Here is a 56,367-nt window from a genome sequence, read left to right as displayed (position 1 = left end):
ATGCCGGTCCCGACGACGACGGCCAGGCGGTCGCCGTCCACCGCGGGCGCGCCGGCGTCGGCCCAGGCCTCGCCGGCGGCGACGAGCGCGAGCTGCTGGCTGCGGTCGAGTCGGTTCGCCCGGACGCGACCGAGAGCAGACTCGGCGTCGAGTGCTGCGTCGGCGCCGACCATGATCGGCACCCGTTCCCAGAGCTGCCCGTCGCGGTGCAGCTCGTGCACGCCGGAGCGTCCGGCGACCAGGGCGTCCCACATTGGCGCGACGCCGTGGCCGAACGGTGAGACCGCGCCGTAGCCGGTGATGGAGATGTCCACGAGTGCTCCTTCTTGTACGTTGAACAAGTGGAGTTGTACCACGTACAATTCAGAGATGGCAACCACCGACGGCACCGGGACGACCCGCGGCGCAGCGACCCGAGCGAGGATCCTCGCCGCGACCGCCGGACTCCTCAGCGCAGGGGCAGCCGGTGGCGCGGGCGGAGTGAGCACCCCACGCCACGCCGTCACCGTCAGCGAGATCGCCCGTGCGGCCGGGGTCTACCCGAACCAGATCACGCACCACTACGGCTCGAAGGACCGCCTCGTCCTCGACGCCGCCTTCGCGCTCTTCCTCCGCGACACCACGCGCCTGCAGGTCGCCGGTCGGCGAGCCGGGTCCGCCGACGCGTTCCGTCAGGTGCTCGCACGCACCGCGCTCGCCATGCCGTCGACACTCCTCGTCGTGCGCGCGCTGGCCGCCGCCGGTGACGACGACGCCCAGCGGGAGCGCGTGCGGCTCCTGCTCGCGGTCCTGTTCCGGCAGTCGGAGCGCTACCTCGAGCGCGTCGTCGCCGAGCACGGCTGGACGAGTCCGAGCGGTGTCGGCCGTGATGCCCGGACGTTCTGGAGCGCGGTGTTCGGCGCGACGCTCCTGGCCGACGCGGGCGTCACCGGCGGGCCGTCGGACCTCGACCTCGCAGGCACGGTGTCCATCCGCTGAGCGCGGGACGACGACCGGCGAGGGCTACTCGCCGAAGCCGCTCCGCACCAGCTCCACCAGTGCGTCGACCGCGACCTGCGCATCGGCTCCGCTCGCCTCGATCGACACGGTGGCACCCTTCGGCAGCGCCAACGCCATGATCGCCAGCAGGCTCTTCGCGTCCACGCCGTTCACGCGCACCGCTGCGTCGTACTTGGCTGCCGTCTTCACGAACTCCGCCGCGGGGCGGGCGTGCAGGCCGGTCTCGTTCACCAGTTCGACGCTCTCGGACGCGGCCACGTCGTCGACGCTGGCGGCCCCGTCACCCGGCCCCGTGCCTCCCGGCTGGTCACCGGACGGACGGGAGGCGCTGCTCGCGTCGTCCGCGGACCCTGCGGCGGACGCCGCGGCAGCGAGCACTGCCTCGGCGTCACCACCGGTCTGGGCCGCGACGGCCGCGGCGACCGCGCCCTCGACCAGGGGCGCCGGCGAGACGTGCACGCGTGCGCGGACGTCGTCGTCGAGGAAGTCGAGCGCCGTGTCGGTGGTCAGGTAGGCCGAACCGAGGTCGCACAGGACGACGACGGCGTCGGCGTCGGCGAGTTCCTCGATGCCGGCGGTGATCGCCTCGAACGACGTGCCGATGCCGCCGTCGTCGGTCCCGCCGGCCGCGACGAGCGGTACGTCGGCCGCCATCTGTCGGGCGAGTTCGACGGTGCCGGAGGCGATCGCGGCGCTGTGCGAGACGATCAGGATGCCGACGGTCACGCGGCGGAGCCCGTCGTCGCGTCCACCGCGGCGCGCAGGATGTACGCCGTCGACTGTGCACCCGGATCGCGGTGCCCGACGGCGCGTTCGCCGAGGTAGCTCGCACGCCCCTTGTGGGCGACGAGCGGTTCGGTGGCCTCGGCGCCCGAGGCGGCGGCGTCGGCCGCGGCGGCGAGCACCGCTGCCGGGTCGTCACCGGCGGCGGCGGCAGCGGTGGCGGCGTCGACCGCGGGGGTCCAGGCGTCCACCATCGTCTTGTCGCCGACGGCGGCCTTGCCGCGCGAGACCACGCCGTCGCGGGCTGCGGCGAGCACGGCGACGAGCGTGTCGGCGTCGAGCTCGGTCGCGTCGCCAGCAGCCTGGGCTGCCTTCAGGTACGCGGTGCCGAACAGCGGGCCGGCGGCGCCGCCGACGGTCGAGATGAGCTTCGTCGCGACCGTCTTGAGCACGGCGCCGGGCGTGTCGAAGGACCCGCCGTCGATGGCCTCGAGCACGGCGCGGAAACCGCGGTCGAGGTTCTCGCCGTGGTCCCCGTCACCGATCTCGCGGTCGAGTGTGACGAGTTCGGCCCGGTGTTCGTCGATCGTCGCAGCGGTGCGACGGACCCAGTCGATGGCCCATTCGGTGTCGAGCGCCAATGCGGTTCCCTTCGTGTTCCCGGCCCGGTGGGCTCGGTGTCGTGGTCGGTGGTCGAGCGGTCGATGTCGGCTGCTCAGCGACCCCAGCGCAGTGCTGGGGTCTCCACCGGTGCGTCCCAGAGTGCCGTGAGTTCCTCGTCGAGCACCGTGACGGTGATCGAGAACCCCTGCATCTCGAGGGACGTGACGTAGTCGCCGACCAAACTACGCGTGACGTCGTACCCGCGGTCCGTCAGCACCTCGGCGGCGCGGCGGTAGGCGATGTACAGCTCGGACAGCGGCGTGCCGCCCATGCCGTTGACGAGCAGGAGCAGCTTCGAGCCGGCCGGGGCGTCGAGGTCGGTCAGGATCGGTTCGAGCACACGGTCGACGAGCTGGTCGGCCGGTGCCATCGGGATGCGCTCGCGCCCGGGCTCGCCATGGATGCCGATGCCGAGTTCGACCTCGTCGTCGGCGAGCGTGAAGGACGGCTCCCCCGCGTGCGGCACGGTGCCGGACGCCAGGGCCAGGCCCATCGACCGCGTGACGTCGTTGACGTGGCGGGCGATCGCGGCGACGGCGTCGAGGTCGTCACCGCGCTCGGCCGCGGCACCGGCGCACTTCTCGACGACCACGGTGCCGGCCACGCCGCGGCGACCGGCGGTGTAGAGCGAGTCCTGCACGGCGACGTCGTCGTCGACCACGACGGCCTCGACGCGGATGTCGTCCATCTCGGCGAGCTCGGCGGCGGTCTCGAAGTTCAGGACGTCGCCGGTGTAGTTCTTCACGATGTGCAGGACGCCCGCGCCGCCGTCGACGGCCTTGGTGGCCGCGACGATCGGGTCGGGGGTCGGACTCGTGAACACCGGGCCCGGGACGGCGGCGTCGAGCATGCCGTACCCGACGAAGCCCGCGTGCAGCGGCTCGTGTCCGCTGCCGCCGCCACTGACGATGCCGACCTTGCCGGCGACGGGTGCGTCGGAGCGGTGCAGGTGGATCGGGTCCTCGACCAGGACGACGTGTCCGGCGTGTGCCCGGGCGAATCCCCGGACGGTCTCGTCGACCACGGCCTGCGGGTCGTTGATGAGCTTCTTCATGCGCGTGCCTCCACGGGTACGGGGCCGAGCCGAGGCGAACTGCACACCGCCGTCGTCGACCGGAGTGCGCCCAATCTACATCCGACGCCCGGGCGCTCGTTCGTCCGGTCTGCACGTTCGTGCAGTGCGACGGGGACGCGTCACCGGCTCGCGATCCCCCGCAGCGCACGCCGGTTGCACGTTCGTGCACGATCCCGGACTTCCCTCAGGAATTCATCGCCGCGTCGTTCGCCTCGTCACTAGGCTCGGCCTCAATCACTCAACGGGGAGTGCGGCGCAGCACCACCGGACCCCCACCTCACGCACTGGAGGTCACCGATGGACGACATCGGCGTCAAGTTCCTGTCCGAGCTCGTCGGTACAGCGATGCTCATCATCCTGGGTGGCGGTGTCGTCGCCGCCGTCTCCCTCACGAAGTCGAAGGGCTTCGGGGCCGGCTTCCTCATGGTCACGATCGGTTGGGGCTTCGCGGTCTTCGCCGGCGTCCTCGTGTCCTACAAGTCGGGCGGCCAGCTCAACCCGGCCGTCAGCCTCGCCCAGGCCATCCTCGGCAACATCAGTGTCGGCACGATGCTCATCTACTGGCTCGCGCAGATGATCGGCGCGGTCATCGGTGCCGTCATCGTCTGGCTCGCCTACAAGCAGCACTTCGACGAGGAGCCCGACGCCGCTGCGAAGCTCGGCGTCTTCTCCACCGGCCCCGCGATCCGGTCGTACGGCTGGAACGTCGTGACCGAGATCATCGGCACCTTCGTGCTCGTCTTCGTCATCCTCGCGATGACGAACGGCAAGGCACCTGCCGAACTCGGCGCCGTCCCCGTCGCCTTCCTCGTGATCGCGATCGGTGTCAGCCTCGGTGGCCCGACCGGCTACGCCATCAACCCGGCCCGTGACCTCGGCCCGCGCATCGCCCACGCCTTCCTGCCCATCAAGGGCAAGGGCTCGAGCGACTGGTCGTACGCCTGGGTGCCGGTCGTCGGACCGCTCGTCGGCGGTGCACTCGCCGCCGTGCTGTCGCTCGCGCTGCTGCCCGTCGTCAGCTGAACCAACCCAACCCCGGGGTGGGCGGCCCGCGATCGCGGGCCGCCCACCGCACCGAACACCCGTAAGGAGCACCAATGGCCGACTACATCGTCGCCATCGACCAGGGCACGACCTCCACCCGAGCGATCGTCTTCGATCACTCCGGCTCGATCATCTCGACCGGGCAGAAGGAGCACGAGCAGATCTTCCCGCGCGCCGGGTGGGTCGAGCACGACCCCGCCGAGATCTGGGACAACACCCGCGAGGTGATCGGTCAGGCACTGTCGCGTGCCGACATCACGCGTCACGACGTCGCCGCCGTGGGCATCACCAACCAGCGCGAGACCGCCGTCGTCTGGGACAAGACCACCGGCAAGCCGATCTACAACGCGATCGTCTGGCAGGACACCCGCACGCAGTCGATCGTCGACAAGCTCGCCGACGGTGACACCGACCGCTACAAGGCCATCGTCGGCCTCCCGCTCGCGACGTACTTCGCCGGCACCAAGATCATGTGGATCCTCGAGAACGTCGAGGGTGCGCGTGAGAAGGCCGAGGCCGGGGACCTGCTCTTCGGCACCACCGACACCTGGGTCCTCTGGAACCTGACCGGTGGCGTCGACGGCGGCGTCCACAAGACCGACGTCACGAACGCGTCCCGCACGCTGTTCATGGACCTCGAGACGCTCCAGTGGCGCGACGACATCCTCGCCGATTTCGGTGTGCCGAAGTCGATGCTCCCCGAGATCGTCAGCTCCTCCGAGGTCTACGGCCACGTCGAGTCGTCCAACCTGCTCCGCGAGGTCCCGATCGCGGGCATCCTCGGCGACCAGCAGGCCGCGACCTTCGGCCAGGCGGCGTTCGACCAGGGCGAGTCGAAGAACACCTACGGCACCGGCAACTTCCTCATCTTCAACACCGGTACCGAGATCGTCCGCTCCGAGAACGGCCTGCTCACCACCGTCGGCTACAAGCTCGGCGACCAGGAGACGCACTACGCACTCGAGGGCTCGATCGCCGTCACGGGTTCGCTCATCCAGTGGCTCCGTGACAACCTCGGTCTCATCGGCAGTGCGCCGGAGGTCGAGGCACTGGCCAAGACCGTCGAGGACAACGGCGGCGTGTACTTCGTGCCGGCGTTCTCCGGGCTCTTCGCGCCGTACTGGCGTCCGGATGCTCGCGGAGCCATCGTCGGCCTGACCCGCTACGTCAACAAGGGGCACATCGCACGTGCGGCCCTCGAGGCGACGGCGCTGCAGACCCGCGAGGTCCTCGACGCGGTGAACGCCGACTCGGGCGTGGACCTGACCGAGCTCAAGGTCGACGGCGGCATGACCGCAAACAACGAGCTCATGCAGTTCCAGGCCGACATCCTCAACGTGCCGGTGGTGCGTCCGGTCGTCGCCGAGACGACGGCGCTCGGCGCGGCCTACGCGGCCGGTCTCGCGGTGGGCTTCTGGGCCAACCTCGACGAGCTCCGTGCCAACTGGCAGGAGGACAAGCGTTGGGAGCCGCAGCTCGACGCTGCGGAGCGCGAGCGCACGCTCCGTCTCTGGAAGAAGGCCGTCACGAAGACCTTCGACTGGGTCGACGAGGACGTCCAGTAGCGACGCACGCGCACGCTGACCGCGTGCACTGAACGCACCGACGGGAGGCCCGGTGCCGGTTCCAGGAACCGGCACCGGGCCTCCCGTCGGTTGCGTCTACTCCGCGTCGGTCGCGGTCGGGACCGCGATCCAGTCCGCCAGCTTGCGGGTACCGGCGCCGGAGTCGATCGCCTCGGCCGCGACCGCGAGCTGCTCGCGGAAGCGCTGCAGGATCGGTCGGTCGGACTCGGCCGGGTCCTGCGCCAGACGGAAGGAGACCAGTCCCGCTGCGGCGTTGAGCAACACGATGTCGCGTACCGGGCCCGTCTCCCCCGACAGCACGCGGTGCACGACGGCCGCGTTGTGCTCGGGGTCGCCACCGAGGAGGTCCTCGGTGCGTGCACGTGCGATGCCGAGGTCGCGCGGGTCGAGGTCGTGCTCGATGATGCGCCCGCCGGTGACCTCCCAGATGTGGCTGTGGCCGGTGGTGGTGAGCTCGTCGAGGCCGTCGTCCCCGCGGAACACCAGGGCGGTCGCGCCGCGGGTCTGGAACACGCCCGTGATGATCGGCACGAGGTCGAGCTGCGCGACGCCGACGGCGTTCGCTTCGCACCGTGCGGGGTTGACGAGCGGCCCGAGGAAGTTGAACACCGTGGGCACGCCGATCTCGCGGCGGACCGGCCCGGCGTGCGCGAAGCCCGGGTGGAACGCGTTCGCGAACGCGAAGGTCAGTCCGACACGCCGGAAGGTGTCCGCGACACGCGCGGCGTCCATCGTGAGATCGAGCCCGAGTGCGGCGAGCACGTCGCTCGAACCGGACTTCGACGAGCTCGCCTTGTTGCCGTGCTTCACGACGGGCACCCCGGCGGCGGCGATGACGATCGCCGCCATCGTCGAGACGTTCACGGTGCCGACGACGTCCCCACCCGTGCCGACGATGTCCAACGCCATCGGGTCGACGTCCAGCGGAACGGCGGCGTCGAGGATCGCGTCGCGGAACCCGACCACCTCGTCGACGGTCTCGCCCTTCGCGCGGAGCGTCACGGCGAACGCGGCGATCTGTGCCTGGGTAGCGCGCCCGTGCACGATCTCCTCCATGGCCCATGTGGATTGCCTGATCGTCAGGTCCTCGCGCGCCATGAGCGCGCTGATCACTGCAGGCCAAGAGAGTGCGTCAGGCATGGCTCGATCGTAGTGAATTCGAGAGACCCGCCAGTCTCCTGCGAAAACACTGTCTGGGGTTTCGGCCATAATGGAGGACGTGACTAGCACCCCTCTCTCCAGATCCGCCAGCGGTCCGGCCCTGAACAGGCCGAACGCCGTTGCCGTGGGGACGATCGTGTGGCTGGGCAGCGAGGTCATGTTCTTCGCCGGCCTGTTCGCGATCTACTTCACGCTGCGCAGCACGTCCCCCGAGCTGTGGGCGGCCGAAACCTCCAAGCTCGAGGTGCCCTTCGCCTCGGTGAACACGATCATCCTGGTGCTGTCCAGCTTCGCGTGCCAGTTCGCCGTGTTCGCTGCAGAGCGCTTCCAGGTGCACCGCACGAGCTGGAACCCGCGCCACTGGGGCATGACGGAGTGGTTCTTCGTCACCTACGCGATGGGCGCGATCTTCGTCTGCGGCCAGATCTTCGAGTACGCCAACCTCTGGCACGAGGGCGTCACGCTCTCCTCCAGCGCCTACGGCTCGGCCTTCTACATGACGACCGGGTTCCACGGCCTCCACGTCACGGGTGGCCTCATCGCCTTCCTGCTGACGCTCGGCCGCGGCTTCGCCGCGAAGAACTTCGGTCACAAGGAAGCGACCACCGCCATCGTCGTGTCGTACTACTGGCACTTCGTCGACGTCGTGTGGATCTTCCTCTTCGCCGTCATCTACCTTCTCAAGTAGGAACTGGACACCCCCGAGCACATGTTCAACAGAACCAAGACCAAGAAGGGCCGCCGTTCACCGATGGCGACCGTCTCGCTCATCGTCGTCGGCCTCATGACCACCGGCGGTGCGTACGCGCTCTTCAGCTCCACGGCCAACGCCGACGACAGCACGAGCACCGTCGCGGCGACCAGCCAGTCGAAGGTGAACGAGGGCCAGAAGCTCTTCGCCTCGAACTGCGCGACCTGCCACGGCCTCTCCGCCCAGGGCACGAGCGAGGGTCCGTCCCTCATCGGTGTCGGCGCCGCCTCGGTCGACTTCCAGGTCGGCACCGGCCGCATGCCGATGGCCGCCCAGGGTCCGCAGGCCGAAGAGAAGCCCGCGCAGTTCACGGACGAGCAGGTCGACGCCCTCGCCGAGTACGTCGCCTCGCTGGGCCCCGGCCCGGCCGTCCCGTCCACCGAGCTCACCAACGGTGAGGACGGCGACGCGGCCGAGGGTGCCGAGCTCTTCCGCATCAACTGCGCCATGTGTCACAACGTGGCCGGCGCCGGCGGTGCCCTGACCGAGGGCAAGTACGCACCGAACCTGTCGACGGTCTCCGGCAAGCACATCTACGAGGCGATGCAGACCGGCCCGCAGAACATGCCGGTCTTCAACGACCTGAACCTCACGCCGGAGCAGAAGGCCGACATCATCACGTACCTCAAGTACGTGCAGGACAACAAGTCGCCCGGCGGGTTCGCACTCGGCTCCCTGGGCCCGGTGGCCGAGGGTCTGTTCATCTGGATCTTCGGACTCGGCGCGGTCGTCGCGATGACCGTCTGGCTGACCGCGAAGTCCAACTGATCGTCCGTGTCGAACGACACTGAAGGGAACACCATGGCAGAGCACGACGACGAGACGCTGAACTCGTCCTCGGCTGTCGAGAAGCACGGCACGACCACCTCCCCCGGGATCGCGGTGCTGCCCACCGACCCGTTCGAGAACCCGGGTGAGCCGCCGCACCGCGCGCGCCGCACCGACGTCGACCCGAAGAAGCAGCGCCTGGCCGAGCGTCAGGTCGCGACCTTCTTCTACCTCTCGATCGTCGGCAGCGTCCTCTCGATCGCGGCCTACGTCGCGTTCCCGATCGACTCGAACGACTTCGGGACGGTCCGCACCGCGAACCTCTTCCTCGGCCTCTCGATCGCCCTCGCGCTCATCGCGCTGGGCCTCGGCGCGGTCTACTGGTCGAAGTCGCTCGTCGTCGACCGCGAGATCACCGAGCTCCGCCACGGCACCCGCGGCACGGACGCGACGCGCGCCAAGGCCGTCGAGGCCTTCCAGCTGGCCGACAAGGAGTCCGGCTTCAGCCGTCGCAAGCTGATCCGCAACTCGATGATCGGTGCGCTGGCCGCGTTCCCGCTGCCGGGCATCGTCCTGGTCCGCGACCTCGCTCCGGCCGAGGACCCGAACGAGCTCCTGCGCCACACCTTCTGGAAGCAGGGCCTGCGCCTGACGAAGGACCCGACGGGTCTGCCGATCAAGGCCTCGGACGTGACCATCGGTTCGGTGTTCCACGTCATCCCGGACGGCATGCTCGACTCCGAGCACATGCTGGAGGAGAAGGCCAAGGCCTCCGTCCTCCTCATGCGTCTCGACCCGAAGGACCTCAACCCGTCCAAGGGCCACGAGAACTGGGGCTACGACGGCATCGTCGCGTACTCCAAGATCTGCACCCACGTCGGATGCCCGGTCGCGCTCTACGAGCAGCAGACGCACCACCTGCTGTGCCCGTGCCACCAGTCCACCTTCGATGTCTCGAACAACTGCGAGGTCATCTTCGGTCCGGCCGCACGCCCCCTCCCCCAACTTCCGATCGCGATCGACGACGACGGCTACCTGGTTGCCCAGAGCGACTTCCACGAGCCGGTCGGACCGTCCTTCTGGGAGCGTGAACGCTGATGACCAGCACCCCCACCACCACGGCACCGAGCAGCACGGCCAACAAGCCGGCTCCGGAGCGCGGATCCCGCATCATCGGCGGGGTCTCGAACTACATCGACGAGCGCACCAGCATCTCGGGGCTCGTCAAGGAAGTCGGCCGGAAGATCTTCCCGGACCACTGGAGCTTCATGCTCGGCGAGGTGGCGCTGTACAGCTTCGTCGTCGTCCTGCTCTCCGGTACGTTCCTGACGTTCTTCTTCCAGGCCTCCATGGCCGAGGTCGTCTACAACGGCACGTACGTCCCGCTCAAGGGCGTCGAGATGTCGACGGCGCTCCAGTCCACGCTGGACATCTCGTTCGACATCCGCGGTGGGCTCTTCGTCCGCCAGGTCCACCACTGGGCAGCCCTGCTGTTCGTGGCGTCGATCATGCTGCACATGGCCCGCGTGTTCTTCACCGGTGCCTTCCGCAAGCCGCGTGAGCTCAACTGGGTCTTCGGTTTCCTGCTCTGGGTCCTCGCCATGGGTGAGGGCTTCACCGGCTACTCGCTCCCCGACGACTTGCTCTCCGGAAACGGTCTGCGGATCATCGTCGGCATGATCGAGGGTGTCCCGGTGATCGGCGTCTGGATCGCCTACCTGCTCTTCGGTGGCGAGTTCCCGGGCACCGACATCGTCGGCCGCCTGTACACGCTGCACATCCTGCTGCTGCCGGCGATCCTCGTCGCGGTGCTCGGTGTCCACCTCGTGCTCGTCGTGATCAACAAGCACACCCAGTTCGCCGGCCCGGGCAAGACCAACGACAACGTCGTCGGTGTCCCGATCCTCCCGGCGTTCGCCGCCAAGGCCGGCGGGTTCTTCTTCATCGTCGCGGGCATCATCGCCCTCATCGCGTCGATGTTCACGATCAACCCGATCTGGAACTACGGCCCGTACGACCCCTCGCCGGTCTCCGCCGGTACCCAGCCCGACTGGTACATCGGCTTCGCCGACGGCGCACTGCGTCTGGTGCCGCCGCACTGGGAGGTCGTGTGGTTCGGCTACACGGTGTCGTTCAACATCCTGGCGCCCATCGCGGTCCTGGTGCTGCTCATCCTCGCGATCCTGCTGTACCCGTTCCTCGAGTCGTGGATCACCGGCGACAAGCGCGAGCACCACATCCTGGACCGTCCGCGCAACGCCCCGACCCGCACGGCGATCGGTGCCGCCGGCATCACGCTCTACGCCAGCCTCTGGGCTGCGGCGTCGTCGGACATCATCGCGACCCACTTCCTGGTGTCGATCGAACACGTGATCCACGTGATCCAGGCAACGACGGTCCTCGGCCCGTTCGTCGCCTTCTGGATCACGAAGCGCGTGTGCCTCGCACTCCAGAAGAAGGACCGCGAGATCGTCCTGCACGGCTACGAGTCCGGTCGCATCGTCCGACTCCCCCACGGTGAGTACATCGAGGTGCACGAGCAGCTCGACGAGTACGAGCGCTGGAAGCTGCTGCAGTTCAACGAGTACAAGCCGCTCATGATCCGCCCGAACGCCAAGGGGCAGATCACCGTGGTCCAGAAGGCCCGTGCGAGCGTCTCCCGCTTCTTCTTCGAAGACCGCATCGAGCCGGTCTCGAAGGCCGAGCTCGAGGCAGCGCACGCCGCCCACCACGGCCCGGACCTCGAGGGCAGCCACCAGGCCCCGCAGGTCGAGGAAAAGCACTAAGCACGACGACAGGAACCCCCGCCACCACGTGGCGGGGGTTTCTTCGTGCGATGGGCGAAACGCCGCCCCCAGTTCACGGCTGGTTCACCGACACGTGCTGGACTCATCCAGGACGGTGTGGCAACGTGTTGCACCACGCATCCGCCAACGGAATGAGACCCCGATGGACAGCCGGACGGCCGAACACCCCAGGCCGAACCACTTCCTCCTCCACCTCAGCGACACCCACCTCGTCTCCGGCGACGGTGATCTGTACGGCGGGGTCGACTCCGCCGCACGGCTCACCGAGATCGTCGCGGACATCGAAGCATCAGGCACCCGGCCCGAAGCGATCGTCGTCACCGGCGACGTGGCCGACAAGGGCGAACCGGGTGCCTACGCCCGCGTCCGCGAGATCGTCGAGCCGGCTGCCCGCCGGATCGGTGCCCAGGTCATCTGGGCGATGGGCAACCACGACGAGCGCGGCGCGTTCCGTCAGGAGCTCTTCGGGTTGCACCCCACCGACCGTCCGGTCGACTTCGTCTACGACGTCAACGGTCTGCGGGTGATCACCCTCGACACGAGCGTCCCGGGCCACCACCACGGCGAGGTCTCCCCCGAGCAGCTCGACTGGCTGGCCGAGGTCCTGTCCGAGGCTGCGCCGCACGGCACCATCCTGGCGATGCACCACCCGCCCGTGCCGAGCGTGCAGGACCTGACCGTCCTCGTCGAGCTCCGCGACCAGCAGGCCCTGGCCGAGGTGCTGGAGGGCAGTGACGTCCTGTCCATCATCGCCGGCCACCTGCACTACTCGACCAGCGCGGTCTTCGCGGGCATCCCCGTGTCGGTCGCCAGTGCCACGTGCTACACGCAGGACCTCACCGAGTTCCAGGGCGGTACGCGTGGGCGGGACGGCGCGCAGTCGTTCAACCTGGTGCACGTCTACGGCCACAACGTCGTGCACTCGGTCGTCCCGATCGGGCACTACTCCACGGTCGGCGAACCCGTTTCGGCCGTCGAGACCGAGGCCCGACTCGCAGCGCACGGGGTCACGATCCCGCCCGCGGTCGAGCCGGCTCCGGTGACCTCGAGCATCCCGGTCTTCACGCTCGACTCGGTGCCGGTCTCCCCCGTCCACCGGTAGGTCGCCGCACTTCGTGTGCAGCAATGGTCGGGTCCGCACTGCGGACCCGACCATTTGTGCTCACCATGTGCGGTGGGCGTGCGCGCGGGGCGGACGGGAGGCGCGTGGCGGGGCCGCTACGGGCCTCCCGTCCGGCCGGTGGTCACGACCCACCGCGAGACGTGTGTCGAGCGGTCAGCTCGCGTCGTCTGACGGGGCGGGCGCCGACAGGCCGCGACCGGTCGGCGGTCGGCGACGGGGCGGGGCGGGGCGGACGGGAGGCGCGTGGCGGGGTCGCCACGGGCCTCCCGTCCGGCCGGTGGTCATGACCCACCGCGAGATGTGTGTCGAGTGGTCAGCTTGCGTCGTCTGACGGGGCGGGCGCCGACAGGCCGTGACCGGTCGGCGGACGGCGGTCGGCGCCGAGCCCGGAGCGCGTGGCTGGGCTTCGGCGCCGGGCTCGCAGGCTCGCCCGGAGCGCGTCGCTGGGCTTCGGCGCCGGGCTCGCAGGCTCGCCCGGAGCGCGTCGCTGGGTTTCGGCGCCGGGCTCGCAGGCTCGCCCGGAGCGCCCCGGCAGGACGCTCGCGCGTCCTAAGCGCCGGGGCGCTCCCACGGCGCGGGGAAGGGGAAGTAGCGCTCGAGGAAGTCGGTCACGCGCTGCGTCCGCTCCTCGTCGCTGACCTCCGGGAAACTGCCGTCGTTCAGGCAGAAGAAGTCCGCGTTCCGCTTCTTGAGCAACTCGTCGAGCGATCGCAGCCCGGACTGCATCGTGGTGTCGATGTAGCGGACGTCGGCGTTCTCCTGCGTGATCGCCCGACCCGTGAGCAACGAGTAGTAGTGGTAGAGCGAGTTGGTGACCGAGATGTTCTCGGCAGCACGGAAGCGCGACGCCGCCGTGGCACGGAACTCGTCGGCGAACTCGTGCTCCATCTCCGTCATGATCGACGACCGGAGCGGGGTGGGCGCGTGCTCGAGGTGCCGGGTGGTGACCGCGCCGAACCGCTGCTGCAACAGGCGACGGTTGACCCGAGCAGAGTTCTCGAACCCGCTGCGCGCGGCGTTGTTCACGCCGAGGCCGATGCGGGTGGTGGCGAGGATGAACTTCGACACCGACCCCGGGCTGAAGAACACCGAGGGGTCGACGGTGCGGCCGAAGAACATGTCGTCGTTCGAGTAGATGAAGTGCTCGCTGATGCCCGGTATGTGGTGCAGCTGCGACTCGACGGCCTGCGAGTTGTGCGTCGGCAGCACGGACGGGTCGGCGAAGAACTCCTCGCTGCGCACGATGCGGACCTTGGGGTGGTCAGCGAGCCAGTGCGGAGCGGGTGAGTCGGTGGCGATGTAGATCTGGCGGATCCACGGTGCGAACGTGTGCACCGAGCGGAGTGCGTACTTGAGCTCGTCGATCTGGCGGAACCGTGCGGGGGCGTCGTCGCCCTCGCCCAGGACGGCCGTCGCCTGCGCTGCCTGGCGGGCGCGCTGGTACTCGATGGCGTTGCCGTCGACCCACGAGAAGACGATGTCGATCGGGAACCGGATGTCGGAGACGTGGTCGTCGAACATGTGCTCGACGGTGCGCCAGGTGCGGCCGTAGCGCTCGATGTCGACGAGCACGAACTCGTCGACCGGCAGGCTGCGGCGCATCAGCGCGTTCTCGACGGGCGCGAGCACCTCGGTGTCGGTGAGTCGCCAGAACTCGAGCTGCACGCTCGTCTCGGCGCCGTAGCGCAGACGACCGAGGGGCTCCAGGCGCGGGCGGAACACACGCAGTACCGGCTCGTCGACCGGCCCGAGGCCGTCGTCCTGCACGAGCACGGCCGGTTCGCCCGGCGGCTTCGCGTAGAACGGTTCGTTGACGGCGGCGGCCATGACGGCGCTCTCGGCACGCTGCCGGTCGCGCTCGTCGATCGCGATGACCGGACGCTCGTCGTTGCCGCGGATGAGCAGGTGGTCGACGTCGGCCTCGGTCAGCGCGTCGTCCAGGAACAGAAGGTCCTCGATCATCGACTGCTGCGGCGTCAGGTGACCGTTGAGCAGCGTCAGGCGCCCCTTGCGGACGACGACGTCGGGCCGGTCGAGACCGCCGGAGGACGGTCGAGGGGTCAGCAGAGGACTCTCGGTCACCGGCTCGGTCTCGTCGTTCATCCATGCCCTTCGGGTCGTGCTGCCGGGTCCTGTACCCGACCCTGCGATCCTACCGTCCGCCCGCCCGGTCGGTTCCGCAGGCGGTCAGCGGAGCCGGTCAGGAGGCCCGGGGTGCGTCCGCCTCGCGCGGCACCTTGACGGCGATGCCCACCACGATGAACAGGGCGGCAGCCAGGATCTGCAACGCGGCCCACACCTGGCCGGGGATCGGCACCGTGACCAGGGGGTTCCAGCAGACGGCGACGGCGGCCATCAGCACGGCGGCCCACCACGTCTTCCCCCGCACCGCGAAGACGAGCACGATGAGGGACAGCACCGTGATGCCCCAGCGGGCGAAGACGAAGCCGGACGAGTCGATGATCGCCACGCAGGCGAGCAGGACGATCGCGGCGATGAGCGACGGCGCGAGTGCCGGCCGGGTGAACCCCGGGGTGGCACGGGTGTTCGTCGTCCCCGCGGTCGGTCGGACCGGTGCGGCGGGCACGCCGTTCTGCGACGACCCCACCGGGGGTCGTCCCTTGCGGGTAGCCATCAGGCGGGGGCCTCGTCGAGGTCGATGGCCGTGAAGGACCGGGACATCGGCGGGAGACCCCGCACACGCTCGAGCGCGGGGACCAGCTCGCCGAGGTAGGCCCGGTAGCCCTCGTCGGTGAGGTGCAGGCCGTCGTCGGTGAAGCGGTCGTCGAGGTGGTCGCCGTCGGCCAGCGCGGGCCAGGCGTCGAGGTACTGCGCGTGGCAGGTCGCGACGAACTGCCGCAGGTGCCGGTTCGCCTCCTCGATCTTCGCCGTGTACTCGGCCTGGCGGGGCAGGACGGAGACGAGCAGCAGGCGGACACCGGGCAGCTCGCGCCGCAGGGTGACGAGGATCGTCTCGACGTTGCGGACGACGTGTTCGGCGCTCGCCCGGTGGTTGCCGAAGTCGTTCGTGCCGATCAGCAGCACGATCACCTCGGGCTGTTCGGCGACGACCGCGTCGAGCCGTGCGAGCACGCCGTCCGTCGTGTCACCGCTGATGCCCTGGTTCAGGGTCTGCTCGTCGGGGAGCCAGCTGTCCCACGACCCCTGGGCCGTGATGCTGTCCCCCAGGAACAGGACGGGACTGCGTTCCTCGGTCATGCTGCCTCCTCGTTCGCCGGTTCCGGACTCCCATTGTGCTGGGTCCGGTTGCGCTGCGTCGACTCGGTGTTGTCCGACTCGCGCTCGGCGGCCGCGGTGATGCGCTCGACCATGCCGGGGAAGATGATCCCGTGGAAGGGCAGGATCCCGTACCAGTACAGCCGGCCGGGCAGGCCCTGCGGGAAGTAGATCGCCCGCTGGTGGTAGTCGCTGCCGCCCTCGGGGTTCGGGGTCACGGTCATCTCGAGCCAGGCGCGCCCGGGTGACTTGAACTCGGCGCGGAGCCGCAGGTAGTGCCCGCGCTCGAGGCGTTCCACGCGCCACCAGTCGAGGGCGTCGCCCTGCTCGAGTCGGTCCTGGTCACGACGACCACGGCTGAGCCCGACGCCGCCGGCGACCTTGTCCATCCAGCCGCGGGCGACCCAGGCCAGCGGGAACGAGTACCAGCCGTTCTCGCCGCCGATCGACTCGACGACGCGCCAGACGTCCTCCGCCGAGGCGGTCGAGTGCCGCTTCCGGTCGTCGACGTAGACGGTGTGGCCGGCCCAGTCCGGGTCGGTCGGCATCGGGTCGGCCGAGGCGCTCGACAGGGTGGCGCTCCGCCAGCTCGTCTGCACCTCGCCGGAGCGCATCTTGTTCAGTGCGAGTCGGACCGCTCGGCGGTACGACGTGAGCCCGCCCTCGGGCTGCGGGACGACGTCGTCGATGTCGTGCTCGCGCTGGACGCACTCGAACTGCAGCGACTCGATGATCGGCGTCGCGAGCTTGCGCGGGATCGGCGTGACGGCGTTGAACCAGTGTGCGGCGAGGCGCGGGGTGAGCACCGGCAGGACCGTGATCGGGCGCTGCCGCAGCTTCGCCTCGACCGCGTAGCCGTTGAGCATCTGCCCGTAGCGCAGGACGTCCGGTCCGCCGATGTCGAAGGTGCGGTTGACGTCGGCGGGGACGTCGAGCGCCGCGACCAGGTAGTACAGGACGTCGCGCACGGCGATCGGCTGGATGCGGTTGCGCACCCAGCGCGGAGCCGGCATCCACGGCAGGACGTCGGTCACGTGCCGGATCATCTCGAACGAGGTGCTGCCGGAACCGATGACGACGCCGGCCTGGTAGGCGATGGTCGGCACGCCGGAGTGGAGGAGGATCTCCCCCACCTCCTTCCGGCTGCGCAGGTGCTTCGACAGGTCGCCGTCGGGGTGCAGGCCGCCCAGGTAGACGAACCGGCTGACACCGGCACGCTTCGCCTCGTGCGCCATCGTCTCGGCCGCCTGCCGTTCCGCGGACTCGAAGTCGCCGTCGGCACCCATCGCGTGGGCGAGGTAGTACACGGCCTCGACGCCGTCGACCGCGGCGCGGACCGCGTCGGCGTCCTGCAGGTCTCCTTCGGCGACGTCGACGTCGCTGCTCCACGGGACGTCCTGGAGCTTCCGGGGGTTGCGCACGAACACGCGCACGGAGTGTCCGGCTTCGAGGAGACGGGGGACGAGACGACCGCCGATGTACCCGGTGGCGCCGGTGACGAGGACCTGCATGCCCGGAACGCTACGCGGCACGCCTGACGGGTAGGCTTGCCGGGTGGACAACGCAGCCTTCCCCGTCACCGCCGATGCCGTCCGCGGCCTCATCGACCACGCGATCCTGAAGCCCGAGCTCACCCGCTCGGACGTCGACGCCCAGCTCGACGAAGCCGCCGCGTACCGGGTCTTCAGCGTGTGCGTCCGGCCCAGCGACGTCGCCTACGCCGTCGGGCGTCTCCAGGGCACCGGCGTCGGCGTCGGGACGGTCATCGGCTTCCCGCACGGCACCACGTCCACCGCGGCCAAGGTCGCCGAGTCGCTGCAGGCCCTGGCCGACGGTGCCTTCGAGCTCGACATGGTGCAGAACATCGGCGCCGCGAAGTCCGGCGACTGGGAGCGCGTCGAGCAGGACGTCCGCGCCGTCGTCGACGCCGCCGGGTCCACCGTCGTCAAGGTGATCCTCGAGACCGCGTTCCTGACCGATGACGAGATCGTCGCAGCCTCGCGTGCCGCGCAGTCCGCCGGTGCCGCGTTCGTGAAGACCTCCACCGGGTTCGCCGGCGGCGGGGCGACGACCGAGCACATCGCGCTGATGCGCCGCACGGTCGGTGCCGACACGGGCGTGAAGGCCTCGGGCGGTGTCCGCGGGCTCGACACCCTGCTCGAGATGGTGGACGCCGGGGCGAACCGCATCGGCACGAGTGCGTCCGCGCGCATCCTCGACGAGGTCGCGCACCGCGTCGAGACCGGGGCTGCGTCGTCGCAGGGCGACGACACCAGCTCCTACTGACCCACCGCGACACGACCTGATCCACCGCACGACGACCTGACCCGACCGACCCACCACCTGCCAGGCCGGGGCGCACCGGACGCGACGCCGCGTCCGGGAGTCGCCCCGGGCCTCCAGACCGCCGCATCGGAGCGCGCATGTCCAGCACCGCACCCCAGTCCCCCGCCCTCGCACTCGCCGTCGACCTCGGCGGCACCAAGGTCGAGGCCGCCCTCGTCACCGACCAGGGCGTCGTCCTGCCGGGCACGCGCTTCCGCAGCCCCACCGGGCCGCAGCGCACGTCCGACGAGCTGCAGGCCGCCGTCGACGAGGTCGTGACGAGCGCGCTGGCCACGGTCCCCACCGACGCGACCCTGGTCGGCGTCGGGGTCGGCTCGGCCGGCCCCGTCGACGAGGAGCACGGCCTGGTCTCCCCGCTCAACATGCCGGTGTGGCGCGGCCACCCGCTGCGCGATCGCATCGCCGCGCTCGTGCCCGAGGGCGTGCCGGTCACGCTGCGCATGGACGGCCTGGCGATCACGCTGGCCGAGCACTGGGTCGGTGCGGCCCAGGGGTACGACCACGTCATGGGCATGATCGTGTCGACGGGCGTCGGCGGTGGGCTCATCCTGCACGGCCGCACCGTCAGCGGCCCGACGGGCAACGCCGGGCACATCGGGCACGTGGAGTGCGGCGGCTACGACGATCCGTGCGCCTGCGGCGGCACCGGCTGCCTCGAGGCGATCGCCAGCGGCCCGAAGACCGTCGCCTGGGCGCAGCGCCAGGGGTTCGACGGGTCCACCGGCGAAGAACTGTCGGCGGCGTACGCGGCCGGCGACGAGATCGCGGTCGCCGCGGTCAAGCGCAGCGGACGGGCGCTCGGGCAGGCGATCGCAGCGGCGACGAGCCTCGTCGACCTCGAGGTCGTGGCGGTCGGCGGCGGGTTCTCCCACGTCACGCCGGACCTGTTCGAGTACGCACGCGAAGCGGTGGCGGAGCGCGTCGAGTTCGGGTTCGTGACGAAGGTGCGCATCGTGCCGACGGCGCTGTCGCAGGACGGCCCGCTCATCGGCGCCGCGGCACTCGTGCACCGCGCCGACGTCCTGCGCTGAGCGCGAGCGGCCCGCGCCGTGGAAGTGACCGGCGACGGCCTGGAGGCGCGGTGCGGGCCCGCACGGGCCTCCAGGCCGGTCCGCGGCTTGTCCACAGGCATGTCGGTCGCGTGCGCAGGTCGGGCAGGATGTGCGGGTGCCCCGCCCGCGACTTCTGACCAGTGACGACTGGCCGGAGCCCGAGCTGCGTGCGGCGGTCCTCGCCGGCGAGCTCGTCCCAGTCGGACCGTGCTGGGCCTCCCCTGCCGAGCCGCAGACGCCGTCGTTGCGTGCCGCCGCTGCCGCCTGGGTCCTGCTGGATGGGCGGCTGATCGCCTGCACCCTGACGGCCGCGTGGATCTGGGGTGCGGCGTCCAGACTGCCGGCGCCGCTCGAGGCCTGCATCCCGCCGCAGGTCCGCGTGCACGTCGGGCCGGACGTGCGCCTGCGGGAGGTCCGGATCCAGGCTGACGACAGCGCCGTCCTCGGAGGGCTGCGGGTCACGATGCCGGCGCGGACCGCGGTCGACCTGCTCCGGATGCCGGGCCTCTCGGCCGGCGCGTTCGGGGAGGCCGAGGCGACGGCCGTGCACGGGCTGCTGGCGATCGGGGCGGTCACCGCGGCCGAACTGCAGGTGCGGCTGACCGCCCTCGGGACGATCCCGATGGTGCGGCAGGCCGAGCGGCGGTTGCGGGGGCTGCAGGACGCCGCTGGGGGCGCTGGGGGCGCTGTCCGGTAGTGCGTCGCGGGTGCGAGCGGTCACAACACCCCGCTCGCGTCCGCCGAGTGGTCGCGAACTGTCGGTCGGCGGGGCCGCAGCCGACGGTTTGTGACCGGTCGACGGGGCCCGCGCGACGAGTCACGACCGGCGGATGGTCGGGCGTCGGCCGGACGTCGGGCGGGAGGCGCGGGGCGGGGGCGCCACGGGCCTCCCGTCCGGAGCGTGCGAGCGGTCACTACACCCCGCTCGCGTCCGCCGAGTGGTCGCGAACTGTCGGTCGGCGGGGCCGCAGCCGACGGTTTGTGACCGGTCGACGGGGCCCGCGCGACGTGTCGCGACCGACGGATGGTCGTGCCACGCGGGGCACTGCCGCGGCGGTGGCCGTGCTCAGCCGGCGCTGACGCGGTAGACGTCGTAGACGGCGTCGATGCGTCGGACCGCGTTCAGCACCCGGTCGAGGTGGATGGTGTCACCCATCTCGAACACGAACCGACTGAGCGCCAACCGGTCGGACGAGGTCGAGACCGTCGCCGACAGGATGTTGACGTGGTGGTCGGTGAGCACCCGGGTGACGTCGCTGAGCAGCCCCGACCGATCGAGCGCCTCGATCTGGATCTGCACGAGGAACACCGACTTCGACGACGGGGCCCACTCGACCTCGATCATCCGGTCGGGCTCGTTCATCAGGGACTTGACGTTCGTGCACGACGACTGGTGCACCGAGACACCCTGCCCGCGGGTGATGAACCCCACGATCTGGTCGCCCGGCACCGGCGTGCAGCACTTCGCGAGCTTCACCAGGATGTCCGGCGCACCGCGCACCAACACGCCGCTGTCGCTCGTGCGCAGCTGACGGCTCGTGACCTGGCGCGGGAACGTGAGCTCCGGCTCGTCGGTCTCGGTGTCGCTCTGGACGCTGCCCAGGACCTTCTCGATGACCGACTGCGTCGAGACGTGCCCCTCGCCGACCGCGGCGTACAGGGCCGAGACGTCGTCGTACCGCATCGACGAGGCGACCTCGGCGATGGTGTCCTGGCTCATGATCCGCTGGAGCGGCAGGTTCTGCTTGCGCACGGCGCGGGCGATGGCGTCGCGGCCCTGCTCGATCGCCTCTTCGCGGCGCTCCTTGGTGAACCACTGCTTGATCTTGTTGCGCGCCCGCGGGCTCTTGACGAACTTCAGCCAGTCCTGCGACGGACCGGAGTCGGGGTTCTTCGACGTGAAGATCTCGACGACGTCGCCGCTCGACAGCGAACTCTCGAGCGGGACGAGGCGACCGTTGACCTTGGCGCCCATGGTGCGGTGCCCGACCTCGGTGTGCACGGCGTACGCGAAGTCCACCGGGGTGGCGCCGGCGGGCAGGCCGATGACCTTGCCCTGCGGCGTGAAGACGTAGGTCTCCTTCGCGCCGATCTCGTAGCGGAGCGAGTCGAGGAACTCCCCCGGGTCGCTCGTCTCGGCCTGCCAGTCGGTGATGTGCGCGAGCCACGCCATGTCCTGGTCGTCGGTGGTCGACGAGGTCCCGACGTCGCGGCCGGCGGCACGCTGCTTGTACTTCCAGTGCGCGGCGACACCGAACTCGGCGCGCTGGTGCATCTCGTGCGTGCGGATCTGGATCTCGACCGGGCGCCCCTGCGGCCCGAGCACGCTGGTGTGCAGCGACTGGTACAGGTTGAACTTCGGCGTCGCGATGTAGTCCTTGAACCGGCCGGGCAGCGGCGTCCACCGCGCGTGCACCGAACCGAGCATGGCGTAGCAGTCGCGCACCGTCGGCACGAGCACCCGGATGCCGACGAGGTCGTAGATCTCGTCGAACTCGCGACCCCGAACGATCATCTTCTGGTAGATCGAGTAGTACTGCTTCGGCCGCCCCATGACCTCGCCGCGGACCTTCGCGGCCTTCAGGTCCTTCTTGAGCGTGCCGATGACGTTCTGGACGAACTGCTCGCGCTTCGGCTGGCGTTCCTTGACCAGGCTGTCGATCTCGACGTAGAGCTTCGGGTGCAGGACCGCGAACGACAGGTCCTCGAGCTCGAGCTTGATCATCTGGATGCCGAGCCGGTGCGCGAGGGGCGCGTAGATCTCGAGCGTCTCCTTCGCCTTGCGGGTGGCGGAGGTGGACTCGACGAAGCCCCAGGTGCGGGCGTTGTGCAGCCGGTCGGCGAGCTTGATGACCAGCACGCGGATGTCCTTCGACATCGCGATGACCATCTTGCGGACCGTCTCGGCCTGGGCGCTGTCGCCGTACTTGACCTTGTCGAGCTTCGTGACGCCGTCGACGAGCATGGCGATCTCGTCGCCGAAGTCGACCTGCAGCTGGTCGAGCTGGTAGTCGGTGTCCTCGACCGTGTCGTGGAGCAGCGCGGCGGCGATCGTGATCGGCCCGATGCCCAGGTCGGCCAGGATCTGGGCGACCGCGACGGGGTGTGTGATGTACGGCTCGCCGGACTTGCGCTTCTGACCGTCGTGCGCGCGCTCGGCGACGGAGTACGCGCGCTCGATGAGCGTGACGTCGGCCTTGGGATGGTGCGAGCGCACCGTGCGGATCAGGGTGTCCACGGCACCGGCCGGCTGGGCGCGGGAGAACAGGCGCGGCAGCAGCGACCGGAGGGAACCGAGGTTGCCCGTCGTGTTCGGTCCGAGGGGGCTGGTCGGCCGCTGGGCGGAGCCGGGACGGCTCGGCGCGGACGGCTCTTCGCGGGTGTCCGTCATGATGCGCCTCCCAGGACTCGGTCCGAGAGCTCGATCCGAGCTCGATCCGCCAACACTACGCGTGTCCGGTCAGTGCTCGTGACCCGGTTCGCCCTGGGCGTCGCGGACCACCGGTGCGCCGGACTGCTCCCAGGCGACCATGCCGCCGGTCAGGTTGACCGCGGAGACACCGGACTGTTCGAGTGCCGCGACCACCCGGGCCGAACGAGCACCCGAGTGGCAGACGATGATCGCCGGTTCGTCGCCGCCGTCGATCTCCTGCCAGCGGTTCACCAGCTCGGACATCGGGACGAGCGTGGCCTCGGGAGCGTGGACCGCGTCCCACTCCCCCTGCTCACGGACGTCGAACAGCCGCGACCCCGACTCGAGCCGACGACGCGCCTCGGCGACGTCGACCTCGGTGATCTCGATCGGCATCAGGCGGTCGCCTTCGCGTCGGCGTCGGCGTCGACCTCGCGCTGGCGCTTCTCGGCCGCCTGGATCTTCTTGGCGTCGGCCTGCTTGATCTTCGGCTCGTTCTCGCGCAGCTGGGCGTACATCGGCGACGCGATGAAGATCGTCGAGTAGGTACCGACGATGATGCCGATGAACAGTGCGAGCGAGATGTCGCGGAGCGTGCCGGCACCGAGCACGTACGACCCGATGAACAGGATCGCCGCGACCGGCAGCAGCGCCACGACCGAGGTGTTGATCGAGCGGACGAGCGTCTGGTTCACCGCGAGGTTCACCGACTGCTTGAACGTGCGGATCGACTCCTGCGCGGTGTTCTCACGCACCTTGTCGAAGACCACCACGGTGTCGTAGAGCGAGTACCCGAGGATCGTCAGGAACCCGATCACCGCCGCGGGCGTGACCTCGAGCCCGACGATGCCGTAGACACCGGCCGTGATCAACAGGTCGTGCAGCAGCGCGGCCATCGCGGAGAGCGACATCTTCCAGGTACGGAAGTACAGCGTCATGAACACGGCGGCCAGGGCGAGGAAGATCACCAGACCGCGGATCGCCTGGGCGAGCACGTCGGCACCCCACGTGGCACCGATGAACGTCGCCGCGACCTGGCTCTCCGGCACGTTGTACGCCTCGGCCAGGGCGTCCTGCACCTCGGTCGTCTGACGGTCGGTGAGCTGGCCGGTCTGCACGCGGATGCCGTGCGTTCCGAGCTGGGAGACGCGCGGGATCTCGTCCGAGACGACCCGCTCGACGGTGTCCGTCGCGATGCTCTGGTCGGTGTTCTCGACGTCCGACAGGGTGAACTCGGAACCACCGGTGAACTCGATGCCGAGCTGGTACCCGCCGCGCAGCCACGGGGTGGCGAGCGAGATCACGATCATGATGAGCGCGATGAGGTACCAGGTCTTGCGTCGTCCGATGATGTCGTACGACCGCTTCCCCGTGTAGAGGTCGCTGCCGAACTGGCTGAAGCTGGCCATCAGTCGTCCTTCCCGTCCGGCGTCGAGCCGTTGTCGCCGGAGGCCTGCTGGGCCTTCCGCTCCGCGATCGTCTGTCGGCGCTGCGCCTCACCGGCACTGCGCTGGCGCTTGCCGTCCACCACGGGGGCGCGGAACTGCGCACGCCCCTTGTAGACCGCACCGAGCGCCGCTGGGTCGAGCCCGCTGAACTTGTGCCCCTCGCCGAAGAACCGGGTGCGGGAGATGAGCTGCATCATCGGGTGGGTGAAGAGCGCGACCACCACGATGTCGATCAGCGTCGTGAGGAGCAGCGTGAACGCGAAGCCCTTCACGTCGGCGACCGCGAGCACGTACAGGGTGACGGCGGCGAGGAAGTTCACCGCGTCGGACGCGAGGATCGTGCGGAGTGCACGCTTCCAGCCGGACTCGACCGCACTCTCGAGTGCACGACCGTCGCGGAGTTCGTCACGGATGCGTTCGAAGTAGACGATGAACGAGTCCGCCGTGATGCCGATCGCGACGATCAGACCCGCCACACCCGCCAAGGACAGGCGGTAGTCGACGCGCCAGGACATGATCGCGATGACCAGGTAGGTCAGGACGGCGGCCACTCCGAGCGAGAGCACCGTGACGAACGCGAGCGCCCGGTACTGGATGACGGAGTAGATGATCACCAGGCCGAGGCCGATCAGGCCCGCGACGAGACCGCCGATGAGCTGCGCCGTGCCGAGCGTCGCCGAGATGTTCTCGTTCGACTGCACCTGGAAGTTGATCGGCAGTGCACCGTACTTGAGCTGGTCGGCGAGCGTCTTCGACGACTCGGCCGTGAACGAGCCGGTGATCTGCGCCTTGCCGTTGGTGATGGCGGAGTTCGTGGACGGGGCCGTGATGACCGAGCCGTCCAGCACGATCGCGAACTGGTTCTGCGGTGCCTGCAGCGAGACGAGGCGGTTCGTGACGGTGCGGAAGTCCTTCGTGCCCTGGCCGTCGAAGGTCAGGTTGACGGCCCACTGGCCCGTCGACGTGCCCTGCGAGTCGGTGGCCAGACCCGAGGTGGCGTTGCTGATGTTCGCACCGGAGACCTCGACCGGGCCGAGGATGTACTTCGACGCACCGTCGGCGTCACACGTGACGAGGGGCTCGTCGTCCGGAGCCGAGGTGACGTCGTCCGGAGCCGCGCAGTTGTAGTTGGTGTACAGGTCCTGCAGCGCCGGGGTGATCCAGTTGACGTCGCTGGCGTTCGTCGGCTTCGCGCTCGGCGTCGCCGCGAGCGATGCGGGCGGCGAGTACGGCGTCGGCGAGGCGGTGGACTTCCCGTCGTCACCGACGGCGGAGTTCGTCGCGGCCTCGGTGAAGAGCACGGGGCGGAACGTCAGCTTCGCCGCTGCCTCGATGCGGTCGATCGTGGCCTTGTCGGGCCGACCGGGGATCGACACGACGATGTTGTTCGCACCCTGCGTGTTGATCTCGGTCTCGGAGACGCCGGTGGCGTTGATGCGCTGGCGGATGATCTCCACCGCCTGCTGCAGCTGCTGCGAGGTGACCGAGTCGCCCTCGGTGTTCTGCGCCGCGAGGGTCAGCTGCGTGCCGCCCTGCAGGTCGAGTGCGAGCTCCGGTACCCAGCTCGCGCCCTGGTACCACTTGTCCGTGTCGTCCTTCGAGCTGCCGGCGAGGATCGTCGCGGCGGTGTTCAGGCCGGCGAGGATCGCCATCAGGATCACCAACCAGGTGAGCGAGCGCAGCGCCTTCTTGACGGGTGTCGATCGTGCCACCGGTCGTCTCGTCTTTCTGTTCAGGACCGTCGGCGCTCAGGCACGACGGCAGAGGGAAGCCGCCGGGTCAGACGACCCGGCGGCCGAGGGCGTCAGTCGTCGGACTTGCGCTTCGAGTCGGTCTCGTCGAGGCGGTCGTTGTCGACCCGCTCGCCGTAGACCGGCTCCCCGTTGAGTTCGGCGACGGGCTTGGCCTCGTCCTCCGGCGTCGCGGTGGTCTCGATGTCGGAGGCGCTGTCGTCGACGACGCGCGACAGGGTCTGGCGGTGCACGGTGACGACGGTGCCGGGGGCGATCTCGACGTCGGCGGTGACCTTCTCGTCGTCGACGGAGAGGAACGTGCCGTACAGGCCGAAGGACAGCATCACGCGAGCACCCGGCACCATCTTGGTGGCGAGCTCGCCCTGCTGCTTCTTGCGCTTGCGGCTGTTGTAGAACATGAAGGCCGCGAACGCCACGACGATGACGATGAGGATGACTTCTTGACCCATGATGCAGTTGCCTTCTCTGGTTGCTCGGTTTCGGGCCGTAGCAGTCTAGGGCACGCCACTGTGCGTGGCATGTCACCCGACCGATCGGCCGCTAGTCGGTGGTGTCGGTGTCGTCGAACAGGCCCGGGAGCGGCCCGACGCCCTGCCCTGGGGTGAGGCCCAGGTGCCGCCACGCGACCGGGGTCGCGATGCGGCCGCGCGGGGTGCGCGTGACCAGACCGACCCGGACGAGGAAGGGTTCGACGACCGACTCGATGGTCTCGGACTCTTCTCCGACCGAGACCGCGAGGGTGTTCAGCCCCACCGGTCCGCCGTCGAAGCGGGTCAGCATGATCTCGACCACGGCGCGGTCGAGGCGGTCGAGCCCGAGCTCGTCGACGTCGTACAGGTCGAGTGCACCCTGGACGGCCGCCATGCCGTCGGTGGTGCGGTGCACGAGGGCGTAGTCGCGGACCCGGCGGAGCAGCCGGTTCGCGATGCGCGGGGTGCCGCGGGAACGCCCGGCGATCTCCCGCAGCGCCGATCGGTCGATGTCGAGCTCGAGCAGGTGCGCGGCGCGGATCAGGACCTGTTCGAGTTCGTCCTTCTCGTAGAACTCGAGGTGCGCCGTGAAGCCGAAGCGGTCGCGGAGGGGGTTCGGCAGCAGGCCGGCGCGGGTGGTGGCACCGACCAGGGTGAACGGCGCGAGGTCGAGCGGGATGCTCGTCGCGCCGGCGCCCTTGCCCACCATGACGTCGATCCGGAAGTCCTCCATCGCCAGGTAGAGCATCTCTTCCGCCGAGCGCGCCATCCGGTGGATCTCGTCGATGAACAGGACCTCGCCCGGCACGAGCGACGACAGGACGGCAGCCAGGTCACCTGCGTGCTGGATCGCCGGACCGCTCGACATTCGCAACGGACGGCCGGTCTCGTGCGCGACGATCATCGCGAGCGTGGTCTTGCCGAGGCCGGGAGGACCCGCCATCAGGATGTGGTCCGGGGTGCGGTCCTGCATGCCCGCCGCCTTGAGCAGCAGGTCGAGCTGGCCACGCACCTTCCGCTGGCCGACGAACTCGTCGAGCGACCGCGGCCGGAGTGCACCTTCGAACGCGAGTTCTTCCTGCGACTCGGCTCCGGCTGACGTGATGCCGCTCATCGACCGGCACCGGCGGGCCGGAGCGCACCGAGCGCGGCGCGGAGCAGCGCCTGCGTGCCCATGGCCGCGGCCCCTGGCTCGTTCGCGACGGTCTCGTCGACGGCGGTCTGTGCTGCGTCCTCCCGCCAGCCGAGGCCGATCAGTGCGGAGACGACGTCGGTCGCGGCCGGGTGGGCAGCGGTGCCCCGACCGGCGGTGACGACGGCGGCCTGCTCGAACGCGGCGAGCTTGCCGGTGAGCGCGAGGATGATGAGCTTCGCGGTCTTAGGGCCGATGCCGGAGACCTTGCGGAAGGCGCCGTCGTCGTCCTTCGCGACGGCGTTCGCGACCTGCGACGGGTCCATGTGGGCAAGGACGCCCATCGCGGACTTCGGCCCGACGCCCGTGACGCTGCGCAGCAGGTCGAACACCTGGAGGGCGTCGGTCGACTCGAAGCCGAAGAGCAGGTGCTCGTCTTCGCGCACGATCATCGCGGTGCGCACGAACACCTCGGACCCGTGGCGCATCGTCAGCGCGTGGGCCGGGGTCACGGTGACGGCGTACCCGACTCCCCCGGCCTCGATCACCACGCCGGAACCGGCGATGTCGATGCAGGTACCCCGGAGACTCGCGATCATGCCCCGAGCCTACGGCCGCCCACCGACGCGGCCGACGAGCCACGCGGTCGGGCCGCGGCAGCGGCCGCACGGGCGAGCGGGGAGTCGACGGTGCCGCCCTGTGCGTCGCGCCACGCGCGTTGTGCCGGGGTGAGGTTCGTGGCACGTTCGCCGGCGACGTCCGGTGATCCGAGCCTCCAGGCATGGCACACGGCCAGCGCGAGCGCATCGGCGGCGTCGGCCGGCTTCGGGGCCTCGGCGAGACCGAGCACGCGCGCGATCATGGTCTGCACCTGGCGCTTGTCGGCGTTGCCGTAGCCGGTGACGGCCGCCTTGACCTCGGACGGCGTGTGCAGGCCGACGGGCAGCCCGCGGGCCGCCGCGGCGTGCAGCGCGAGCCCGGCCGCCTGGGCGGTGCCCATCACGGTGCGGACGTTCGCCTGCGCGAACACACGCTCGACGGCGACCGCGTCCGGGTGGTGCTCGTCGATCTCGGCGGCGATGCCGTCGGCGATGCGGAGCAGCCGCTGTTCGAGCGGCATGTCCGCCGGGGTGCGCACGACCGTCACGTGGACGAGCCGTGCGCGCCGGTTCGGTGCGACCTCGACGACGCCGACGCCGCACCGGGTGAGCCCGGGGTCCACCCCGAGCACACGGAGCACGGCTACTCGCCCTCGTCCTCGTCGAGCTCGGCCTGGACGTCCGCCGGCACGTCGAAGTTGGCGTAGACGTTCTGCACGTCGTCGCTGTCCTCGAGCGCGTCGATCAGGCGGAAGACCTTGCGGGCGGTCTCGGCGTCGACCGGCACCTTGAGGCCGGGGACGAACTCGGCGTCGGCCGAGTCGTAGTCGATGCCGGCGTCCTGCAGCGCGGTGCGGGCTGCGACGAGGTCGCTCGCCTCGGTGATGATCTCGAAGCCGCCGCCCTGGTCGATGACGTCCTCGACACCGGCGTCGAGCACGGCGGTCATGACGGTGTCCTCGTCGAGGCCGTCGGTCTTCGTGACCGAGATGACGCCCTTGCGCGAGAAGTTGTAGGCGACGCTGCCCGGGTCGGCCATGGTGCCACCGTTGCGGGACATCGCCGTCCGGACCTCGGCCGCTGCGCGGTTCTTGTTGTCGGTGAGGCACTCGATCAGCATCGCGACGCCGTTCGGGGCGTAGCCCTCGTACATGATCGTCGTGTACTCGATCGACTCACCGGTCAGGCCGGCACCGCGCTTGACGGCGCGGTCGATGTTGTCGTTCGGGACCGAGGTCTTCTTGGCCTTCTGGATCGCGTCGACCAGCGTCGGGTTGCCCGACAGGTCGGCGCCGCCCATCTTCGCGGCGACCTCGATGTTCTTGATGAGCTTGGCGAAGGACTTGGCACGACGGCCGTCGATGACGGCCTTCTTGTGCTTGGTCGTCGCCCACTTGGAATGCCCGGACACGGTTCTCCTTGCGTCTTGCGGAAAGTCGGGGTCAGTTTACCCAGCCGGGAGGCCCGGCGCCGCCCCGCCCCGCCGGTGCGGGCACGCAGGCGGCCGGGCCCAGGGCCCTCGGGCGGTCGTGCCCAGAGCCCGGGGGCCGCGTCAGGCGCTGCGCACCATGGCGAGGAAGCGGCGGTGGAAGCGGTCCTCGCCGGCGACCTCGGGGTGGAACGCACTGGCGAGGACGTTGCCCTGCTGCACCGCGACGACCTGCCCGTCCGCCAGCGCACCGAGGACCTGGACGCCGGGGCCGTGCTGCTCGACCACCGGGGCTCGGATGAAGACCGCGTGCACGGGGGCGTCACCAAGCTCGGGCATCGGGACGTCGACCTCGAACGAGTCGTTCTGGCTGCCGAACGCGTTCCGACGAACCGTGGTGTCGAGCACGTCGAGGGTCTGCTGGCCGCTGATGCCGTCGGTGATCCGCGACGACAGCATGATCATGCCGGCGCACGTGCCGTACGTCGGCAGGCCGTCGCGGATGGCAGCTGCGAGGGGCTCGGCGACGCCGAACGACCGGGACAGCTTGTCCATCACGCTCGACTCGCCGCCGGGGATCACGATGCCGTCGAGCGCCGCGATCTCCTCGGGTCGACGGAGCGGCACCACGTCGGCGCCGAGCTCCGTCAACGAGGCGATGTGCTCGCGGAAGTCACCCTGCAGCGCCAGGACCCCGATGCGGGGCCGGGCACTGCTCGTCGTGCTACCAGCCACGCTCGGCGAGGCGGTGCGGCGCGGGGACGTCGGCGACGTTGATGCCGACCATCGCCTCGCCCAGACCACGCGAGACCTCGGCGATGACCTTGGGGTCGTCGTGGAAGGTGACGGCCTTGACGATCGCCGCGGCACGCTTCGCCGGGTCGCCGGACTTGAAGATGCCGGAGCCGACGAACACGCCGTCCGCGCCGAGCTGCATCATCATCGCGGCGTCGGCCGGGGTGGCGACGCCACCGGCGGTGAAGAGCACGACGGGGAGCTTGCCGGTGCGGGCGACCTCGCGCACGATCTCGAACGGCGCCTGCAGTTCCTTGGCGGCGACGTAGAGCTCGTCTTCCTTGAGGTGGCGCAGCGCCGCGATCTCCTTGTTGATCGTGCGGATGTGCTTCGTGGCCTCGGACACGTCACCCGTGCCGGCCTCGCCCTTGGAACGGATCATCGCAGCGCCCTCGGTGATGCGACGGAGCGCCTCGCCCAGCTCGGTGGCACCGCAGACGAACGGCGTGGTGAAGTTCCACTTGTCGATGTGGTTGACGTAGTCGGCGGGCGAGAGCACCTCGGACTCGTCGATGTAGTCGACGCCGAGCTCCTGCAGGATCTGCGCCTCGACGAAGTGGCCGATGCGGGCCTTCGCCATGACGGGGATCGACACGGCGGCGATGATCTCCTCGATCATCGACGGGTCGGACATGCGGGCCACGCCGCCCTGTGCGCGGATGTCGGCGGGGACACGCTCGAGGGCCATGACCGCGGTGGCGCCGGCTTCTTCCGCGATGCGGGCCTGCTCGGCGTCGACGACGTCCATGATGACGCCGCCCTTGAGCATCTCGGCGAGGCCGCGCTTGACGCGGTCGGAGCCGGTGATCGAGGTGCCAGGGGTGCCGGAGGTGCTGGTGCTGTCGCTCATGATGCCGATCAGTCTAGTCCGCTGCCGGCCAGCCCTCGGCGACCAGTCGGCGGGTGTCCCCGAGCATCTGGGACATCGACTTCGTCCGCGCGATGATCGGGAAGAAGTTCGCGTCAGACTGCCACCGCGGCACGATGTGCTGGTGCAGGTGTGCGGCGATGCCGGCCCCCGCGACCTCGCCCTGGTTCATGCCGATGTTGAAGCCGTCGCAGTGCGACACGGCGCGCAGGACCCGCATCGCGGTCTGGGTCAGCTCGCCCATCTCGCGGAGCTCGTCCGGCGTAGCCTCGTCGTACAGCGGCACGTGGCGGTACGGGCAGACCAGCAGGTGTCCGTTGTTGTACGGGAACAGGTTGAGGAGCACGTAGGCGTGCTCGCCCCGGGCGACGATGAGGGCGTCCTCGTCGGACTTCCGCGGTGCCTCGCAGAACGGGCAGTCGTCCGCGTGCCCGCGGCCCGTGCCGTCGCGCCCGGCGTCGATGTACGCCATCCGGTGCGGGTTCCACAGGCGCTGGAAGGCATCCGGGACGGCCGCACCGGTGGCGGCGTCCCGGATGACCAGCGGGTCCTGCTCGTCCGTCATCAGACCTGCGCGCGCTCGCGGATCGCCGTCAGGATGCGGTCGACCGCTTCGTCCACGGGCACGGCATTGTCCTGGCGCCCGTCACGGAAGCGGAACGAGACCGCACCGGCGTCGCGGTCGTCACCGCCCGCGATGAGCTGGAACGGCACCTTCGCCTTGGTGTGCGTGCGGATCTTCTTCTGCATGCGGTCGTCCGAGTGGTCGACCTCGGCGCGGACGCCGTGCGACCGGAGCTTCGCGATGACCTCGTCGAGGTAGTCGCCGTACTCAGCTGCGACGGGGATGCCGACGACCTGCACCGGCGACAGCCAGGCCGGGAACGCACCGGCGTAGTGCTCGGTCAGCACGCCGAAGAACCGCTCGATCGAGCCGAACAGCGCGCGGTGGATCATCACCGGGCGCTGGCGGGAGCCGTCGGCCGCGGTGTAGTCGATGCCGAAACGCTCGGGCAGGTTGAAGTCGAGCTGCACGGTCGACATCTGCCAGGTGCGGCCGATGGCGTCGCGGGCCTGCACCGAGATCTTCGGGCCGTAGAACGCGGCGCCGGCCGGGTCCGGCACGAGCTCGAGACCGGACTCCTCGGCGACCTGGCGCAGGGTCTCCGTCGCCACGTCCCAGACCTCGTCGTCACCGACGTACTTCTCCGGGTCCTTCGTCGACAGCTCGAGGTAGAAGTCGTCGAGGCCGTAGTCGCGCAGGAGCGAGAGCACGAACGCGAGGGTCGTGGTCAGCTCCTCCTTCATCTTCTCCTGCGTGGTGAAGATGTGCGCGTCGTCCTGGGTCAGGCCGCGCACGCGGGTGAGGCCGTGGATGACGCCGGACTTCTCGTTGCGGTAGACCGTGCCGAACTCGAACATCCGGAGCGGCAGATCGCGGTACGAACGCGGCTGCGACCGGTACGCCAGGATGTGCATCGGGCAGTTCATCGGCTTGAGGTAGTAGTCGGCGCCCTGACGCGTGACGTTGCCGTCCTCGTCGCGTGCCTCGTCCATGTGCATGGCCGGGAACATGCCGTCCTTGTACCAGCCGAGGTGCCCGGAGGTCTCGAACAGGTCGCCCTTGGTGATGTGGGGCGTGTAGACGAACGAGTAGCCGTTCTCCTCGTGCCGACGGCGCGAGTAGTCCTCCATCTCGCGGCGGATGATGCCGCCCTTCGGGTGGAAGATCGCCAGGCCGGACCCGATCTCGTCGGGGAACGAGAACAGGTCGAGTTCGGCACCGAGCTTGCGGTGGTCGCGCTTGGCGGCTTCCTCGAGGCGCACCAGGTACGCCTTGAGCTGGTCCTTGTCAGGCCAGGCGGTGCCGTAGATGCGCTGCAGCTGCGGGTTCTTCTCGGAGCCGCGCCAGTAGGCAGCGGCGACGCGCATGAGCTTCGCGGCGTTGCCGATCCAGCGGGTGTGCGGCACGTGCGGGCCCCGGCAGAGGTCCTGCCAGACGACCTCGCCCGACTTCGGGTCGACGTTCTCGTACACGGTGAGCTCGCCGGCGCCGACCTCGACGCTCTCGCCGGAGGCGCCGTCGGTCGCCGCACCCTTGAGCCCGATGAGCTCCTGCTTGTACGGCTCCCCCGCCATCAGCTCGCGCGCCTGCTCGTCCGTGACGACCACGCGGCGGAAGCGCTGGGCCTGCTTGACGATGCGGTCCATGCCCTTCTCGATGGCCTTGAGGTCCTCGGGGGTGAAGGGCTCGGCGACGTCGAAGTCGTAGTAGAAGCCGTCGGTGACGGGCGGCCCGATGCCGAGCTTGGCCTCGGGGTTGATCTGCTGCACGGCCTGCGCGAGCACGTGCGCGGCCGAGTGGCGGAGGATGTCGAGCCCGTCCTGCTCGTGCAGGGTGACGGCCTCGGCGGTCTCGCCGGCAGCGACGTCGGCAGCGAGGTCCTTCAGGACACCGTCGACGCGGATCGCGACGACGCCGCGCTCACCGTCGAAGAGCTCGGTGCCCGTCGTGGTCGTCGTCGCGGTGCGGGGCTCGGGTGCCTGGGGCACGGCTGCGGGCTCGGCGCTCTCCGGCGCTGCGGCGACTGACTCGGTCACGATGATGGGACTCCTCGATCGAAATGGTGCGTCAAGACTAGTGCGCGCGTGGGGCTCAGGCGGGCACGGCGCCGAGCGTCGTGACGGGCAGGCGCGGCTCGAGTCGCTCACGTCCGTTCAGCCCGTCGAGCTCGAGCAGCGCGGCGAACCCGACCGCCTGGTAGCCCGCACGTTCGAGCAGCGTGATGGTGGCGGCGCCGGTCCCACCGGTGGCGAGGACATCGTCGACGACGAGGACCCTGGTGCCCGCGGGGAGCTGGCCCGGACGCAGCTCGAGCTCGGCCTCGCCGTACTCGAGTGCGTACTGCTCGCTGAGGACCTCGCCCGGCAGCTTGCCGGCCTTGCGCACGGTGAGCACGCCCACCTGGTGCTGCGCGGCGATCCCGCCGGCGAGGGCGAAGCCCCGTGCCTCGATGCCGGCGACGGCGTCGAACCCGGCACCGACCGCGAAGGGCGCGGCGAGTGCCTCGCACACGCGGCCGAACGCGACGGCGTCCGAGAACACCGGCGTCACGTCGCGGAACAGCACCCCCGGCTTCGGGAAGTCCGGGACGACGGCGGTCAGGCGTTCGACGAGTGCAGCTGCGGTTTCGGTCACCCGCCAACGGTACGGGAGGCCCGGGGTGCGTCCGACACGTCGGCGCACGGTGCGGGCTCGGTCGCGCCGTGCTGGGTCGTCGGTGCGGCGCACTGTGCGGGTTGCGTCGGCCGGTGCGCCGGCGGTGGCTCGGTGCGGGGCTAATCCCTCGCACCGAGCCACCAAGCGGGCACGGGACGGCGACGGTCGCACGGTGCGACGGTCGCGTGTCCGATCCGGCTCAGCGCCAGGCGCGCATGAGTGCGGCCTGCAGGAGCAGGTCGTTCTCGCGCTGCTGCCGCTCGCGGTCGAGTTGCAGCCGTGTTGCGTGGTCGATCACCGGACGGACCCGGCGGGTCCGCCGGCTCCAGATGATGAGCGACATGCCGATGCGCAGCGCGATGCGGTCGGTGAGGGAGACCCGGTGGCGCGCTGCGCGGGTATCGGGAGGACGGGTGGCGGTCTTCGATGACACGGTGATCCCTTTCAGGGCATGACGGAGTTGCCCGGCACACGGGCAGGAGTGGACTGCCCGGAACACGGGCAGGTCAAAATGAATGCGTGAGAATGCATTCCGCGGTCACCGGAGGAATGTCCGACGACGCGGTACTGAATGACTTCCGGTACCGAGAGCGTCGCACCGACCGCCGACATTCTCCGGCGACGATCGACGCAGTCCGATCGCGTGCGCGGAGCACACGGGTCGGGACCGATCGGCGATCGACGGAGCCGGTTCGACGCGAGCCAGAACGGCTCAGCGCGAGGTGTCAGGCGACGGACTCGTCACGAGACGAGGATCGAACGACACAGATGTCGGCAGAAGGCGGAACGCTCCGGGTCAGCGGACGCGGAGCGGGGTGCCGACGCGTCCACGGATTCCACGGAACGGAGTGGTTGCGGTGATCATCATGGTCGGCCCCCTTTCGGTCTCGAGCTGTCGGAGTCGTCCCCCGGCTGCACTGCAGCGGTTCGCGACGAGTGAACACTATCGGCCCCGCAATTCGCAGCGCAACCCCTTTCTCCGATTTCTCCGGAATTGCATTCCCGAACACCACGCTGTCGTACCCGGACGCCACGAAGGCCCGGTACCGAATCGGTACCGGGCCTTCGTGGGCGAACGGCTGCTACAGCGCCGCGGGTTCCACCACCGCTGCCGTCAGCACGTCGTCGACGACGTCGATCCGCACGGTGTCCCCGGCGGTCACGCCACCGTCGACCACGAGCGTCGCGATGCGGTCGTCGACCTCGCGCTGGATGAGCCGGCGGAGCGGACGCGCGCCGTACTCGGGCTCGTACCCGTGCTCGGCGAGCCAGTCGACCGCGGCGTCGGACACGGAGAGCACCATGTCCTGCGCGACGAGCCGCAGCGCCGTGTCCTGCAGCAGCAGTGACACGATCGACGTGATCTGCGACCGGTCGAGCTTGCGGAAGAGCACGATCTCGTCGATGCGGTTGATGAACTCCGGCCGCATGGCCTCGCGGAGCTTGCCCATCACCCGGGCGCGGAGGTCGTCCTCGCCGTACCCGTCAGTGGAACCCACGGGCGCGAAGCCGAGGGCGCCCGACCGCGAGGCCAGGAACTCCGAGCCGATGTTCGACGTCATGATCACGACCGTGTTCCGGAAGTCCACCGTGCGCCCCTGGCCGTCGGTCAGTCGACCGTCGTCCAGCACCTGCAGCAGCAGGTTGAACACGTCGGGGTGCGCCTTCTCGACCTCGTCGAGCAGGATCACCGAGTACGGGTTCCGGCGCACGCGTTCGGTGAGCTGCCCGGCCTCGTCGTAGCCGACGTACCCGGGAGGCGCCCCGACCAGCCGCGAGACGGTGTGCCGCTCGCCGAACTCGCTCATGTCGAAGCGGAGCATGGCGGACTCGTCACCGAACAGCGACGACGCCAGGGCCTTCGCCAGTTCGGTCTTGCCGACGCCGGTCGGGCCGAGGAACAGGAAGCTGCCGACCGGACGACGCTGGTCGCCCATGCCGGTGCGGCTGCGTCGGACGGCCTTCGCGATCGCCGCGACGGCGTCGTCCTGTCCGACGACGCGCCCGTGCAGTTCCTGCTCGAGCACGGCGAGCCGTGAGCGGTCGCCCTGGGTCAGGCGCGTCGCCGGGATGCCCGTGGCGCGTGACACCACACCGGCGATGTCGCGTTCCGTGATCGAGGTGCCCACGGATTCCGGACGGGTGGGCCCACGCCGCCGGTCCCGCGGCGACGCGTCAGCGGCGTCGCGGCCGTGCCGGTGGGGAGCGCGGGGAGCGTCCGCCGACGTGGCGGCGGCGATCCGGGCCTCCAGTCCGACCGTCTCGTCGCGCAGGCGCGACGCCTCTTCGTACAGTTCCTCGGCGACCGCGCGGTCCTTCTCGGCCAGCAGCTCGGCGACCTGGTCGCGGAGGGCCTCGACGTCGACGTCGCCCGAACGGGCGAGCCGGCGCCGTGCACCGGCCTGGTCGATGAGGTCGATGGCCTTGTCCGGCAGGTGCCGGTCGGTGACGTAGCGGTGCGAGAGCTCGACGGCGGCGCGCAGCGACTCCGGCGTGTAGACGACGCCGTGGTGCTCCTCGTACCGGGGTGCGAGGCCGGTCAGGATCGCGACGGCGTCCTCGACGCTCGGCTCCCCGACCGTGACCGGCTGGAAGCGACGCTCGAGTGCGGCGTCCTTCTCGATCCGGCGGTACTCGTTCAGGGTGGTCGCGCCGACCAGGTGCAGGTCGCCGCGGGCGAGCCGGGGCTTGAGGATGTTGCCGGCGTCCATCGAGCCGCCCTCACCGCCACCACCGGCGCCGACGACGGTGTGGAGCTCGTCGACGAAGACGATGAGCTCGTCGGCGTGTGCCGCGATCTCGTCCATGGCCTTCGTCAGGCGCTCCTCGAAGTCGCCGCGGTACCGGGTGCCGGCGAGCATGCCGGGCAGGTCGAGGGCGACGACGCGCTTGCCCTGCAACAGGGTGGGGACCTCGCCGTCGACGATTCGCTGGGCGAGTCCCTCGACGATGGCGGTCTTGCCGACGCCGGGCTCGCCGATCAGGACGGGGTTGTTCTTGGTGCGACGGAGCAGGATCTCGACCGCCTGCTCGATCTCCTCGGCGCGACCGATGACGGGGTCGATGCGACCGTCACGGGCCCGCGCGGTGAGGTCGGTACCGAACTGGTCGAGGGTCGGGGTGTCGCTGACGGAACCGGACTCGTCCGTTCCGGTCGTTGCACTGGTTCCGGGCATGGGGCGCCCCTCTCGTGCTGCTGCCGCCGCCTGCTGGGCGTAGTCCTGCATGGCCTGCGGGGTGACACCGGCGCTGGCGAGCAGCTGCCCGGTGACGGTCTCCTGGTCGGTCACGAGCGCGAAGAAGACGTGCTCGGGGTCGGTGTAGGTGCTGCCGAAGCCCCGTGCGGCCTGGGTGGCCTCGACGAGGATGCGCTGCGCCGTGCCGGTCAGGGCCGGGCGGCCGGTCTGCTCGGGCTGCGGCTCGCGGGCCATCGGCAGGCGCTGCTCGATCTCGGCGGCGAGGCGCTCGGGGTCGACCCCGGCGGAACGGACGACGGCGTCGAACGGCTCGGTGCGGACGAGCACGTGCAGCAGGTGCAGCGCGTCGAGCTCGTGCTGCCCCTGCGACACCGCGTACTCGGCGGTGTGCTGGAGCAGCTCGTGGGTACGGCGGCTGAGGAGCCGCGTGATGTCCACCGGTCGGCCGAACGCACGGGGGCGCTGCGGGTCACCGGTGTTCTGCGCCGCGAGGAGGCGGGCGAGGAACTCGTCGAACGAGTCACTGCTGCCGGTCGGGCCGAACGTCTCTGGCAAAGGGACCTCCTGGGAACTTGAGTGCCTTTGACTCAATGCAACGCAGGAGTGCCGGGGTCATTCCCGGCCACCGGAGAAACTTGCGGCGACCCGACTCAGGTCCGCGCGATCGCTGCCGAGATGGCGTCGGTGACCCGCGCGAGGTCGGCCGGAGCCACCTCGATGTCGAACCCGCGGCGCCCGCCGGAGACGAAGATGCTGTCGTACGCCAAGGCCGACTCGTCGAGCACGGTCCGGATCCGGGACTTCTGGCCGACCGGGCTGATCCCGCCGACGACGTACCCGGTGCGCTTCTCGGCGAGGGCCGGATCGGCCAGCGTCGCCTTCTTGCCCCCGACCGCCGCCGCGATGGCCTTGAGGTCGAGCCGGTTCGCCACCGGCACGATCGCCACCGCCAGTGCGCCGTCGACCGAGACGACCAGGGTCTTGAAGACCTGCTCCTCGCGGAGGCCGAGTGCGGCGGCGGCCTCCTCGCCGAAGTTCGTGGCGCTCTCGTGATGGTCGTACACGTGCGGCGTGTACGACACCCCGGCTCGGTCGAGCGCGACGGTCGCTGGGGTGCTCGGCGAACCTGCGGTCATGCGGCGATCCTCTCCCGCGCTGCCGTCCTGTCCGTGGCGGCACGCGGGCGTTACGCTGAACCGACCATGACCGTCGCCCTGCTGATCCTCCGCGCCGCCGCCGCGCTGCTGCTCGGGGCGCCCGCGATCGGCGACCCCGCGGCCGGCGTCCTGCCGCTGCTGGCAGTGGCCGCGCTCGGCCTGACGGCCGTCGCCGTGGCGGTCGTCGTCGCGCAGGTCATCGCCACGGTGCTGGCGGCGGTCCTCGGGCTGCGGTCGACGGGCGTCGAACACGCTGCGGTACCGGACCTGGTCACCCGCATCGCGTGGAGCCACCCCGATGCCGACGGGCACGTCCGATCGCGTGCTCCGGGAGTCGTCGCCCCGGCCTGACCACCGACCGGTGGCCGGGCCCCTCGCGACCCCTCCTGCGAACCACCACCGATCGGAACCGTCATGGACCTGTCCACCCTGCCCCTCGTCGGCCCGCTGCTGCACGGTGGCGCGGACCTCGTCGCCGCCCTGACCGCGGCGCTCTCCCCCACCATGGGCTCGTTCGCCGCGGCGATCGCCGTCGTGCTCCTGACCCTGGCCGTCCGGGCCGTGCTCGTGCCGCTGTCCGTCCTGCAGGTCCGAGCGGAGCGCGACCGACGTCGGCTCGCGCCGCAGCTCGCCGCCCTGCGGAAGCGCCACGGGAAGAACGCCGAGCAGCTGCAGCGCGCCGTCCAGCAGCTCTACACGAACGAGAAGGTCTCACCCCTGGCCGGCTGCCTACCCGTCCTCGCGCAGGCTCCGGTGCTGTCCCTCGTCTACGCCCTGTTCACGCATGCGTCGATCGGCGGCACGGTCAACGCCCTGCTCGAGGCCACCCTGGTCGGGGTCCCGCTCGGGCACTCACTCGTCGTCACGCTCACGTCGCCGCTCTGGGTGCACGCCTGGGTCGTCGTCCTGCTGCTGGCCGTGCTCGCCGTCGTCGTGGAGCTCAGCCGTCGCGCGAACCTGCGCTGGAACCCGGTGCCGACGCCCGAGCCGGGCGCGCAGGTGCCCGGTGCGGCAGCGACCGCCGCCATCGGGCGGTTCGCCCCGTTCATCACGGTCGTGTTCGCCGCGATCGCCCCGCTCGCCGCCGCGCTGTACGTCGTGACGAGTGCCGCGTGGACGGCGGGTGAGCGAGCCGTGCTGCGCCGGGTGATCCGGTAGCGCGGGCGCGTGGCGTCGGGCCCGGCGTCAGCCGCCCTGGCCCTCCTGCTGCGGCCCCTGGTCCACCGGGTCGTACTCGGTGCCGCGACCCTGCTCCTCGTCGGCGGTCGGCACGTGGCGCTCCGTGCCGGTCCCACCGGGGCTTGTCGCCACGTAGTCGGCCTCGCCGGACTGGGAGTCGTGGCTCAGCGGCTCGAGGGTCTCCGGGTCAGCGTCCTGCCGCGGTTCGGGTTCGGTGCTCATGCGTCACGCCTACTCCCCTCGTTCTGGGTGCGCGCCGCCGCCCCGGCAGTGCCACGATGAAGGGAGTCCACGCGACCGGCAGATCGGGAGTGCGCATGGCCCACGACGACGTGGCAGCGGAACGGGCACGGCTCGAGGCCGTCGCCTGGGGAGCGGCATCGCGCCCCGCCGACGCGGCGCGCGCCCGGATCGCGCTGCAGGACCTGGCGAGCGGGCGGCGGCCGGGTGGACGGCGAGCGGTCGCGGGAGTCGCCTCCGACACGGGGCCCGACGGGCGGCCGGGAGGCACGGCCCCGGCCAGCGGGCAGGTCGCGTCCCCGGAACGGTCGGCTCCACTGCCCGGCTCGTCGCCGGAACCGACGGCTCCACCGTCCGTGCCATCGCCGGGGCGGTCGGTCCCGGAGCGCGCGACGGTTGCTGCCGAGCCGGATCCGTCCGTGCAACCGGATGCCTCCCTGAGACCGGAAGCCGGATCCTGGGCGGCGACCGAAGCCCGAGAACCCGGCCGTCCCGATGACGCGGGTGACGATGTCGGGGGTGAGCCGGGCCTCCCGGTCGGACCGACGCGACGGTCCCGGTGGCGCACGCTGCTCTGGACGGAGCGGCCACGCGTCTGGATCGCGCTCGGCGCGGCAGCGGCGGTCGGGGTGGCGTTCGCCGCCGGCACCGTCGTCGGGCCCGTGCGCGGCGACGTCGCAGCGGCACCGAGCGTCACGCCGACGGCGGGCACGGTCACGCTCGAGCAGCTGCTCGACGTGCCGCAGACCTACGCCGACCAGCTGCCGGGTCCGGTGGAGGCACCTGTGAGCCTGCACTCCACGCGGCTCGTGTTCACGAACCGGGCGTTGGACGGCGGCTCGTTCGACACGCCGTGGGCCGTCTGGGCCGGGGTCGGCACGGACCGGTCGACGATCTGCCTGGTGGCGACGGCGAACCGGATCGAGTCGTCGACGGCGTGCTTCCCGCGCGAGGCGGCACTGCACGGCTCGGTGTCGATGTCGGCGCAGTCGATGAGCGGGACGTTGACGATCGCGCTCCGGGGTGGCGGCGTGCAGGGTCGGGTGACGAACGAGAACTGAGGGCGCGGATTGTTGGAGCGCTCCGAGAATCTCCGCTGACCCCCTCGCGGGCTGCGGTCCATCGTGCAACACTGGATGAGCGCACTCGCCGTGGAGTCGTACCCACATCACCCACATCCACAGCGAGCGCGCCCCGCAGACCTCCCGGTCATCGTCGTTCCCCCGAACGGCACCGTCGTGCGCTCGCCCGTGCCCCGGAGGAGGTCAGCAGCGTGTCCACCAACACCACCACCTCGGCCGTGTCGACGAACACGCGGCCGATCACCGTCACCACCCAGTCCATCGTCGGCATCGCCGTCCTCGGGTTGGCGACGTTCTTCGCCATCACCACCGAGCTCATGCCCGTCGGGCTGCTCGGCACGATGAGCGCCGACCTCGGTGTGTCCGAGGCCACCATGGGCATCGTCGTCACCGTGTACGCGGGCGCCGTGGCACTCCTGGCGCTCCCGCTCACCGCCTTCACCGCGAAGCTCCCCCGCAAGGCCGTGCTCGTGTCGACGCTCGTCGGCTACACGGTGTCGAACCTCATGATCGCGTTCGCACCGTCGTTCGCCGTCGTCTGCGCCGGCCGGGTCGTCGGCGGCATCGCGCACGCGCTGTTCTTCTCGGTCGCCTCGGCGTACGCCACCCGGATCGTGCCGCCGCGCCTGGCCGGTCGTGCCATCGCGTTCGTGTACTCCGGCAGCTCGCTCGGCTTCGTGCTCGGCGTGCCCGTCGCCACCTGGGTCGCGCAGCACATCGGCTGGCGCCCCGCCGTCTTCTCGATCGGTGTCGCCGCCGCCGTGCTCGCCGCCGTGGCACTGCTGTTCCTGCCCGCCGTCAGTGGTGCCTCGTCGCCGCACATCGGTTCCCCGAAGGCCTGGGCGCGCACCGGGCTGCTGTCGGTCGTGATCGCCGACCTGCTCCTGTTCGCCGGACACTACGTCGTCTACACCTACGTCGGGCCGTACGCGATCGACGCCGGACTCGACGCCTCGATGGTGAGCGGCGCGCTGCTCGTCCTGGGCGGCACCGGGGTGATCGGCCTCTGGCTCGCGGGCATGTTCGTCGACCGGGCGCCCCGCCAGACCCTCATTGCCGCCGTCGCCGTGATGGCCGTCGCGTTCGCCGCGATGCCGTTCGTGCACGGCTCCCTGGTCGGCACGATGGTCGTCGCCGGCGTGTGGATGGCAGCGAACGGCACGACGGGCACGCTCTTCATGGCTGCCGCGATCCGTTCCGGAGGCGTCTCCCCCGACATCGCCGGTGCGCTCATCAACGGTGCGTCGAACATCGGCATCGCGGGCGGTGCAGCCATCGGTGGGCAGGCGCTCGGGATCGTCGGGCTGCAGTACCTGCCGTTCGCCGGTGGTGCCGTGCTGCTCGGGTCGCTCGGGGTCGTCGTGCTGGCGCGTCGGGGCTTCCCGGTGCACACGGTCGGGCAGGAGCACCTGTCGACGTCGTCGATCGAGGCGATCACGTCCTCGCTCGCGGTGGTCACCACGTCGGTGCCCGTCGTCGGTCGGGCGATCCAGACCCTGACGGGCTCGGTCGCGACGGTCACGGGCTCGCACCGCACGCACCGCACGCAGTAGCGCGGCGCGCGGGGCGGGGCGGGGCGGCGTCAGGTGGCGCTTCGTCGGCCTCGCGCTGCGCCGAGGTTCCGAAATCTCGGCATCTCGGCGGTCCTGGCGGCGATCCGTGGAACCTCGGCGGTGCAGCGGCGGCATGTCGTGGACCCTCGGCGTCGAGGTCCGGGCGTGGCGTCGTCGCGACAGAGGGACGCGGCGTGTGGCGGCGTGTGGCGAGGGGCCGCGCCGACATGCCGTGCGCGCGGCGCTGAGGTTCCACGAACTGCCGTTCGCGTTGCGTTGAGGTTCCACGAACTGCCGTCGGCACCGCCGAGATGGGCAGATTTCGGAACCTCGGGGGTTGGGCGGCGGCGTTTCGTGGGGCGGCGGCGTGGCGTGCAGCAACACGACGAAGGGCGGGCCGGCATCGCGCCGGGCCCGCCCCTCGTCGTGACCGATCAGTCCTGCAGGTGGCTCCGGCGACGGTTGCGCACCGCGCGGTAGGTCAGCAGCGCCGCACCGAGCAGCACGAGCACCCCGGCCGCGATGAGCCCGGGCTTCAGGTCCGCACCGGTGTAGGCCAGCGGCCCACCGTTGCCCACGTCGCCCGAACCGGCGGCCGGCGCGTTGCCCGAGCCTCCGGCAGCCGGCACGGTCGGAACCGCGGTCGGCGAGTTGCTCGGCGTCGGCGCACTGGGCGACGGCGACGGAGCCGGGGTCACCGCGGCCTCGACCACGAAGGCGAGCGGGGTCGCTGCGCCGTCCTCGGGCGTGACGACGGTCACCGGAGTGGCGCCGTCGACGTCGACCGTGATCGTGTACTCGGTCGTCGGCTCGAGTCCGGTCAGGTCGAAGGCACCGTCGGCGTCAGTGGCCACGGTCACCGGCGGGCCGGCCTCCGGGTCGGTCGGCGTCGCGACGACGTCCACGCCGGCGACCGGGTCGCCGTTCGTGTCCGCAACGGTGCCGGGCTGGTCGGTCGTGATGACCTCGGGCGCGGCGGCCGACGTGAACGGCAGGTCCGACGTCACGCTGGTGCCGGCGACCGCGGCGATGCCGGTGTTCGCGGTGTCACCGGCGGCACCCGCGGCGGGGACCACCGTGCGGACCGTGTAGGTACCCGCAGACGTGGCGAAGGTGTAGCGACCGTCGGCGTCGGTGGTGGCCGAACCGACAACGGCTCCGGACTCGTCGAGGAGCTCGACGACCACGCCGGCGGGCACGGGCGTGCCGTCGAGCGACACGACACCGGTCACGGTGGCGATCACGGCGGGCGGCGCCACGATCGGCTCGGGCTCGGCCGGTGCTGCATCGGCGTCACCGGTCGTGATCGACACGGGCGGCTCGTCGGCGACGGAGACGTCCAGCTCGGTGCCGGCGGGCAGGTCGGAACCGGTGTAGACGCCGTCGCTGTTCGTCGTGGTGTCGACCAGCGTGTCGCCGGTGTCGGGGTCGGTGATGACGACCGGGATGTTCGACACGGGGTTGCCGTCGTCGTCGGTCACCGTCCCGATCACCGAGGTGGTGTCCGGTGGCGACGTGAACGCGAAGTCGGCGGTCTTGTCGACGCCACCTGGTGTGTCGGCGACGGCGAGCGAGACACCCGTCGCCACGGCCTCACCGTCAGCACCCGCCGGCGGAGTGATCTCGACGCGGTAGTTCGCGATCACCGGCAACTGCGGGAACACGTAGTTGCCGTCGGCGTCGGTGGTCGTCGTGTAGACGGTGCCGCGGGGTGCGGTCACGGTGACGGTGGCTCCCGGGATCGGGGTGCCGTCGAGGGTCGCGGTGCCGCTGATCGCCGCGGTGCGGTTGGCGAACCAGGTCTGGTACACCGGGAACCCGCTGCGCTGCTGGTACGTGATGGTCAGGCTCGTCAGCGACGCGGTCGGCGTGAACCAGGCCGAGGCGCCCGCGGTGTCCGACGCGGCGGCGTTGCCGGTCAGCGTGCGCGTGGCGGCGTCCCAGGTCGGCTGGTCCTGACCGGTCGTGCCGTCCGGATCCGGCGAGCAGGACCATCCGGCAGGGCTGGATGCCGAGCACGAGTTGTAGGAGCCCTGGTACCCGAGCTGCTCGGCGGTCGCGGCACCACCGCCGGCCACCGTGGCGGAGATCGTCGCCTGGTCGGCGTCGATGTCCCCGAGGACGAACGACCAGCTCTGCGCGCCGGGCGTCGCGCCGTCGAACGTGTAGGTGGTGGTCGAGGCCGAGTCCCCGTTGGGACGATCAGCCTGGGGCCGCTGGTTCATGTACGTCTGCGCACGACTCGTGCCGTAGACCCCACCGACCGGCGTCCCCGCGGACTGCCACGTCGACGCCCCGCTGATCACGGTCGACTGCCGCGAGTTCGAGGTGAACGTCGTGGCGGGGAACCCGGGCAACGTCATCGTGCCCGTGTACGCCTTCGACGCCCCGCTCAGGGTGAACGTGCCCCAGTTGCCCGCGGGCTCCGCCGAGGCGCTCGTCGCGCCGCCGATCGCGAGTCCTGCTCCGAGTGCGAGGGCGGTGAACCCTGCTGTGACCGTGCGCCAGCGCCGCATGTGTACTCCCCTGGTGGTCGCGCCGGCCCGCCCGACACCCGGTCAGGTTATCCACGCCCCCGTGACCCTGTCCGGACCGTCACCCGATCGTGACTCACCCGCAACGGGCGATGCGCTCACCCGGCCGGATCCGGCCCGTCGAGCAGCACGAGCAGCGCGTCCACCGCGGCGACCTGGCCCGCGACGAGCAGCTCCCGCGCCTCGGCGACCGGCACCCACCGGGCGTCGTCGACCTCCGGCACGTCGACGAACCGTCCTGAACCGCGTGGCAGCTCGAGCCGGACGGTGTTGCTCCGCACGACGGCGACCTCGAACGCCGGGGCCGGGGCGGCGAACACCCGGACGCGCTTGCCCGTGGCCTGCCGGAACTCGCCCAGGTCCGTGACGTCGTCGGCGGCCACGGGTGCGGGGACCCCGATCTCCTCACCGAACTCACGCATGGCCGTCTCGAGCGGGTCCTCGCCGGCTTCGACGAGTCCCTTCGGGATCGACCAGGCACGCGGCCGGTTCCGCCAGAAGGGCCCGCCCATGTGCGCGACGAAGACCTCCGGCCCGGCCGGACCGGTCCGGTGCAGCAACAGTCCGGCGCTCACCACCACTCCTGCGAGACTACGCGGCGTCGGCCAGGAGGCCCGGCCCACGTCCGCCGCCCGCGGTCACCGCTGCGCACGGCCGGTTCCACCGCCGCGCACGGCCGGATCCACGGCCCCCGACCGGAGTACCGTGTGGCGCACGGAGCGCCAGGTGACGCCCCCGAAGCCTGCGACGGAGGAGGCCGATCGGGATGGACGAGCGATGGACGACGGTGACGTTGGCCGCCGATGCGGCGATGCCCCACGACGAGGCCCTGCGGTGGATCGTGGCCCGCGCCGGTGCCGGTGTCGTGCGGCTGCGGATCATCGGCGCCGACCACGCGCTGGAGGGTCGGACGCCGGTCGCCGACCAGCTCGCCGAGGCCGCGCGGACCGCTCTGCCCGGTGTGGCGGTCGAGGTGCACCGGCACGCGGGCCCGTTCGCCGCAGCCCTGGTCGAGGAGTCGGACGGCGGCGACCTGCTCGTGATCGGGAGCTTCCGCCACCGGCGCGGATCGACGGCCGGCGGTGACCCGGCGCGGGTCGCCGAGCGTGCTGCCGTCCCGACCGTGGTCGTGCCGGAGGGTCCGCACCCGATCGACGGTGACGTGGTGCTCGCGGTGGAGGACCCGATCGACGAACGTGCGGTGTCGATCGCCGTCGACGAGGCCGTCCGGCGGAACCGACGGCTGACGCTGCTGCGCGCGTGGGAGATGCCCGTGCTCACCCGGACCGGGCTGACCGACTTCGCCGAGGACCCGCTCCGGTGGCGTACGAGCAACGCCGAGCTGCTGCAGCGGGTGACGTCCGTGCTGGCCGCACGGTACCCGTCGCTCCGCATCCGTCCGCTGCTGGTCGAGGGCCACCCGGGTCACGCCATCGCGTCGCACACCCGCCGGGCGTCGTTGGTGGTGCTCGGCCGCGGCCACGTGCGCGCGCTCTCGGGCTCGTTGCTCCACGACGTCGTGCGCGAGACCGCCGCCCCGGTCTGCGTGGTCCCGCCGGCGGCGCACCCGGACAGCCGAGCGGCCACGGCGACCGAGACCGCCGGTGGGATCAGCCGGCGAGGGCGCGGATCGCGGCGGCCATCCGCGCGGTCAGGTACGTGACGCCGCGCTCGTTCGGGTGCAGGGCGCCGGCCTTCAGGTCGATCTTCCGCAGGTCGCCGGAACCGGTGAGCGTCACCCCGGCCACGTAGCGCTTCGACGCGGCGCACGGCGAGTGGTCCTGTGTGCTCGCGAAGACGTCGACGAACCGCACCCCGGCGGCGGCGGCAGCGGACCGGGAGACCTCGTTGAGCTCGTCCTGGACACCGTGCAGGTACTCGACGTCGGTGTCCGTGAACGGGTAGGTGTCCGACGGGAACGAGCCCGCCAGGGTGCCGAGGTCGAGTGCAGACCGGAAGCAGCCCTTCGCGGGGGTGTCCTCGGCGTCCGGGAAGATCGCCGGGTACCCGAGGAACACGACGACGGCGTTCGGGGCGGCCCGCTGCACCGCGCCGAGGGTGTCGGCGATGCCGAGGGCCACGCGCGACTGGATCTTCACGGCGAGCTGGTCGACGCCGTCCTGCACCAGGGTGCTCTCGCACGACGGGGCGTCGCGGCCCGAGAACACCGGGCCGCTCGCGGAGATCGCCAGGCACGAGGCCGCCGTGCCGAACAGGTCCGCGTCGTTGCCGCCGATCGTCAGGGTCACCAGTCGGGTGCGGTCGGACAACGACTCGATCTGGGGTGGGACGCCCTTGAACTGGTGGCCCATGGTGACGTCGGCGCTCGTGGCGCCGGCGCACGTGACGTCGGTCAGGGCGAGCCCGAACTGCGCCGCGAGCCGGTGCGGGTAGTCGCGCGCCGACTGCACGCAGGCGTTCGTCGGCAGCCCGGTGCGGTCCCCCAGGCCGTACCCGGCCGAGTAGGAGTCGCCGAGCGCCACGTACTCACTGCCCGGCGGGACCGCGTCGAGCGTCTCGGTGGGGTCGGCGGTCACGGGGTACGGCTCGGGCACCGGCCACATCGGCGCCGCGGAGGCCGGCGGCGCGCCGACGGACCCGCCGAGGCCCGCCGCCACGAGACAGACGGCGCCGACCACCGCCAGGGCAGCGCGCAGTGGCCGGCGGGCGATCCGGAGCAGTTCCGGCCTCAGCGGCGTCCGAGGCGACGCTCGCCGCCGCTGCCCGTGCGGTACTCGAGGCCGTAGTGCTGGAACAGCTCGGGCTCGGTCGCGGCGTCGAGCTCACCGTCGGTCGCGATGGAGGGTGCGTCCTTCACGAGCTTCTTCGGGAAGGTCACGCGCAGGTGCTTCGGTGCGACGGTCGCCCCGACGAGGGGGACGAACACGAGCTTCTGGAAGCCGACCATCCCGGTCGTGAGCGCACCGAACGCCGGCTCGGACGTGGCGGTGTCGTAGTAGATGCTCTCGAGCGTCCCGACCTTGTCCTCGGCCTCGTCGACGACCGGCAGGCCGATCCAGTCACGGATGTTGGCGGCTTCGAACACGAAGGACTCCTTCCGAGTGCCCGGTGGGTCCGGGTGGCTCTCGGTCGACGCTACCGGTCGGCCGCCTGTGGGGTCACCCCGAGCACGTCGAGCCGGTCCACCGCGGCGAGCACGTCGGCCGCGCCGACCGCCAGGATCGCCGGGTCGGGGTCCTCGGCGAAGACGTCGCCGCGCCGGACCGAGGCATCGGTGAGCACGATGTGCGGACCCGACGCGGGCGGTCCCCAGGCCTCCGGCGGCGCCGGGCCGAAGAGCACCACCGACGGCACGCCGTACGCGGTCGCGAGGTGCGCCGCACCGGTGTCGACGGTGACCACGAGCCGCGCCGCGGCGATGACGCCCGCGAATTCCTGCAGCTCCAGGGAGCCGGCCAGGACCGCCCCCGGCGCCAGGCCGGCCGCGTCCGCGACGGCACGTGCACGGACGACGTCGTCCGCGCCTCCCGTCAGGACCACGTCGGCACCGCGCTCCCGCAGTCCGCGCACCACGTCGGCGAAGCGGTCCGTGGGCCAGTGCCGCGCCCCGTGGAAGGCACCGACGTGGACGACCGCGGCGTCGGCGACCACGGGCGGTGCCGAGGGGCGGTCGACGGGCACGTCGTCGGCGTCGGCGGGGACGCCGTGCCAGGTGAGCAGGTCCGCCCAGCGGTCGCGTTCGTGCACGTCGGACGGCCACTCCGGACCGTCGTACCCGTGGGTCGGGTCGGCGTGCCCGATGACCCGTCGGGGCTGCAGGGCGGCGATCAGGTCGGACGACTCGGGGCCGGCGCCGTGCAGGTTCACCGCGACGTCGACCGTGCCGGCGGGGGCGTTGATCGGGTGGTCGAGGCCGTGCTGCGCCAGGTGGACGTCCACGGCGGGGACGAGTTCGACGACGGGCGCCAGCCACGCCGTCGTCGCGAGGGTGATGCGGTGGTCGGGGAAGGCCCGTCGCAGAGCGCGGAGCGCGGGGACGGCGACCAGGAGGTCGCCGAGCTTGATGGCGCGGAGGACGACGAGCTCCGGGCGTCCGTCGGCGGCGGGCAGGGTCTCGAGTGCGGTCACGGGCGCGACGGTAGGCGGTGTCCGCTGGTGGCGTCGGCAGCGGGCGCGTTCCCCGGCTGTCCTGAGCCGGCACGCGGCCGCCGACCGGTACTCCGGTGCCATGCCCCTCGCTCCGGACCGCGCGATCCGCGGCCTGCTCTTCGACCGCGACGACACCCTCGTCGTGGACGTCCCGTACAACGCCGACCCGCGCCTGGTGGTGCCCGTCCCCGGTGCCCGTCGCGCCGTGGAGCGGGCTCGTGCAGCCGGGCTGCTGCTCGGCGTGGTCACGAACCAGTCCGTGGTCGCGAAGGGCCTCGCGACGCGCGAGCAGGTCGACGCGACGAACGCCCGCGTGGACGCGCTCGTCGGGCCGTTCGACGTCTGGTGCGTCTGCCCACACGACGCCGGCGACGACTGCGCCTGCCGGAAGCCGCGGCCGGGCATGGTCCTCGACGCCGCCGAGCGACTCGGGGTCCCGCCGGACGCGCTCGTGGTGGTCGGCGACATCGGCGCCGACGTGCAGGCGGCGCGGGCCGCAGGAGCGCAGGGCGTGCTCGTGCCGACCCCGCGCACGCGACCCGAGGAGGTCGACGACGCCGAGACCGTCGCGGCGACCCTCGCCGAGGCCGTCGACCTGGTGATCGCCGCGGCCGGTCCGTCGACCGTCGGGACGGACCGCACGTGAGCCGTCCCCGCGTCCTCGTGGCGCGCCTCGACTCGTTCGGTGACGTCCTGGTCGCCGGCCCCGCCGTGCGCGCCGTCGCCGCCGGTGCCTCGCACATCACGATGCTGTGCGGACCGCAGGGCACCCCGGCCGCCGACCTGCTGCCCGGTGTGGACCGCGTCCGGGTGTGGGCAGCGCCCTGGGTCACCGAGACGGCGCGGCCGATCGACGACGCCGTGCTCGCCGAGTTCCGCGCGCTCGTCGCCGAGGAGCGACCCGACGAAGCGGTCGTCCTCACCTCGTTCCACCAGTCGCCGCTGCCCCTGGCGCTGCTCCTCCGCCTCGCCGGTGTCCCCCGCGTCTCCGGGGCCTCGGTCGACCACCCGGGGTCGCTCCTCGACGTCCGCCTGCGACCCGGCGAGGACCTGCCCGAGGACCTCCCCGAACCCGAGCGCGCGCTGCGGATCGCCGACGCGGCCGGGTTCCGGCTGCCGCCGGAGGACGATGGGAGGCTCGTGGTGCGTCACGACGCCGTCGCACCCCGGTCCGTGGCCGGGCTGGGACGGTACGTGGTCGTGCACCCCGGCGCCAGCGTCCCCGCCCGGTCGTGGCCGGCGTCGCACCACCGGGAGCTCGTCGCCGCGTACGCCGAGCGTGGCGTGCCCGTCGTCGTCACCGGCTCCCCCGGTGAACGCGACCTGACCGCGGCCGTCGCCGGCGCCACCGGCATCGACCTCGGCGGTCGGACCACGCCCGCCGAGCTCGCCGCGGTCCTGGCCGGTGCCGAGGTCGTCGTCGTCGGCAACACCGGGCCGGCGCACCTCGCCGCGGCGGTCGGCGCACCGATCGTCAGCCTCTTCTCGCCCGTCGTCCCCGCCGTCCGGTGGGCGCCGTACGCACCGCTGGTCGAACTGCTCGGGGACCAGGCGGCTCCCTGCCGGCTCAGCCGTGCCCGCGAGTGCCCCGTCCCCGGCCACCCGTGCCTGTCCACGGTGCGCATCGAGGACGTGCTCGCGGCCCACGAACGGCTGCTCGACCGCGCTTCGCGGATGGAACCGAGAAGTCTGCGGAGCGCGCCAGAAGGTGCTGCGTAGCGTCCGCCACTGCTCCCCCTTCTCCTCGTGCCCGACCGACCGAAAGGCCCCGCATGCGCATCCTCGTCTGGCACGTGCACGGCGGCTGGATGGACGCCTTCGTCCGCGGCCCGCACGAGTACCTGATCCCGACCACGCCGGCGCGCGACGCCTGGGGCCTCGGTCGTGGCGGGCGCGCCTGGCCGGCGTCGGCGATCGAGATCGACCCCGCCGACGTCGCCGACGCCGAGGTCGACGTGGTCGTCCTGCAACGCACCGAGGAACTCGACGCGGCGAAGCGCCTGCTGGCCGGTCGCGACGTGCCGATCGTCTTCGTCGAGCACAACGCGCCCCGCGTCGACGTGCCGAACAGCCTGCACCCGTTCCGCGACCGCGACGACCTGACCATCGCGCACGTCACGCACTGGAACGCGCTGATGTGGGACTGCGGCACCACGCGCACCACGGTCGTCGAACACGGCGTCGTCGACCCCGGCCCGCGCTACACCGGCTCGCTCGACCGCCTCGGCGTCGTCATCAACGAGCCCGTCCGCCGGGACCGCGTCGTCGGCACCGACCTGCTCCCCCGCTTCGCGGCCGTGGCACCCGTCGACGTCTGGGGCATGGGCACCGAACGGCTGCCGGAGCTCGGCTTCGGCGACGCCGTGGTCGCCCGCGGTGACGTGCCCTCCGACCCGATGCACACGGCCCTCGCCGAACGCCGCGCGTACGTCCACCCGAACCGGTGGACCTCGCTCGGCCTGTCGCTCCTCGAGGCGATGCACCTGGCGATGCCGGTCCTGGTGCTCGCGACGACGGACGCGGCCCGCACGGTGCCGGGCGAGGCCGGCGCGATCGCGACGGACGTCGAGGAGCTGGTGCGGGCCTCCCGGATCCTCATCGAGGACCCCGACGAGGCGCGCCGACGGGGGGCCGTGGCGCGGGAGGCCGTACTCGCACGGCACGCGCTCGGCCGTTTCACCGCCGACTGGGACGACCTGCTCGACGACGCCGTGACCCGCGGTGCCCGGCGCGACCGGGCGGTCTCGGCCCCGACTTCGGCCACGGCCTCGGCCCCGACTTCGGCCACGTTCGAGGGGAGCCTCCGATGAAGATCGCGATGGTGTCGGAGCACGCGAGCCCGCTCGCCGTGCTCGGCGGTGTCGACGCCGGTGGACAGAACGTCCACGTGGCCGAACTGTCCGGGGCGCTCGCGGACCGCGGGCACCAGGTGACCGTCTACACCCGGCGTGACGACGCATCCGCGCCGGTCCGGGCGCCGCTGCGTCCGGGGGTCGACGTCGTGCACGTCGACGCCGGTCCGGCGCGGCACGTGCCGAAGGACGAGCTGTTCCCCTTCATGGGGACGTTCGCGTCGGTGCTCGCCGCGGAGTGGTTCGTGGACCGGCCCGACGTCGTGCACGCGCACTTCTGGATGTCTGGGCACGCGGCACTCGACGCCGTCGCGCAGGTGCAGGCCCGGACCGGCGGCACCCGCATCGCCGTCGCGCAGACCTTCCACGCGCTCGGCGTCGTGAAGCGTCGGCACCAGGGCTCGGCCGACACGAGTCCCGCGGAGCGCGAGTGGCTCGAACCGGCCGTCGGACGGAGCGCCGACCAGGTCGTCGCGACGTGCTCCGACGAGGCCTTCGAGCTGAAGGCCCTCGGCGTCCCCCTGCAGCGCATCTCCGTCGTGCCGTGCGGTGTCGACGTCGCGCTGTTCCGCCCCGACGGGCCCGTCGAGGAGCGCGGCCGTCCGCAGCGGGTGCTCACCGTGTCGCGGCTGGTCCGGCGCAAGGGCGTCGGCACGACCATCGCCGCACTCGCCGCCCTGGTCGCCGAGGGGCGCGACGTCGAACTCGTGGTCGTCGGCGGTGCCGGTGTCGCCGGGGCCGACCTGGTGGACGACCCCGAGTACCAGCGGCTCGACGCCCTCGCCCGGTCGCTCGGGGTCCGTGACCACGTGACCTTCCGCGGACAGCTGGCGCAGCACGAGATGCCCGCCGTGTACCGGAGCGCCGACGTCGTGGTCTGCGCACCCTGGTACGAGCCGTTCGGCATCGTCCCGCTCGAGGCGATGGCCTGCGGTCGACCCGTCGTCGCGTCGAGTGTCGGTGGGCTCATCGACACCGTCGTCGAGGACGGCACGGGCCTGCACGTCCCGCCGCGCGACGAGGCCGAGGTCGCCGCTGCCGTCGGCGCCCTGCTCGACGACCCGGACCGCCGCGGATCCCTCGGCCGGGCCGGCCGTGCACGCGCGGAGTCGCGGTACACGTGGAAGAAGGTGGCCGCCGACAGCGAGCGCGTGTACGAGCGGCTGCTGGCCGGTGCCGTCGCCGTGGCCGCACCGACCACCACGGCGGGCGCACCGCAGCGCACCACCACGGCGGGCGCACCGCAGCGCACCGCCACCCACGCCGGACGGGTCCCGCGTGCCGCACAGCCGACCGAGAGGACCGCCCGATGACCATCGACCAGCAGCCCGGCATCGACGAGCACACCACCGCGAGTGCGCGCATCGTGCTCGACCACGTCGCCGCCTCGGTCCCCGTGATCGCCTCGCTCGTCGACCACCACGACCACATCGCCGCCTGGGCCGACGACATCGCGGCCCGACTCGTCGCAGGTCGCCGCCTGCTCGCTGCGGGCAACGGCGGGTCGGCCGCCGAGGCGCAGCACCTGACCTCGGAGCTCACCGGACGGTTCGACGGCGACCGCCCCGCCTACTCCGCGATCTCGCTGCACGCGGAGACCTCGGCGGTCACGGCGATCGGCAACGACTACGGCTTCGACCAGGTCTTCGCGCGACAGGTGTCGGCGCACGCCCGGGCGGGTGACGTCGTCGTGCTGCTGTCGACCAGCGGCAGGAGCCCGAACCTGCTCCGCGCCGCCGAGGCCGCCCGCGCCGTCGGTGCCCGGACGATCGCGATGACCGGGCCCCGGCCGAACCCCCTCGCCGAGGCCGTGGACGACGCGATCTGCATCGCGGGGCCGTCCGCCAACGTGCAGGAGGCGCAGCTCGTGCTCGTGCACGCCCTGTGCCGGGCGATGGAGCCCGCACTGCGCCGCGGGGTCCGGCGATGACGCCCCAGCAGCCGGCCGCGCAGCGACCGGCCGGGCCCCACCGCGCGGCGGGTCGTCGCCTGCGGATCGTCGTCGTCGGCGACACCTTGCTCGACGTCGACGTGGCCGGCACCAGCGATCGGCTCAGCCCGGACGCACCCGTGCCCGTCGTCGACGTCACGACCGACGACCGCCGCGCCGGGGGTGCCGGACTCGTCGCCACGATGCTGGTGCGCGACGGACACGACGTCACCCTGGTCACCGTCCTGGGCGACGACGCCCGTGCGCAGGAGCTCCGCGACCTGCTCCCCGACGTCACCGTGGTCGCCGGGCCCTCCGGTGCCCCGACGCCGGTGAAGACCCGCGTGCGCGTCGTCGACCACGCGCTCGTCCGCATCGACGAGGGTTGTGCGACCCCGCCCGTGCCCGAGGCCACCGACGCCATGACGGCCGCCCTCGACGACGCCGACGCGATCGTGGTTGCCGACTACGGCCGCGGGGTCGCCGCCGCTCCGGCGCTGCGGGAGGCCCTCGCACGCGTCGCCGAGCACACCCCCGTGGTCTGGGACCCGCACCCGAAGGGCGCCGCACCCGTTCCCGGCATCACCGTGGCCACCCCGAACGCCGCCGAGGCCCGCCGGTTCACCGACGTCGACGGCCACGGCGTGCCCGTCGCGACCGTGCCCTTCGCCACCGTGGCCGCCACGGCCCTCGTCGAGCAGTGGGGTGTCGGCGCTGTCGCGGTGACGCTCGGCGACCGCGGAGCACTCCTCGCTGACGACCGTTCGGACAGCCGCTTCGTGCCGGCACCCTCCGTCACCGCCGGCGACCCGTGCGGCGCCGGGGACCGGTTGGCGGCCGGTGTCGCCGTGGCACTGGCCGGTGGAGCGGACGTCCCTGGAGCCGTCGCCGCCGGCGTGGTCGCGGCCTCCGAGTACCTGGCCGCCGGCGGCGTCACCGCGCTCTTCGCCGACGACGGCCCTGCGCCGCTGCGGGTACCGGGCGCCGACCGCGACGCGCTGCGCACCGTGCACGAGGTCCGGAGCGCCGGCGGCACCGTCGTCGCGACCGGCGGCTGCTTCGACCTGCTGCACGCCGGGCACGCCCGCACCCTGTCGGCCGCGCGGGCACTCGGCGACTGCCTGGTCGTGTGCCTCAACTCGGACAGTTCGGTCCGCGCGCTCAAGGGTCCGGAACGGCCGATCATGACCCAGGACGACCGCGTCGAACTCCTGCTCGCCCTGGACTGCGTCGACGCCGTCGTGGTGTTCGACGAGCACACCCCCGACGAGGCACTCCGCCGGTTCCGCCCGGACGTCTGGGCGAAGGGCGGCGACTACACCGCGAGTGAGCTGCCCGAGGCCGCGACCCTCGCCGAGTGGGGCGGACACGTCGTCACCGTCCCGTTCCACCCCGGCCGCTCGACGACCCGCCTGGCCGCAGCCCTCGAACACGTCGGCTGAACCCGACGGATCCACGCCCCTACGGAAGGAAGTCCATGCCCGTCCCCACCACCCCTATCGGTCGCGTCCTCGTCACCGGCGGCGCCTCCGGACTCGGCGCGGCGGTCGTCGCCGCGGTCGTCGAGGCCGGCGGCACCCCGATCGTCCTCGACCTGCGCGTCGACGCGGTGTCCGAGAGCATCGACGCCGTGGCCGTCGACGTGTCGGACACCGACGCGGTCGAGCAGGCGGTCCGCCAGGCGGCCGAGCGTCACGACGGACTCGACGCGGTCGTGACCGCCGCGGGGATCGACACCCCGGCACCGATCGACGCGATCTCCTCCGGCAACTGGGAGAAGATCGTCGCGGTCAACCTCATCGGCACCGCCTCGGTCGTCCGCGCCGCCCTGCCCGCCCTCGAGGCAGCGCACGGACGTGTGGTCACGATCTCGTCCTCGCTCGCCCTGCGCGGCGTCGGGGACGGCACCGCCTACTCGGCCTCGAAGTTCGGCGTCCGCGGCTTCTCGCAGGCCCTGGCCGCCGAGACCGCCGGCCGCATCGGTGTCACCAACGTGATCCCGGCTGGCATGCGCACGAACTTCTTCGCCGACCGCACCGAGCAGTACAAGCCGGGTCCGGACGCGCAGCTC

55 protein-coding genes (2 of these 55 only partly in view) are annotated in these 56,367 nt (G+C 71.4%); 23 read left to right on the top strand and 32 right to left on the bottom strand.

From position 1 onward, the window contains the following. On the bottom strand, positions 1 to 314 hold the 5' portion of the coding sequence (locus HQQ88_RS02870) for a beta-ketoacyl synthase (RefSeq protein ID WP_173168580.1). It extends 907 nt beyond the left edge of the window; 314 of the gene's 1,221 nt are visible here — the first part of the coding sequence; its start codon is at positions 312 to 314; the stop codon falls past the left edge of the window. 55 nt (positions 315 to 369) lie between these two features. On the opposite strand from HQQ88_RS02870, the gene HQQ88_RS02865 reads away from it, so the two are divergent. Beyond that, positions 370 to 978: a TetR/AcrR family transcriptional regulator C-terminal domain-containing protein gene (locus tag HQQ88_RS02865; RefSeq protein WP_173168579.1), complete on the top strand. Its 609-nt coding sequence runs from the start codon at positions 370 to 372 to the stop codon at positions 976 to 978. Between the two features lie 24 nt (positions 979 to 1,002). Here the strand turns inward: HQQ88_RS02865 and dhaM are convergent, their stop codons facing one another. The 3 genes from dhaM to dhaK form a co-directional block, all read right to left on the bottom strand. Beyond that, positions 1,003 to 1,725: a dihydroxyacetone kinase phosphoryl donor subunit DhaM gene (gene dhaM, locus HQQ88_RS02860; RefSeq protein ID WP_173168578.1), complete on the bottom strand. Its 723-nt coding sequence runs from the start codon at positions 1,723 to 1,725 to the stop codon at positions 1,003 to 1,005. Continuing rightward, positions 1,722 to 2,363, bottom strand: a complete 642-nt coding sequence (dhaL, locus tag HQQ88_RS02855) for a dihydroxyacetone kinase subunit DhaL (protein ID WP_133936617.1) — start codon at positions 2,361 to 2,363, stop codon at positions 1,722 to 1,724. The genes dhaM and dhaL overlap by 4 nt, the downstream gene beginning before the upstream one ends. A gap of 74 nt (positions 2,364 to 2,437) precedes the next feature. Continuing rightward, positions 2,438 to 3,439, bottom strand: a complete 1,002-nt coding sequence (gene dhaK, locus HQQ88_RS02850; RefSeq protein WP_133936618.1) for a dihydroxyacetone kinase subunit DhaK — start codon at positions 3,437 to 3,439, stop codon at positions 2,438 to 2,440. A gap of 318 nt (positions 3,440 to 3,757) precedes the next feature. Here dhaK and HQQ88_RS02845 point away from each other — a divergent pair, with 318 nt between their 5' ends. Both HQQ88_RS02845 and glpK read left to right on the top strand, forming a co-directional pair. Further along, positions 3,758 to 4,483, top strand: coding sequence for an MIP/aquaporin family protein (locus HQQ88_RS02845; RefSeq protein WP_123294418.1), 726 nt, complete (start codon positions 3,758 to 3,760; stop codon positions 4,481 to 4,483). A 74-nt stretch (positions 4,484 to 4,557) separates the two neighbouring features. Continuing rightward, complete coding sequence (glpK, locus tag HQQ88_RS02840) at positions 4,558 to 6,069, top strand: glycerol kinase GlpK (protein ID WP_111084025.1); 1,512 nt, start codon at positions 4,558 to 4,560, stop codon at positions 6,067 to 6,069. Positions 6,070 to 6,165: 96 nt separating this feature from the next. Here glpK and trpD read toward each other — a convergent pair whose 3' ends face one another. Beyond that, positions 6,166 to 7,230 (bottom strand): anthranilate phosphoribosyltransferase, encoded by a 1,065-nt coding sequence (trpD, locus tag HQQ88_RS02835; RefSeq protein WP_133936619.1) that lies wholly within the window; start codon positions 7,228 to 7,230, stop codon positions 6,166 to 6,168. A 70-nt stretch (positions 7,231 to 7,300) separates the two neighbouring features. Between trpD and HQQ88_RS02830 the strand changes: the two genes are divergently transcribed. The 5 genes from HQQ88_RS02830 to HQQ88_RS02810 all read left to right on the top strand — a co-directional run bounded on the left by HQQ88_RS02830 (position 7,301) and on the right by HQQ88_RS02810 (position 12,679). Next, on the top strand, positions 7,301 to 7,939 hold the full coding sequence (locus tag HQQ88_RS02830; RefSeq protein WP_111084027.1) for a heme-copper oxidase subunit III: 639 nt from the start codon (positions 7,301 to 7,303) through the stop codon (positions 7,937 to 7,939). A 21-nt stretch (positions 7,940 to 7,960) separates the two neighbouring features. After that, positions 7,961 to 8,770 (top strand): cytochrome c, encoded by an 810-nt coding sequence (locus HQQ88_RS02825; protein WP_123294420.1) that lies wholly within the window; start codon positions 7,961 to 7,963, stop codon positions 8,768 to 8,770. Between the two features lie 33 nt (positions 8,771 to 8,803). Next, positions 8,804 to 9,868, top strand: a complete 1,065-nt coding sequence (locus HQQ88_RS02820) for a ubiquinol-cytochrome c reductase iron-sulfur subunit (protein ID WP_111084029.1) — start codon at positions 8,804 to 8,806, stop codon at positions 9,866 to 9,868. Next, positions 9,868 to 11,556 carry a ubiquinol-cytochrome c reductase cytochrome b subunit gene (locus HQQ88_RS02815; RefSeq protein WP_123339633.1) on the top strand — a complete coding sequence of 563 codons (1,689 nt, stop codon included), beginning with the start codon at positions 9,868 to 9,870 and terminating at the stop codon, positions 11,554 to 11,556. Before HQQ88_RS02820 ends, HQQ88_RS02815 begins: the two co-directional genes overlap by 1 nt. 163 nt (positions 11,557 to 11,719) lie before the next feature. After that, complete coding sequence (locus tag HQQ88_RS02810; RefSeq protein WP_123938020.1) at positions 11,720 to 12,679, top strand: phosphodiesterase; 960 nt, start codon at positions 11,720 to 11,722, stop codon at positions 12,677 to 12,679. Between the two features lie 570 nt (positions 12,680 to 13,249). On the opposite strand, the gene HQQ88_RS02805 is transcribed toward HQQ88_RS02810, so the two are convergent. From HQQ88_RS02805 to HQQ88_RS02790, 4 genes are all read right to left on the bottom strand, one after another. After that, positions 13,250 to 14,803, bottom strand: a complete 1,554-nt coding sequence (locus tag HQQ88_RS02805) for a stealth conserved region 3 domain-containing protein (protein WP_123294423.1) — start codon at positions 14,801 to 14,803, stop codon at positions 13,250 to 13,252. Positions 14,804 to 14,900: 97 nt separating this feature from the next. Next, on the bottom strand, positions 14,901 to 15,335 hold the full coding sequence (locus HQQ88_RS02800) for a DUF6804 family protein (RefSeq protein ID WP_173168577.1): 435 nt from the start codon (positions 15,333 to 15,335) through the stop codon (positions 14,901 to 14,903). Next, on the bottom strand, positions 15,335 to 15,919 hold the full coding sequence (locus HQQ88_RS02795; RefSeq protein WP_123294424.1) for a GDSL-type esterase/lipase family protein: 585 nt from the start codon (positions 15,917 to 15,919) through the stop codon (positions 15,335 to 15,337). The genes HQQ88_RS02800 and HQQ88_RS02795 overlap by 1 nt, the downstream gene beginning before the upstream one ends. Then, complete coding sequence (locus HQQ88_RS02790) at positions 15,916 to 17,448, bottom strand: SDR family oxidoreductase (RefSeq protein ID WP_123294425.1); 1,533 nt, start codon at positions 17,446 to 17,448, stop codon at positions 15,916 to 15,918. The genes HQQ88_RS02795 and HQQ88_RS02790 overlap by 4 nt, the downstream gene beginning before the upstream one ends. 43 nt (positions 17,449 to 17,491) lie before the next feature. Between HQQ88_RS02790 and deoC the strand changes: the two genes are divergently transcribed. The 3 genes from deoC to HQQ88_RS02775 all read left to right on the top strand — a co-directional run bounded on the left by deoC (position 17,492) and on the right by HQQ88_RS02775 (position 20,032). Further along, entirely contained in the window at positions 17,492 to 18,223 is a 732-nt protein-coding gene (gene deoC, locus HQQ88_RS02785; protein WP_123294426.1) for a deoxyribose-phosphate aldolase, read from the top strand. Positions 18,224 to 18,360: 137 nt separating this feature from the next. Continuing rightward, complete coding sequence (locus HQQ88_RS02780) at positions 18,361 to 19,314, top strand: ROK family protein (protein ID WP_173168576.1); 954 nt, start codon at positions 18,361 to 18,363, stop codon at positions 19,312 to 19,314. A 136-nt stretch (positions 19,315 to 19,450) separates the two neighbouring features. Beyond that, positions 19,451 to 20,032, top strand: a complete 582-nt coding sequence (locus tag HQQ88_RS02775; RefSeq protein ID WP_173168575.1) for a type IV toxin-antitoxin system AbiEi family antitoxin — start codon at positions 19,451 to 19,453, stop codon at positions 20,030 to 20,032. Positions 20,033 to 20,401: 369 nt separating this feature from the next. Here HQQ88_RS02775 and HQQ88_RS02770 read toward each other — a convergent pair whose 3' ends face one another. The 17 genes from HQQ88_RS02770 to ybaK all read right to left on the bottom strand — a co-directional run bounded on the left by HQQ88_RS02770 (position 20,402) and on the right by ybaK (position 38,795). Next, positions 20,402 to 22,726 carry a bifunctional (p)ppGpp synthetase/guanosine-3',5'-bis(diphosphate) 3'-pyrophosphohydrolase gene (locus tag HQQ88_RS02770; RefSeq protein WP_228505676.1) on the bottom strand — a complete coding sequence of 775 codons (2,325 nt, stop codon included), beginning with the start codon at positions 22,724 to 22,726 and terminating at the stop codon, positions 20,402 to 20,404. Between the two features lie 69 nt (positions 22,727 to 22,795). Beyond that, positions 22,796 to 23,143 (bottom strand): rhodanese-like domain-containing protein, encoded by a 348-nt coding sequence (locus tag HQQ88_RS02765; RefSeq protein WP_173168574.1) that lies wholly within the window; start codon positions 23,141 to 23,143, stop codon positions 22,796 to 22,798. Further along, positions 23,143 to 24,156 carry a protein translocase subunit SecF gene (gene secF, locus HQQ88_RS02760; protein WP_173168573.1) on the bottom strand — a complete coding sequence of 338 codons (1,014 nt, stop codon included), beginning with the start codon at positions 24,154 to 24,156 and terminating at the stop codon, positions 23,143 to 23,145. Before secF ends, HQQ88_RS02765 begins: the two co-directional genes overlap by 1 nt. Further along, entirely contained in the window at positions 24,156 to 25,907 is a 1,752-nt protein-coding gene (gene secD / locus HQQ88_RS02755) for a protein translocase subunit SecD (RefSeq protein ID WP_123292812.1), read from the bottom strand. Before secD ends, secF begins: the two co-directional genes overlap by 1 nt. Positions 25,908 to 25,999: 92 nt before the next feature. Beyond that, positions 26,000 to 26,398 (bottom strand): preprotein translocase subunit YajC, encoded by a 399-nt coding sequence (yajC, locus tag HQQ88_RS02750; protein ID WP_173168572.1) that lies wholly within the window; start codon positions 26,396 to 26,398, stop codon positions 26,000 to 26,002. 91 nt (positions 26,399 to 26,489) lie between these two features. Continuing rightward, entirely contained in the window at positions 26,490 to 27,533 is a 1,044-nt protein-coding gene (gene ruvB, locus HQQ88_RS02745; protein ID WP_111084041.1) for a Holliday junction branch migration DNA helicase RuvB, read from the bottom strand. Continuing rightward, positions 27,530 to 28,150 (bottom strand): Holliday junction branch migration protein RuvA, encoded by a 621-nt coding sequence (gene ruvA, locus HQQ88_RS02740; protein ID WP_111084042.1) that lies wholly within the window; start codon positions 28,148 to 28,150, stop codon positions 27,530 to 27,532. The genes ruvB and ruvA overlap by 4 nt, the downstream gene beginning before the upstream one ends. Next, positions 28,147 to 28,791: a crossover junction endodeoxyribonuclease RuvC gene (ruvC, locus tag HQQ88_RS02735; protein ID WP_111084043.1), complete on the bottom strand. Its 645-nt coding sequence runs from the start codon at positions 28,789 to 28,791 to the stop codon at positions 28,147 to 28,149. The genes ruvA and ruvC overlap by 4 nt, the downstream gene beginning before the upstream one ends. 2 nt (positions 28,792 to 28,793) lie before the next feature. Beyond that, positions 28,794 to 29,561, bottom strand: a complete 768-nt coding sequence (locus HQQ88_RS02730; RefSeq protein ID WP_111084044.1) for a YebC/PmpR family DNA-binding transcriptional regulator — start codon at positions 29,559 to 29,561, stop codon at positions 28,794 to 28,796. Positions 29,562 to 29,702: 141 nt separating this feature from the next. Further along, positions 29,703 to 30,314, bottom strand: a complete 612-nt coding sequence (gene pdxT, locus HQQ88_RS02725) for a pyridoxal 5'-phosphate synthase glutaminase subunit PdxT (protein ID WP_173168571.1) — start codon at positions 30,312 to 30,314, stop codon at positions 29,703 to 29,705. Continuing rightward, a complete protein-coding gene (gene pdxS / locus HQQ88_RS02720) occupies positions 30,304 to 31,224 on the bottom strand; it encodes a pyridoxal 5'-phosphate synthase lyase subunit PdxS (RefSeq protein WP_123292809.1) in 921 nt (306 codons plus the stop codon). The genes pdxT and pdxS overlap by 11 nt, the downstream gene beginning before the upstream one ends. A gap of 13 nt (positions 31,225 to 31,237) precedes the next feature. After that, entirely contained in the window at positions 31,238 to 31,807 is a 570-nt protein-coding gene (locus HQQ88_RS02715; protein WP_173168570.1) for an HIT domain-containing protein, read from the bottom strand. After that, the gene (gene thrS, locus HQQ88_RS02710) at positions 31,807 to 33,795 is read right to left on the bottom strand and encodes a threonine--tRNA ligase (RefSeq protein ID WP_173168779.1); all 1,989 of its coding nucleotides are present in this window, start codon (positions 33,793 to 33,795) and stop codon (positions 31,807 to 31,809) included. The genes HQQ88_RS02715 and thrS overlap by 1 nt, the downstream gene beginning before the upstream one ends. Before the next feature lie 103 nt (positions 33,796 to 33,898). Beyond that, positions 33,899 to 34,441: an adenine phosphoribosyltransferase gene (locus tag HQQ88_RS02705; RefSeq protein WP_123292807.1), complete on the bottom strand. Its 543-nt coding sequence runs from the start codon at positions 34,439 to 34,441 to the stop codon at positions 33,899 to 33,901. 220 nt (positions 34,442 to 34,661) lie between these two features. Continuing rightward, positions 34,662 to 34,895, bottom strand: coding sequence for a hypothetical protein (locus tag HQQ88_RS02700; protein WP_123339624.1), 234 nt, complete (start codon positions 34,893 to 34,895; stop codon positions 34,662 to 34,664). Between the two features lie 649 nt (positions 34,896 to 35,544). Then, on the bottom strand, positions 35,545 to 38,214 hold the full coding sequence (locus HQQ88_RS02695; protein ID WP_173168569.1) for an ATP-dependent Clp protease ATP-binding subunit: 2,670 nt from the start codon (positions 38,212 to 38,214) through the stop codon (positions 35,545 to 35,547). Positions 38,215 to 38,309: 95 nt separating this feature from the next. After that, complete coding sequence (gene ybaK, locus HQQ88_RS02690) at positions 38,310 to 38,795, bottom strand: Cys-tRNA(Pro) deacylase (RefSeq protein ID WP_123339622.1); 486 nt, start codon at positions 38,793 to 38,795, stop codon at positions 38,310 to 38,312. 66 nt (positions 38,796 to 38,861) lie between these two features. On the opposite strand from ybaK, the gene HQQ88_RS02685 reads away from it, so the two are divergent. Beyond that, positions 38,862 to 39,167: a DUF6412 domain-containing protein gene (locus tag HQQ88_RS02685; protein ID WP_173168568.1), complete on the top strand. Its 306-nt coding sequence runs from the start codon at positions 38,862 to 38,864 to the stop codon at positions 39,165 to 39,167. A 63-nt stretch (positions 39,168 to 39,230) separates the two neighbouring features. Continuing rightward, positions 39,231 to 39,974 carry a membrane protein insertase YidC gene (locus tag HQQ88_RS02680; RefSeq protein ID WP_173168567.1) on the top strand — a complete coding sequence of 248 codons (744 nt, stop codon included), beginning with the start codon at positions 39,231 to 39,233 and terminating at the stop codon, positions 39,972 to 39,974. A 27-nt stretch (positions 39,975 to 40,001) separates the two neighbouring features. Here the strand turns inward: HQQ88_RS02680 and HQQ88_RS02675 are convergent, their stop codons facing one another. Then, on the bottom strand, positions 40,002 to 40,217 hold the full coding sequence (locus HQQ88_RS02675; protein ID WP_173168566.1) for a hypothetical protein: 216 nt from the start codon (positions 40,215 to 40,217) through the stop codon (positions 40,002 to 40,004). A 647-nt stretch (positions 40,218 to 40,864) separates the two neighbouring features. Between HQQ88_RS02675 and HQQ88_RS02670 the strand changes: the two genes are divergently transcribed. Both HQQ88_RS02670 and HQQ88_RS02665 read left to right on the top strand, forming a co-directional pair. Then, positions 40,865 to 41,296, top strand: coding sequence for a hypothetical protein (locus HQQ88_RS02670; protein ID WP_173168565.1), 432 nt, complete (start codon positions 40,865 to 40,867; stop codon positions 41,294 to 41,296). A 212-nt stretch (positions 41,297 to 41,508) separates the two neighbouring features. Further along, positions 41,509 to 42,870 carry an MFS transporter gene (locus HQQ88_RS02665; RefSeq protein WP_111084056.1) on the top strand — a complete coding sequence of 454 codons (1,362 nt, stop codon included), beginning with the start codon at positions 41,509 to 41,511 and terminating at the stop codon, positions 42,868 to 42,870. A gap of 434 nt (positions 42,871 to 43,304) precedes the next feature. Here HQQ88_RS02665 and HQQ88_RS02660 read toward each other — a convergent pair whose 3' ends face one another. Beyond that, positions 43,305 to 45,386 (bottom strand): carboxypeptidase regulatory-like domain-containing protein, encoded by a 2,082-nt coding sequence (locus tag HQQ88_RS02660; RefSeq protein ID WP_173168564.1) that lies wholly within the window; start codon positions 45,384 to 45,386, stop codon positions 43,305 to 43,307. 116 nt (positions 45,387 to 45,502) lie between these two features. Next, a complete protein-coding gene (locus tag HQQ88_RS02655) occupies positions 45,503 to 45,979 on the bottom strand; it encodes an NUDIX domain-containing protein (protein WP_367916967.1) in 477 nt (158 codons plus the stop codon). Positions 45,980 to 46,170: 191 nt separating this feature from the next. Here HQQ88_RS02655 and HQQ88_RS02650 point away from each other — a divergent pair, with 191 nt between their 5' ends. Further along, entirely contained in the window at positions 46,171 to 47,067 is an 897-nt protein-coding gene (locus HQQ88_RS02650; protein WP_173168563.1) for a universal stress protein, read from the top strand. Here the strand turns inward: HQQ88_RS02650 and HQQ88_RS02645 are convergent. The 3 genes from HQQ88_RS02645 to HQQ88_RS02635 form a co-directional block, all read right to left on the bottom strand. Then, positions 47,015 to 47,941, bottom strand: a complete 927-nt coding sequence (locus HQQ88_RS02645) for an SGNH/GDSL hydrolase family protein (RefSeq protein WP_173168562.1) — start codon at positions 47,939 to 47,941, stop codon at positions 47,015 to 47,017. The genes HQQ88_RS02650 and HQQ88_RS02645 overlap by 53 nt on opposite strands. Positions 47,942 to 48,093: 152 nt before the next feature. After that, on the bottom strand, positions 48,094 to 48,450 hold the full coding sequence (locus HQQ88_RS02640) for a PRC-barrel domain-containing protein (RefSeq protein WP_111084060.1): 357 nt from the start codon (positions 48,448 to 48,450) through the stop codon (positions 48,094 to 48,096). Positions 48,451 to 48,500: 50 nt separating this feature from the next. Further along, on the bottom strand, positions 48,501 to 49,493 hold the full coding sequence (locus tag HQQ88_RS02635; protein WP_248703317.1) for a glycosyltransferase family 9 protein: 993 nt from the start codon (positions 49,491 to 49,493) through the stop codon (positions 48,501 to 48,503). 100 nt (positions 49,494 to 49,593) lie between these two features. Between HQQ88_RS02635 and HQQ88_RS02630 the strand changes: the two genes are divergently transcribed. The 7 genes in view from HQQ88_RS02630 to HQQ88_RS02600 are tightly spaced (at most 59 nt apart) and all read left to right on the top strand, a layout consistent with a single transcriptional unit that may run on beyond the window. Next, complete coding sequence (locus tag HQQ88_RS02630) at positions 49,594 to 50,160, top strand: HAD family hydrolase (protein WP_173168560.1); 567 nt, start codon at positions 49,594 to 49,596, stop codon at positions 50,158 to 50,160. Further along, a complete protein-coding gene (locus HQQ88_RS02625) occupies positions 50,157 to 51,233 on the top strand; it encodes a glycosyltransferase family 9 protein (RefSeq protein ID WP_248703318.1) in 1,077 nt (358 codons plus the stop codon). Before HQQ88_RS02630 ends, HQQ88_RS02625 begins: the two co-directional genes overlap by 4 nt. Before the next feature lie 53 nt (positions 51,234 to 51,286). Beyond that, positions 51,287 to 52,324: a glycosyltransferase gene (locus HQQ88_RS02620; protein ID WP_173168559.1), complete on the top strand. Its 1,038-nt coding sequence runs from the start codon at positions 51,287 to 51,289 to the stop codon at positions 52,322 to 52,324. Beyond that, positions 52,321 to 53,679, top strand: a complete 1,359-nt coding sequence (locus HQQ88_RS02615) for a glycosyltransferase (RefSeq protein ID WP_173168558.1) — start codon at positions 52,321 to 52,323, stop codon at positions 53,677 to 53,679. Before HQQ88_RS02620 ends, HQQ88_RS02615 begins: the two co-directional genes overlap by 4 nt. Beyond that, positions 53,676 to 54,296, top strand: coding sequence for an SIS domain-containing protein (locus HQQ88_RS02610; protein ID WP_123339609.1), 621 nt, complete (start codon positions 53,676 to 53,678; stop codon positions 54,294 to 54,296). Before HQQ88_RS02615 ends, HQQ88_RS02610 begins: the two co-directional genes overlap by 4 nt. Positions 54,297 to 54,355: 59 nt before the next feature. After that, positions 54,356 to 55,738 (top strand): PfkB family carbohydrate kinase, encoded by a 1,383-nt coding sequence (locus tag HQQ88_RS02605; protein ID WP_173168776.1) that lies wholly within the window; start codon positions 54,356 to 54,358, stop codon positions 55,736 to 55,738. 35 nt (positions 55,739 to 55,773) lie between these two features. Further along, a protein-coding gene (locus HQQ88_RS02600; RefSeq protein WP_173168557.1) for an SDR family oxidoreductase crosses the window boundary here: on the top strand, positions 55,774 to 56,367 show its 5' portion. 111 nt of this gene lie beyond the right edge of the window; the window shows 594 of its 705 coding nt (coding positions 1-594); its start codon is at positions 55,774 to 55,776; its stop codon lies off the right edge, out of view.

The organism is Curtobacterium sp. VKM Ac-2861, from assembly GCF_013204965.1.
Lineage (GTDB): Bacteria > Actinomycetota > Actinomycetes > Actinomycetales > Microbacteriaceae > Curtobacterium.
This window is presented reverse-complemented; position numbering and strand designations above follow the sequence as displayed.

Bases quoted from the DNA above. Each gene is read 5' to 3' on its own strand.
- HQQ88_RS02770 (WP_228505676.1), bottom strand. From the start codon at position 22,726: ATGACGGACACCCGCGAAGAGCCGTCCGCGCCGAGCCGTCCCGGCTCC.
- dhaK (WP_133936618.1), bottom strand. From the start codon at position 3,439: ATGAAGAAGCTCATCAACGACCCGCAGGCCGTGGTCGACGAGACCGTC.
- HQQ88_RS02650 (WP_173168563.1), top strand. From the start codon at position 46,171: ATGGACGAGCGATGGACGACGGTGACGTTGGCCGCCGATGCGGCGATG.
- HQQ88_RS02865 (WP_173168579.1), top strand. From the start codon at position 370: ATGGCAACCACCGACGGCACCGGGACGACCCGCGGCGCAGCGACCCGA.
- HQQ88_RS02660 (WP_173168564.1), bottom strand. From the start codon at position 45,386: ATGCGGCGCTGGCGCACGGTCACAGCAGGGTTCACCGCCCTCGCACTC.
- HQQ88_RS02790 (WP_123294425.1), bottom strand. From the start codon at position 17,448: ATGCAGGTCCTCGTCACCGGCGCCACCGGGTACATCGGCGGTCGTCTC.
- yajC (WP_173168572.1), bottom strand. From the start codon at position 26,398: ATGGGTCAAGAAGTCATCCTCATCGTCATCGTCGTGGCGTTCGCGGCC.
- ybaK (WP_123339622.1), bottom strand. From the start codon at position 38,795: ATGACCGCAGGTTCGCCGAGCACCCCAGCGACCGTCGCGCTCGACCGA.
- HQQ88_RS02685 (WP_173168568.1), top strand. From the start codon at position 38,862: ATGACCGTCGCCCTGCTGATCCTCCGCGCCGCCGCCGCGCTGCTGCTC.
- HQQ88_RS02780 (WP_173168576.1), top strand. From the start codon at position 18,361: ATGTCCAGCACCGCACCCCAGTCCCCCGCCCTCGCACTCGCCGTCGAC.
- HQQ88_RS02845 (WP_123294418.1), top strand. From the start codon at position 3,758: ATGGACGACATCGGCGTCAAGTTCCTGTCCGAGCTCGTCGGTACAGCG.
- HQQ88_RS02765 (WP_173168574.1), bottom strand. From the start codon at position 23,143: ATGCCGATCGAGATCACCGAGGTCGACGTCGCCGAGGCGCGTCGTCGG.
- ruvA (WP_111084042.1), bottom strand. From the start codon at position 28,150: ATGATCGCGAGTCTCCGGGGTACCTGCATCGACATCGCCGGTTCCGGC.
- ruvB (WP_111084041.1), bottom strand. From the start codon at position 27,533: ATGAGCGGCATCACGTCAGCCGGAGCCGAGTCGCAGGAAGAACTCGCG.
- HQQ88_RS02615 (WP_173168558.1), top strand. From the start codon at position 52,321: ATGAAGATCGCGATGGTGTCGGAGCACGCGAGCCCGCTCGCCGTGCTC.
- HQQ88_RS02800 (WP_173168577.1), bottom strand. From the start codon at position 15,335: ATGGCTACCCGCAAGGGACGACCCCCGGTGGGGTCGTCGCAGAACGGC.
- HQQ88_RS02680 (WP_173168567.1), top strand. From the start codon at position 39,231: ATGGACCTGTCCACCCTGCCCCTCGTCGGCCCGCTGCTGCACGGTGGC.
- HQQ88_RS02825 (WP_123294420.1), top strand. From the start codon at position 7,961: ATGTTCAACAGAACCAAGACCAAGAAGGGCCGCCGTTCACCGATGGCG.
- HQQ88_RS02675 (WP_173168566.1), bottom strand. From the start codon at position 40,217: ATGAGCACCGAACCCGAACCGCGGCAGGACGCTGACCCGGAGACCCTC.
- HQQ88_RS02715 (WP_173168570.1), bottom strand. From the start codon at position 31,807: ATGACGGACGAGCAGGACCCGCTGGTCATCCGGGACGCCGCCACCGGT.
- HQQ88_RS02810 (WP_123938020.1), top strand. From the start codon at position 11,720: ATGGACAGCCGGACGGCCGAACACCCCAGGCCGAACCACTTCCTCCTC.
- HQQ88_RS02620 (WP_173168559.1), top strand. From the start codon at position 51,287: ATGCGCATCCTCGTCTGGCACGTGCACGGCGGCTGGATGGACGCCTTC.
- HQQ88_RS02820 (WP_111084029.1), top strand. From the start codon at position 8,804: ATGGCAGAGCACGACGACGAGACGCTGAACTCGTCCTCGGCTGTCGAG.
- glpK (WP_111084025.1), top strand. From the start codon at position 4,558: ATGGCCGACTACATCGTCGCCATCGACCAGGGCACGACCTCCACCCGA.
- HQQ88_RS02795 (WP_123294424.1), bottom strand. From the start codon at position 15,919: ATGACCGAGGAACGCAGTCCCGTCCTGTTCCTGGGGGACAGCATCACG.
- secF (WP_173168573.1), bottom strand. From the start codon at position 24,156: ATGGCCAGCTTCAGCCAGTTCGGCAGCGACCTCTACACGGGGAAGCGG.
- HQQ88_RS02830 (WP_111084027.1), top strand. From the start codon at position 7,301: ATGGAGGACGTGACTAGCACCCCTCTCTCCAGATCCGCCAGCGGTCCG.
- trpD (WP_133936619.1), bottom strand. From the start codon at position 7,230: ATGCCTGACGCACTCTCTTGGCCTGCAGTGATCAGCGCGCTCATGGCG.
- HQQ88_RS02815 (WP_123339633.1), top strand. From the start codon at position 9,868: ATGACCAGCACCCCCACCACCACGGCACCGAGCAGCACGGCCAACAAG.
- HQQ88_RS02610 (WP_123339609.1), top strand. From the start codon at position 53,676: ATGACCATCGACCAGCAGCCCGGCATCGACGAGCACACCACCGCGAGT.
- HQQ88_RS02630 (WP_173168560.1), top strand. From the start codon at position 49,594: ATGCCCCTCGCTCCGGACCGCGCGATCCGCGGCCTGCTCTTCGACCGC.
- HQQ88_RS02805 (WP_123294423.1), bottom strand. From the start codon at position 14,803: ATGAACGACGAGACCGAGCCGGTGACCGAGAGTCCTCTGCTGACCCCT.
- pdxS (WP_123292809.1), bottom strand. From the start codon at position 31,224: ATGAGCGACAGCACCAGCACCTCCGGCACCCCTGGCACCTCGATCACC.